51 protein-coding genes and 1 other RNA gene (2 of these 52 cut by a window edge) are annotated in these 57671 nt (G+C 38.9%); 45 read left to right on the top strand and 7 right to left on the bottom strand.

Annotated features, from left to right (window positions below; translation table 11 throughout):
- Both EW028_RS01780 and EW028_RS01785 read right to left on the bottom strand, forming a co-directional pair.
- Positions 1–782: the start of an ABC transporter ATP-binding protein gene (locus EW028_RS01780; protein ID WP_131519719.1), read on the bottom strand. The gene continues 976 nt to the left of window position 1, outside the view; the window shows 782 of its 1758 coding nt (coding positions 1–782); the start codon lies at positions 780–782; its stop codon lies off the left edge, out of view.
- 131 nt (positions 783–913) lie between these two features.
- Entirely contained in the window at positions 914–2632 is a 1719-nt protein-coding gene (locus tag EW028_RS01785) for a PucR family transcriptional regulator (protein ID WP_131519720.1), read from the bottom strand.
- Between the two features lie 214 nt (positions 2633–2846).
- Here EW028_RS01785 and EW028_RS01790 point away from each other — a divergent pair, with 214 nt between their 5' ends.
- The 8 genes from EW028_RS01790 (at position 2847) to EW028_RS01825 (ending at position 11680) form a co-directional block, all read left to right on the top strand.
- A complete protein-coding gene (locus tag EW028_RS01790) occupies positions 2847–3455 on the top strand; it encodes an ankyrin repeat domain-containing protein (RefSeq protein WP_081011059.1) in 609 nt (202 codons plus the stop codon).
- Positions 3456–3487: 32 nt separating this feature from the next.
- Positions 3488–4363 carry an oxamate carbamoyltransferase subunit AllH family protein gene (locus tag EW028_RS01795; RefSeq protein WP_131519721.1) on the top strand — a complete coding sequence of 292 codons (876 nt, stop codon included), beginning with the start codon at positions 3488–3490 and terminating at the stop codon, positions 4361–4363.
- Between the two features lie 2 nt (positions 4364–4365).
- On the top strand, positions 4366–5919 hold the full coding sequence (gene fdrA, locus EW028_RS01800; RefSeq protein WP_131519722.1) for an acyl-CoA synthetase FdrA: 1554 nt from the start codon (positions 4366–4368) through the stop codon (positions 5917–5919).
- Positions 5912–7339, top strand: coding sequence for a YlbE family protein (locus EW028_RS01805; protein ID WP_131519723.1), 1428 nt, complete (start codon positions 5912–5914; stop codon positions 7337–7339). The genes fdrA and EW028_RS01805 overlap by 8 nt, the downstream gene beginning before the upstream one ends.
- 31 nt (positions 7340–7370) lie before the next feature.
- Entirely contained in the window at positions 7371–8849 is a 1479-nt protein-coding gene (locus EW028_RS01810) for a cytosine permease (RefSeq protein ID WP_131519724.1), read from the top strand.
- Between the two features lie 2 nt (positions 8850–8851).
- Positions 8852–9802 carry a carbamate kinase gene (gene arcC / locus EW028_RS01815; protein WP_048389956.1) on the top strand — a complete coding sequence of 317 codons (951 nt, stop codon included), beginning with the start codon at positions 8852–8854 and terminating at the stop codon, positions 9800–9802.
- A 13-nt stretch (positions 9803–9815) separates the two neighbouring features.
- Entirely contained in the window at positions 9816–10274 is a 459-nt protein-coding gene (locus EW028_RS01820; RefSeq protein WP_054550759.1) for a nucleoside deaminase, read from the top strand.
- Between the two features lie 170 nt (positions 10275–10444).
- Positions 10445–11680 (top strand): Zn-dependent hydrolase, encoded by a 1236-nt coding sequence (locus tag EW028_RS01825; protein ID WP_131519725.1) that lies wholly within the window; start codon positions 10445–10447, stop codon positions 11678–11680.
- Positions 11681–11788: 108 nt separating this feature from the next.
- Here the strand turns inward: EW028_RS01825 and EW028_RS01830 are convergent, their stop codons facing one another.
- Positions 11789–12991: an MFS transporter gene (locus EW028_RS01830; protein WP_131519726.1), complete on the bottom strand. Its 1203-nt coding sequence runs from the start codon at positions 12989–12991 to the stop codon at positions 11789–11791.
- Positions 12992–13120: 129 nt separating this feature from the next.
- On the opposite strand from EW028_RS01830, the gene EW028_RS01835 reads away from it, so the two are divergent.
- Both EW028_RS01835 and EW028_RS01840 read left to right on the top strand, forming a co-directional pair.
- A complete protein-coding gene (locus EW028_RS01835; RefSeq protein ID WP_131519727.1) occupies positions 13121–14002 on the top strand; it encodes a LysR family transcriptional regulator in 882 nt (293 codons plus the stop codon).
- A gap of 193 nt (positions 14003–14195) precedes the next feature.
- On the top strand, positions 14196–15446 hold the full coding sequence (locus EW028_RS01840) for an MFS transporter (RefSeq protein ID WP_131519728.1): 1251 nt from the start codon (positions 14196–14198) through the stop codon (positions 15444–15446).
- A 61-nt stretch (positions 15447–15507) separates the two neighbouring features.
- Here the strand turns inward: EW028_RS01840 and EW028_RS01845 are convergent, their stop codons facing one another.
- Positions 15508–17361 (bottom strand): multicopper oxidase family protein, encoded by a 1854-nt coding sequence (locus EW028_RS01845; RefSeq protein ID WP_373564986.1) that lies wholly within the window; start codon positions 17359–17361, stop codon positions 15508–15510.
- A 315-nt stretch (positions 17362–17676) separates the two neighbouring features.
- On the opposite strand from EW028_RS01845, the gene EW028_RS01850 reads away from it, so the two are divergent.
- The 7 genes from EW028_RS01850 to EW028_RS01880 all read left to right on the top strand — a co-directional run bounded on the left by EW028_RS01850 (position 17677) and on the right by EW028_RS01880 (position 24228).
- A complete protein-coding gene (locus EW028_RS01850) occupies positions 17677–19101 on the top strand; it encodes a tetratricopeptide repeat-containing diguanylate cyclase (protein ID WP_131519729.1) in 1425 nt (474 codons plus the stop codon).
- Positions 19102–19419: 318 nt separating this feature from the next.
- On the top strand, positions 19420–19902 hold the full coding sequence (locus EW028_RS01855) for a cell wall elongation regulator TseB-like domain-containing protein (RefSeq protein ID WP_048389969.1): 483 nt from the start codon (positions 19420–19422) through the stop codon (positions 19900–19902).
- Between the two features lie 16 nt (positions 19903–19918).
- Entirely contained in the window at positions 19919–21112 is a 1194-nt protein-coding gene (locus tag EW028_RS01860; protein ID WP_048389971.1) for a pyridoxal phosphate-dependent aminotransferase, read from the top strand.
- 28 nt (positions 21113–21140) lie between these two features.
- The gene (gene asnS / locus EW028_RS01865; RefSeq protein ID WP_004232833.1) at positions 21141–22436 is read left to right on the top strand and encodes an asparagine--tRNA ligase; all 1296 of its coding nucleotides are present in this window, start codon (positions 21141–21143) and stop codon (positions 22434–22436) included.
- Positions 22437–22513: 77 nt separating this feature from the next.
- Positions 22514–23242, top strand: coding sequence for a DnaD domain-containing protein (locus tag EW028_RS01870; protein WP_016994290.1), 729 nt, complete (start codon positions 22514–22516; stop codon positions 23240–23242).
- 12 nt (positions 23243–23254) lie between these two features.
- Complete coding sequence (nth, locus tag EW028_RS01875; protein ID WP_048389975.1) at positions 23255–23917, top strand: endonuclease III; 663 nt, start codon at positions 23255–23257, stop codon at positions 23915–23917.
- Positions 23914–24228: a YpoC family protein gene (locus EW028_RS01880; RefSeq protein ID WP_066037666.1), complete on the top strand. Its 315-nt coding sequence runs from the start codon at positions 23914–23916 to the stop codon at positions 24226–24228. Before nth ends, EW028_RS01880 begins: the two co-directional genes overlap by 4 nt.
- 184 nt (positions 24229–24412) lie before the next feature.
- Here the strand turns inward: EW028_RS01880 and EW028_RS01885 are convergent, their stop codons facing one another.
- Together EW028_RS01885 and recU are read right to left on the bottom strand one after the other, a co-directional pair.
- The gene (locus EW028_RS01885) at positions 24413–27091 is read right to left on the bottom strand and encodes a penicillin-binding protein 1A (RefSeq protein WP_131519730.1); all 2679 of its coding nucleotides are present in this window, start codon (positions 27089–27091) and stop codon (positions 24413–24415) included.
- 2 nt (positions 27092–27093) lie between these two features.
- A complete protein-coding gene (gene recU, locus EW028_RS01890) occupies positions 27094–27738 on the bottom strand; it encodes a Holliday junction resolvase RecU (RefSeq protein ID WP_048389981.1) in 645 nt (214 codons plus the stop codon).
- A 380-nt stretch (positions 27739–28118) separates the two neighbouring features.
- Between recU and EW028_RS01895 the strand changes: the two genes are divergently transcribed.
- From EW028_RS01895 to EW028_RS02030, 28 genes are all read left to right on the top strand, one after another.
- Positions 28119–28316: a hypothetical protein gene (locus EW028_RS01895; RefSeq protein ID WP_004225568.1), complete on the top strand. Its 198-nt coding sequence runs from the start codon at positions 28119–28121 to the stop codon at positions 28314–28316.
- Positions 28317–28523: 207 nt separating this feature from the next.
- Entirely contained in the window at positions 28524–28907 is a 384-nt protein-coding gene (locus tag EW028_RS01900; RefSeq protein WP_054550767.1) for a YppE family protein, read from the top strand.
- On the top strand, positions 28882–31149 hold the full coding sequence (locus EW028_RS01905) for a DEAD/DEAH box helicase (RefSeq protein ID WP_131519731.1): 2268 nt from the start codon (positions 28882–28884) through the stop codon (positions 31147–31149). Before EW028_RS01900 ends, EW028_RS01905 begins: the two co-directional genes overlap by 26 nt.
- Before the next feature lie 158 nt (positions 31150–31307).
- Positions 31308–32555 (top strand): ribonuclease H-like domain-containing protein, encoded by a 1248-nt coding sequence (locus EW028_RS01910; protein WP_054550769.1) that lies wholly within the window; start codon positions 31308–31310, stop codon positions 32553–32555.
- A 121-nt stretch (positions 32556–32676) separates the two neighbouring features.
- The gene (gpsB, locus tag EW028_RS01915; protein WP_004269307.1) at positions 32677–32973 is read left to right on the top strand and encodes a cell division regulator GpsB; all 297 of its coding nucleotides are present in this window, start codon (positions 32677–32679) and stop codon (positions 32971–32973) included.
- 60 nt (positions 32974–33033) lie between these two features.
- Positions 33034–33414: RNase P RNA component class B (gene rnpB, locus EW028_RS01920), an RNA gene on the top strand.
- A gap of 484 nt (positions 33415–33898) precedes the next feature.
- Positions 33899–35644 carry a GGDEF domain-containing phosphodiesterase gene (locus EW028_RS01925; protein ID WP_131519732.1) on the top strand — a complete coding sequence of 582 codons (1746 nt, stop codon included), beginning with the start codon at positions 33899–33901 and terminating at the stop codon, positions 35642–35644.
- Positions 35645–35647: 3 nt separating this feature from the next.
- Complete coding sequence (locus EW028_RS01930; RefSeq protein WP_131519733.1) at positions 35648–36784, top strand: THUMP domain-containing class I SAM-dependent RNA methyltransferase; 1137 nt, start codon at positions 35648–35650, stop codon at positions 36782–36784.
- 85 nt (positions 36785–36869) lie between these two features.
- The gene (locus EW028_RS01935) at positions 36870–38777 is read left to right on the top strand and encodes an ATP-dependent DNA helicase (RefSeq protein ID WP_048389992.1); all 1908 of its coding nucleotides are present in this window, start codon (positions 36870–36872) and stop codon (positions 38775–38777) included.
- Between the two features lie 280 nt (positions 38778–39057).
- Positions 39058–40464: a sensor histidine kinase gene (locus EW028_RS01940; RefSeq protein ID WP_016991941.1), complete on the top strand. Its 1407-nt coding sequence runs from the start codon at positions 39058–39060 to the stop codon at positions 40462–40464.
- A complete protein-coding gene (locus EW028_RS01945; protein ID WP_004269312.1) occupies positions 40457–41035 on the top strand; it encodes an ANTAR domain-containing response regulator in 579 nt (192 codons plus the stop codon). The genes EW028_RS01940 and EW028_RS01945 overlap by 8 nt, the downstream gene beginning before the upstream one ends.
- A gap of 83 nt (positions 41036–41118) precedes the next feature.
- On the top strand, positions 41119–42363 hold the full coding sequence (gene eutH, locus EW028_RS01950) for an ethanolamine utilization protein EutH (protein ID WP_016991938.1): 1245 nt from the start codon (positions 41119–41121) through the stop codon (positions 42361–42363).
- Between the two features lie 26 nt (positions 42364–42389).
- Positions 42390–42731: an ethanolamine utilization microcompartment protein EutS gene (eutS, locus tag EW028_RS01955; protein ID WP_004269314.1), complete on the top strand. Its 342-nt coding sequence runs from the start codon at positions 42390–42392 to the stop codon at positions 42729–42731.
- A 10-nt stretch (positions 42732–42741) separates the two neighbouring features.
- Positions 42742–43242 carry a EutP/PduV family microcompartment system protein gene (locus tag EW028_RS01960; protein WP_054550775.1) on the top strand — a complete coding sequence of 167 codons (501 nt, stop codon included), beginning with the start codon at positions 42742–42744 and terminating at the stop codon, positions 43240–43242.
- Between the two features lie 17 nt (positions 43243–43259).
- Positions 43260–44681: an ethanolamine ammonia-lyase reactivating factor EutA gene (locus EW028_RS01965; protein WP_131519734.1), complete on the top strand. Its 1422-nt coding sequence runs from the start codon at positions 43260–43262 to the stop codon at positions 44679–44681.
- Positions 44682–44686: 5 nt separating this feature from the next.
- On the top strand, positions 44687–46057 hold the full coding sequence (locus EW028_RS01970) for an ethanolamine ammonia-lyase subunit EutB (RefSeq protein WP_131519735.1): 1371 nt from the start codon (positions 44687–44689) through the stop codon (positions 46055–46057).
- Positions 46058–46066: 9 nt separating this feature from the next.
- Complete coding sequence (gene eutC / locus EW028_RS01975) at positions 46067–47077, top strand: ethanolamine ammonia-lyase subunit EutC (protein WP_054550777.1); 1011 nt, start codon at positions 46067–46069, stop codon at positions 47075–47077.
- 11 nt (positions 47078–47088) lie between these two features.
- Entirely contained in the window at positions 47089–47739 is a 651-nt protein-coding gene (gene eutL, locus EW028_RS01980) for an ethanolamine utilization microcompartment protein EutL (protein WP_036077522.1), read from the top strand.
- 15 nt (positions 47740–47754) lie between these two features.
- Complete coding sequence (locus EW028_RS01985; RefSeq protein WP_131519736.1) at positions 47755–49245, top strand: aldehyde dehydrogenase family protein; 1491 nt, start codon at positions 47755–47757, stop codon at positions 49243–49245.
- A gap of 20 nt (positions 49246–49265) precedes the next feature.
- Positions 49266–49544: a BMC domain-containing protein gene (locus EW028_RS01990; protein ID WP_004269321.1), complete on the top strand. Its 279-nt coding sequence runs from the start codon at positions 49266–49268 to the stop codon at positions 49542–49544.
- Between the two features lie 127 nt (positions 49545–49671).
- A complete protein-coding gene (locus EW028_RS01995) occupies positions 49672–50262 on the top strand; it encodes a phosphate propanoyltransferase (RefSeq protein ID WP_054550779.1) in 591 nt (196 codons plus the stop codon).
- Positions 50263–50274: 12 nt separating this feature from the next.
- Positions 50275–51144 (top strand): phosphate propanoyltransferase, encoded by an 870-nt coding sequence (locus EW028_RS02000; protein ID WP_131519737.1) that lies wholly within the window; start codon positions 50275–50277, stop codon positions 51142–51144.
- 36 nt (positions 51145–51180) lie between these two features.
- Complete coding sequence (locus EW028_RS02005) at positions 51181–51465, top strand: EutN/CcmL family microcompartment protein (RefSeq protein ID WP_054550780.1); 285 nt, start codon at positions 51181–51183, stop codon at positions 51463–51465.
- Positions 51458–51826, top strand: a complete 369-nt coding sequence (locus EW028_RS02010) for a BMC domain-containing protein (RefSeq protein WP_016991930.1) — start codon at positions 51458–51460, stop codon at positions 51824–51826. Before EW028_RS02005 ends, EW028_RS02010 begins: the two co-directional genes overlap by 8 nt.
- Positions 51826–52773 (top strand): malate dehydrogenase, encoded by a 948-nt coding sequence (gene mdh / locus EW028_RS02015; protein WP_016991928.1) that lies wholly within the window; start codon positions 51826–51828, stop codon positions 52771–52773. The genes EW028_RS02010 and mdh overlap by 1 nt, the downstream gene beginning before the upstream one ends.
- Positions 52774–53038: 265 nt before the next feature.
- Positions 53039–54133 (top strand): helix-turn-helix domain-containing protein, encoded by a 1095-nt coding sequence (locus EW028_RS02020; protein ID WP_131519738.1) that lies wholly within the window; start codon positions 53039–53041, stop codon positions 54131–54133.
- 76 nt (positions 54134–54209) lie between these two features.
- Entirely contained in the window at positions 54210–55706 is a 1497-nt protein-coding gene (locus tag EW028_RS02025) for a carboxypeptidase M32 (protein ID WP_131519739.1), read from the top strand.
- Between the two features lie 361 nt (positions 55707–56067).
- The gene (locus tag EW028_RS02030) at positions 56068–56334 is read left to right on the top strand and encodes a hypothetical protein (RefSeq protein WP_066037679.1); all 267 of its coding nucleotides are present in this window, start codon (positions 56068–56070) and stop codon (positions 56332–56334) included.
- Between the two features lie 174 nt (positions 56335–56508).
- Here the strand turns inward: EW028_RS02030 and EW028_RS02035 are convergent, their stop codons facing one another.
- A protein-coding gene (locus EW028_RS02035) for a b(o/a)3-type cytochrome-c oxidase subunit 1 (protein WP_066037680.1) crosses the window boundary here: on the bottom strand, positions 56509–57671 show its 3' portion. Its footprint extends 499 nt past the window's final position; only the last 1163 of its 1662 coding nucleotides appear in the window; its start codon lies off the right edge, out of view — the gene reads right to left on this strand; the stop codon is at positions 56509–56511.

Raw genomic sequence — 57671 nt, forward strand, 5'->3', positions numbered from 1 at the left:
ATCAGAACGAATGAAATCAGCGGGGAGATCAGCGCATGGATTTTTGCTTCTTTTAAGCCGAATGTAAAGAGATTCGTAATGCCCTTTTTTCCACGCTCATATTCAATTTGCTCAGCGTTTGAAGCCTTGACTAGGCGTGTTTCAGGTAATACTTGATTTAATACTGACGTAAATTTCGCTGTTTCATCTTGCATCCCTTTTGAAATCACAAACATGCGTCGCCCTAGCAACATTAAGATCACCATTGCCAGTGGTACGGCGATCAGCATGACTAATGTCATTTTCCAATCTAAAAATAGAAGAATGATAATAGAACCTATTATGGAGATAACGCCAGATAAACAGTTTGCTAAATGCTCTGTTATCAGCTCTTTCACAACCGCCGTGTCATTCGTAACACGGCTCAATGTTTCACCAGTATCATGTTCATCATAATAGGGGATTGGTAAATGCAATAGCTTTCTCCATAGCTGGTCACGTAATTTTGCCACAACATGATGTCCAACTCGATTTAAATAATAGATGGATAATCCACTGGCAATAGCCTGTGCGATAAAGGCAATACCTAGTACAATAATTTGCCAATAATTAAGCGATTCTAACGAAAAGCCATCCACTAATTGTTTTGTAAATAATGGAACAATAAACCCTACACCTGTCGTTGCTAAACTCATCACTAAAGCGATGACAAGTAGCCATATCGGTGGTTCGGCACGTTTTACTAACTGTATAAAACGGCGCCAATCTTTTTGTTTAGACATATCATTTGATGTTTCTTGCAAAGAAATAAGCCTCCTTCATTGTCTGAAAACAATGTATTTCGTTTCTATGGCTTTACTATAGCATGCGTTTATGAACTGAATATGAAATGAATGGTCATCAAAAAAGGTGATGCGATCACCACCTTTTGATACTAGTCTGCAAATTCATCGTGGTATAAAGACTTACCAAGCAAGCGATAGATTCTTAAGGCTAGCTGGATTTGTAACAGCTCCTCATAGCTTTTTAAATCGGTTTTTAAAATTTCTTTAATCTTTTCAATCCGATAAATTAACGTATTGCGATGGATAAACATTTCCTTGGCTGTTTCACTTAGATTCATATGATTAATAAAGTAATTTTCTAATGTAAGTAGATAGCTTGTCCCATGTAATAGATCATGCTCAAAGACAGAACCCAAGCTTTCTAAGAAAAAGTCCTTTAGCTGCACTTCATTAATATTCGAATCTAAAAAATGATAAATGGAGTGATCTGCATAATGAGCCACTGCCCCACGCTCTTCGAAGCGGTGCATAAGACGGAGAGCTTCATGTGCCTCTGCAAAGCTTTTATGGACAAAACGTATATGTTTATATTCTTTGCCAATTCCCATTAAGAAAGAGCTTTGCGTATGTTGCTGTACTAATAATTGGAGAATGTTTTCTGCGTATTGCTTTGTTTCATTGATCGTGAAATCTTGTTTGTTGTCTTGCTGTCCAACTAATATAATGATTTGATTGTTGCGATAAAGGCATGTAATTTCCCCATTAATTGTGCTAGAGTGCTCATAAATTAAATTCATACATTTTTTTGCAATATTATCGGTTTCGTATTTTCTAGAAATTAAATCATGCTGATTTTGCAAATTTTCATGGCTAATAGAGATGACGATGCAATAATATTTATGGTTGATCTTTAAGCCGTGGAGATCGCATAGTGTTTGTAGCGTTTCAAGCGAAGTGATTTTTCCAGTCAATAAATCATCAAAAAACTCTTGTTTAATCTTTAGACGTACACCCTCAATTTCCTTCTGTTTTATCCTTTCTAGTGCCACAATCGTGGAGGCTTGCTCTAAAACGATGAAATCAAACTCATTCAGATCCCGTACAGTTTGCCAAATGACAATATAGCCATAAATATAGTTGGCTACTGCAACAGGAAGAATTCTACATTTTACGGCTAGATCTTCTAATTGATAGATTCGTGTAATGGATTTTTGCATTTCATTGAGATCATTCGGAATGGTATTTATAAAATCCTTTGAAAATGTTGGACGATTCTTCTTTAAATTAATGCCATAAGCAAGGGGTACAGGATTCGTATCAAGATCTGTATAATGCAGTAAATTCCAGTCATTATCTAAAAAAATAATCGGGTTATTAATTGTTTCAGCTAACTTAGAGGAAATAGATTCGATGCCTCCTCCTTCAAGCGCCACCTTAAATAGCGTATTGTGCATGTCCAAAGATTTTCTATTTAATAGATCATAACGGCCAGATGCCTTTTCATTGATAATCGAGATGACCTTGGAAAGGGTGTAATTATAAGGTAACTCTAATAACGGCAATCCATGCTGATTGGCAATATCGATCATGTTTTGAGGCGTCTTTTGTAAATAGCGTCTCATTTTAATAACAAGGCCTGCACAATTGATTTTAGAGATTTCTTGGATAATTTTATTTTGTAAGGCTTCGTCATCTTGGAAGATGTAACCAGTCGTTAACAGTAATTCATTCGGTGTCAGCCAATCAAATGCATCGGGATTTTCGATAATGTTCACAAGTGCAATTTCATTGTGAATTCCTTGCTCTCCAGCAACAATTTTAATTCCTTCAAGTGCCTTTATCTCTAATATATCTTTAATTGTTAGCAAATGATTTCACTCCTTCGCCATAATCTTATCACAAAACATTGTACATATTGCCTAAATGATCTACATTCTTTTTGGTTTTGCTAAACAATGATATCTACGGCATAAGAGAATAAAATAAAGCTTGTAAGACGGAAATGTGAAAGTAGTAACATTCTCGCGGTTTATTTCTTTTTAGTTGAAATGAACAATAGGTCAGAGAAATGGAGGAATGAAATTGGTAGATATGAATGTGGTCTCAGAATTTTTAACTGCAGCTGAAGCAGGTGATAATAACGCTCTGAAAGGTTATTTACAACAAGGTGTGGATATTAATTCTCAAAATAAGCGCAAACGTACAGCAATTTTACTTGCTGCGATGAATGATCAATTAGAAACAGTAAAATTTTTAATTCAGGAAGGGGCAGATATTGACCTTCAAGATCAAATTTGTTTAAACCCATTTTTGTATGGATGTATAAATGGAAAGTTAGAGCTTGTGAAAATAATGCTACAAGCAAACACAGATTTAGAGCGTTTAACACGCTTTGGCGGTGTAGGGATTCATCCAGCAAGTGAGAAGGGCTTTGTTGAGGTAGTTCGTGAACTTGTAACGACTACAGACATCAATGTCAACCATACAAATATTTGTGGATGGACACCATTGATTGAAGCCATTCTTCTCAATGATGGGGGAGAAAAGCAACAAGAAATAGTTCGTCTATTAGTAGAACATGGAGCAGATACACAATTAGTGGATCAATATGGTGTGACACCATTAACAATGGCTAAAGAAAAAGGATTTACTGAAATTGAAAAAATTCTACTAGAAGCAGGAGCGAAATAGTAGTACTCCTACGACATAAAGAGGGTGTACATATGATACATGCCAAATTGGGTGATGATTATTTCCTGCAGCAAATAGTGGAGACGTTTACGGGAACGGTTCACAGCGTGTTTAAACATGCCTTAAATATACGGAGTGATGGTAATGATGAAATTTTTACACTTGCTACGAAGGCAATGGATCGGGCACCCAATACACTTGTCATTGATCTTGATACATTGGATCACCTGGGCATTCAGCAACATGACAGGGTATCGGTTCGCCATAATCAACTATTAATAGAAGAAAAATTAATAATAGCGATCCCTACCGCCTCTCGTTGGCAATGTCAGCTACCTATTTATCCAGCAAATTGTACACGCTTAAAAATGAATATGATTCGTGTTAAACAATTCATTGATTTACATGGGAAAGGCGGCGGCATAAAACGTAATGATTCTCCCGTCAGTGAATTTGAAGCAGAGACATCTAGATTATTACAGCAGCGCACAACTTTACTTTATGAGGAAATATTGAATCAACGTTTGGATCGTTTTCAGGCATATGCAGCTGATTTAGTAGGCTTGGGGCCAGGGCTAACACCATCAGGGGATGATTTTTTAGTAGGCTTATTTGCTATCATTCACTTACAAAATAGCCCGTGTTCTATGTATAAACCTTTGTGTGAAAGCGTCATCAAAGTGATTCAGCCTTTGACCAATGAGATTAGCTTTACAACATTGAAGAAGGCAGCATATGGACAAGTAAGGGAGTCCATCTGTTCATTCATACACGCCATTTTATATGGCACAGAAGTGGAATCCATTGAGGCTCTGAGAAAGGTGCTTGCTATTGGCTCCTCCTCAGGAACAGATATTGCCTTAGGGCTGATAAGTGGCTTAGAAGCCAATATAAAATTAGGAGGATAATGATGAGTATTAAAGTCGTAATTAAGCGCAACACATATTTTGATTCAGTGTCATTGATGTCACTATCTACAAAAGCGAATCAAATTGAAGGCGTCGAGCAAGCAATTATTGGTATGGGTACGGAGATGAACAAAGGAGTCATTCGTAACGTTGGTTTGATGACGCCAGAAGTGGAGGAGGCAACAGCAGGGGACTTAATGATTATTGTTAAAACTGCTAATGCGGATCAAACAGAAAGCGCTTACCTAGCAGTGGAAGAATTACTAACAAATAAAGATAAAGCACAAGCAAAAAGTGATATTAAATATGCAACGATTGATTCAGCTGCACAAGGAATTCCTGATGCAAACTTTGCGGTCATTTCTGTCAATGGGGCATTTGCCGTTCGCGAAGCACGCAAAGCACTTGAAAATGATCTACACGTGATGCTGTTCAGTGATAATGTAAGCGTTGAAGATGAAGTAGAATTAAAAACTTTAGCACATGAAAAAGGTCTATTAATGATGGGGCCAGACTGTGGTACGGCCATTATTGGTAATACAGGTCTTTGCTTTGCCAACGCTGTGAGAAAAGGCAATATCGGTATCATAGCAGCATCTGGTACAGGTAGCCAAGAGGTAAGTGTTCGTATTCATGACTTCGGTGGTGGAATCACACAACTGATCGGTACTGGCGGAAGAGATTTAAGTAAAGAAGTAGGCGGCATTATGATGCTTGATGGCATTAAAGCACTAGATGCGGATGAAGCGACAAAAGTGATCGTTCTAGTGTCGAAGCCACCTGAAGCAAGTGTTGAGAAAAAGGTGCTCGCACAAATCAAAGAATGCAGCAAACCAGTAGTGGTTTACTTTATCGGTGGTAATGAAGAGGCGGTAGTGGCAGCTGGTGGACAATTTGCTAAAACATCGAAAGAAGCAGCATTAAAAGCAGTCTTACTAGCAGGTATTGATGAAGCAGGCATTAACAAACGTGCACTTAACATTCCATTAGTTGAAGAGGTCCGTGCAAAATTAGCACCAGAACAAAAATACATTCGTGGGTTATTCTGTGGCGGTACGCTTTGTGATGAATCTATGTATCTAGCGATGGAAAAATTCGATAACATTTACAGTAACATCCAGAAAAATCCTGATTTCTTATTGAAAGATATCAATGTGAGTCAGGAACATACATTCATTGACTTCGGTGATGATGATTTTACAAATGGTAAACCACATCCAATGATCGATCCGTCTTCTCGCATTGAGCGCTTCTTACAAGAAGCAAAAGATCCGACAGTTGGTGTCATTGTGATGGACTTCGTATTAGGCTTTGGCTCTCATGAAGACCCAGTAGGTGTTATGCTTCCAGCCATCATTGAAGCTAAACAATTTGCTGAAAAAGAAGGTAGACATTTAGAGATCATTGGGTATGTCCTTGGAACAGACTTAGATACGCCAAACATAGATGAGCAAGTGAAAAAATTAATTGATGCAGGTGTTACACATGCAAGCAGTAGTACAAATGCAGGATTACTTGCTAGAGAAATGGTGTTGAAAGGAGAAAATCATGAGTAAGATTAATGAACTTTTTACAAGTAAAATTAACGTCATTAACGTAGGTATTGAACTTTTTAAGGATGATATATTAGCACAAAATGCAAGTGCTACACACCTAGAGTGGTCACCACCAGGTGGAGGTAAGCCAGAAATTATTGCAGCACTAAACAAAATCGATAAAGCAGAACTTGCTGAAAAAATCGAAGCAGCAAATCGTCTTGCAGTGGAAAAAATTGTGAACTCTCAACCCGTGCTGATTGGTTTCGATCAAGCCATCAATGTTGTGCCTGGCATGACGAAAAAAACAATTTTACACGCAGGACCACCCATTACGTGGGAAAACATGAATGGCCCAATGCAAGGCGCTGTTATGGGTGCACTTGTATTCGAAGGATTAGCAAAAGACTTAGAAGAAGCAGCAGTGGTAGCGGCTTCAGGAGAAATCACATTCTCACCTTGTCATGAGCATAATGCCGTTGGTTCAATGGCTGGGGTAACATCTGCTTCGATGTTTATGCACATCGTTGAAAATAAAACGTATGGCAATATCGCCTATACAAATTTAAGTGAGCAAATGGCAAAAATCTTGCGTATGGGTGCCAACGATGACAGCGTTGTCGAGCGATTAATATGGATGCGTGATGTGTTAGGACCAATTTTACGTGATGCAATGAAATTAAATAAAGACGGCATCGATCTACGATTAATGCTTGCACAAGCGCTCCACATGGGTGACGAATGTCATAACCGTAATAATGCAGGTACAAGCTTATTAATTCAAGCATTGACACCATATATCTTAGAAACAGATTATCCTGTTGAACAGAAGCGAGCAGTATTTGATTTCGTGGCAAGTAGTGATTATTTTTCAGGTCCTACATGGATGGCATGCTGTAAATGTGCATTAGATGCTGCACATGGAATCGAATATAGTACTGTCGTGACAACAATGGCACGTAACGGTGTAGAATTTGGTGTTCGTATTAGTGGCATGCCAGGTAATACATGGTTTACTGGCCCAGCACAAAAAGTAATCGGACCGATGTTTGCTGGCTACAAACCAGAGGATTCAGGTCTTGATATAGGGGATAGTGCTATTACAGAAACTTACGGTATTGGTGGTTTCGCAATGGCTACTGCACCAGCAATCGTTGCTTTAGTAGGTGGAACAGTGGATGAAGCAATTGGTTATTCTCGTAAAATGAAAGAAATTACGACGACAGAAAACCAAAATATTACCATTCCATTATTAAACTTCATGGGAATTCCTACTGGTATTGATATTCGCAAAGTCATCCAATCAGGTATTCTTCCAATTATTAATACAGCTATCGCACATAAAGAGGCTGGAATCGGTATGATTGGTGCTGGTATCACAAATCCTCCAATGGAAGCTTTTGAAAAAGCATTAATTACAATTAGTGAGAAGTGGGCTTAAGCCCACTTCCTATAAGTAGGAGGAGCTTTCTATGGAACACGCAAAAATTGAACAGTCCAATCAAGATTATAGAGCACTTGGCTATTCGGAAGAACTTTTACCAAAAGGTCCTCAGGAAAGAGACTGGGGAATCTTTAACTACATTACCGTGTGGATGGGCGCAGTTCACAATATTATGTCTTATATGACGGTTGCAGGGTTTTTTGTCTTAGGATTATCAGTTAATCAAGTTTTCTTAGCCATTATGCTTTCAGCAGTAATCGTCTCAGCAGGCTATTGCTTAAATGGATATTCCGCCTCTAAATATGGCATTCCGTTTGCCATATTACTAAGAGATTCATTTGGAGTAAAAGGCTCTATTATTCCAGCGTTATGTCGAGGGTTGATTGCTGGGGTTGTATTCTTTGGTACGACGACCGTTGTGGGCGCTCAATCCCTTAATGTATTATTTGCAAGATTCATTCCGAACTATATGTCTATTGGTGGAGACTTCACTATTTTTGGCTTAGATGTTCCGACTATGATTTCTTATATTATTTTATGGGTAATTACAGTTTTACTTTTTTTAGGTGGCATGGATATGCTAACGGTCTTCGGTAAATACTCATCACCGATTGTTTATATTTTCATTATTGGCGCAGCGATTTGGGCAATTAATATTGCTGGAGGAATTGGACCAATTTTAGCATATAAGCCTTCTACAACGATGGAAAGTCCATTGGTCTTTATTGCATGTGTTAGCGCATTGGTGTCTAACTGGGCTGGTCCAATTGTAAATATAGCAGATTTTACGCATAGAGCTAAATCGCCAAAAGCAATGATCTATGGCTTATCCATCGGTATGATCGGCTCATATCTATTATTTGCGATTACTTGTATTAGTTTAATAGCAGGGACAGAAATTGCTTTTGGGCAACCAATTTTTAATATTGTAGATGCTATTGATAAAATTCAAAATCCCTTTTCAGTAATTGTATTAATTTTAGCTTTAAATGTAGGCGCAACAGCTTTTGTAGTTTTTGGTAATTTATTACCATCTGGATTACAAATGACAACTTTATTCCCTAAAGTATTTACGGTCAAAACAGCAGGTATTTTAACAGCGATTATTGGCACAGTCATTTTGCCTTGGAAACTAGTATCGAGTACAGAAACGTTATTTTTCTTTTATAGTTTTATAGGCTCTATGTTTGGACCGATTGCAGGTATTATGTTGTCTAGCTTCTTTATCGAGCGTAAAAGACGTTTAGATTTATCTATGATGTATGTGGAAGAAGGTCATAATGGAGCTTATAAATCTGGCTATAACATCGTAGCATGTATCGTTCTATTAATAAGCTTCCTCTTACCAATGTCAGGTGCTTTCCTGAAAAGTGTGCCGTTTTTAGTACAGCTAAATAACTTTGCTTTCTTTAGCGGACTGATCGTGTCATTCATTTTATATACGCTGTTATATAAATTTAATCAGCAAAATGTTCAAAATAGTGTAGAAAAAGAAGTAGGGGTGTAGTTGTGAATAAATTAGTAATTGTAGCAATCGGCGGTAACTCGTTGGTAAAAGATAGTGGAAGTGAATCTATTCAAAGTCAGCAAGAGGCAGTTGCTCAAACTGTCGAGCATATCGCGGATATGATTCAGGAAGGTTATAAAGTGGTTGTCACACACGGCAATGGTCCACAAGTTGGTTTCACTTTACAAAGAAGTGAAATTGCTAATGAAGTATCAGGCATGCCAGCAATTCCGTTAGTAAACTGTGTGGCTGACACACAAGGTGGAATTGGCTATTTAATTCAACAAGCATTAATTAACGAACTGACTAAACGTCAAATTAATAAAAAGGTAGTCAGTGTGATTACACAAGTTGAAATCAATGAACATGATCCCAACTTTATTAACCCTACAAAGCCAGTTGGTTCATTCTTTACAAAGGAGCAAGCGGAGGCGATGCTAGTAGAGCATCCAGATTGGAAAATGGTAGAGGATTCTGGCCGTGGCTACCGTCGCGTTGTGCCTTCACCAAAACCAATCGATATCGTTGAAAAAGAGGCGATTAAATCATTAATTGATAATGATTATGTCGTGATCGCTGTAGGCGGTGGTGGAATTCCAGTTGTGAAAAAAGAAAATAATGTCTATGAGGGTGTAGATGCAGTCATTGACAAAGACTTTGCAACAAGTCTATTAGCGGCACAAGTAAATGCGGATTCATTAATTATTACAACGGGTGTTCCGCGTGTGTTTATTAACTTTGGAAAACCTGAACAACAAGCACTTGAAGAAATTACTGTTGAGGAAACAAAGCAGCATGTTCAAGATAATCAGTTCCCGCCAGGAAGTATGCTACCAAAAATCGAAGCAAGCTTAAGCTTCTTAGAAAATGGTGGTCATCGAGTAATTATTACAAACCCTGAAAGTCTGAAAGAAGCGATCAATAATCAGGCTGGTACTCATATTATTAACTAGGAGGAAACACGGTATGGATTATATTCAACTAGCTGTTGACAAAACAAAAGAAGGCATCGATCAAAATATTGGTGGACCATTTGGTGCAACCATTGTAAGAGGTGATGAAATCATCGCTGTTGTTGGCAATACAATGATGCGTGATACAGACATCACTGCACATGCAGAAATAGTAGCCATTCGTGAAGCCTCTAAAAAGCTTGGCACAATGGATTTATCCGATTGTGTCATCTACGCTACTTGCGAACCATGTCCAATGTGTGTGGGCGCTATTATTTGGTCGGGTATTAAAGAAGTTCATTATTGTAATACAGCAGAAGATGCTCATGTACATGGCTTCTCTGATATGCATCTACGTGATTACTTAACGGGTAAAGATAAGAGTGTCCTGAACATGCAAAAAATTGAAACGACTGAAGAATGTGATGCATTGTTCCATCATTTCAATGACAAAATGGCTAATAGTAAATAGATTAGAGCAGTCATATACTGCTTAAGTCTTTCCAGTGAATTAGAGTAGGGATCTCGTTATGGAGAATCCCTTTTCTAATTTTCAACCAAAAAGGTGTAAAATAGATACTATGACAAGCGTACATTTGGTCTGATTTTCATCTTCGTAATTCTTCAAAAGGAGCTGTTTACATGATCTATAAAGAACGTTATCAACAATTACTAGATAAAATGAATCAATATAATTCAGGCGAAAAAGGGATTACGAGAGTTGCCTATACGAATGAAGAACAGGCTTGTTTACATGCCTTTATTCGTTTATGTAAAGATGAAAATCTTCAAATTCATATTGACCATTGTGGAAATCTTATTGCTCGAAGAGAAGGCAGTGTGCCAGGATTGCAGCCTGTTGTCATGGGATCTCATTTAGATACTGTCTATCAAGGCGGTAAATATGATGGCGTTGTAGGGGTAACCGCTGCCCTTGAGGTCATCAAGCGATTAAACGAGCGATCTATTGTGACAGAGCATCCAATTGAAATTATCGCCTTTGCCTGTGAGGAGTCTTCAAGATTTGGTGTGTCAACAGTAGGCAGTAAAGCAATGGCAGGATTAATTGATAAAGAAAAATATCGCCATTTAGTCGATCGAGATGGTATGACGATGGAGCAGGCTTTTGCTCATTGTGGACTTGATTTTAGTAGTGTTGATCAAGCGACAAGAGTAGAGGAAGGATTCCATGCCTTTTTCGAATTGCATATTGAACAGGGACCACTGCTAATTAACTATGAAAAGAAAATTGGTATTGTCACAGGGGTAGCAGCACCAGTTCGCTTATTAATGAAGTTAAATGGAAAAGCGTCCCATTCAGGCACGACTCCAATGAATATGAGAAAGGACGCTCTTTTAGGAGCATCCGAATTGGCATTAGAATTAGAAAAAGCGGCAATAGCAGAGCAGGAGTTTGGCACTGTGGCAACTGTTGGAATACTAGAGGTTGTGGCAGGCTCGATGAACGTAGTTCCAGGAGAAGTGGAGTTAACTGTAGATATCCGATCATCCTCTGTGGAATCGAGAGAACGTGTGCTTCAGCATTTTTATACGGTTATTGCAAACGTTCAACAAAAGAGGCAGCTTGCGATTGCATACAATGTCATTAGCTCAGAGGATCCTGTCCTGCTTTCTCCAAAGCTAATGCAAGATTTAGAAACAATTTGTGTAGAGAAGAAACTATCCTATCAATATATGCAAAGTGGAGCAGGTCACGATTCTATGAATATGACAAGGCTCGGACCAGTTGGCCTTATTTTTATTCCTTCGGTGGATGGTTTAAGTCACCATCCAGATGAACATACGGAGCTTGAAGATATATTAATAGGAATCGATGTTTTAGAGGCAGTTGTGCTAAGATATGCTTCAGTCAGCTAATTAGCAATCATCAGTTGAAGACGCTACATGTATGGCCAGTGTCATCCCGTGAAGGCAATACAACAAATGCACAAAATCGATTCCATCATTAAAAGACGACCTTCCTTGTTAGAAAGTCGTCTTTTTCATGTGAATATGATGCATTTGCGGTTGCTTTTGGTTTCCAATTTTTAGTTGAATCAGAATCATCACAAGGACGATGATGATCATGCCAATAATAGCAGTTGTAAAATTGCCTGTGAAATCTCGAACAAGACCGACAAAGAAGGGGCCCAATGCAGCAAATACAAAGCCAACTGATTGTGTCATAGCAGCTAAGAAGCTAGCCTCGTGAATATCTTTGGCCTCATCAATTGGTAATGTTAGCCCTAATGAGAAAAGCCCACCTGCACCAAGGCCAATCAGAATACTGCTCAGCCAAGGATTATAAGAAAACAGTAGCATCAATAAACCAATTAATTCTAATGATGAACTACCTACTAGCCATACGGCTCGATGCTGAAAACGGTTATTTAATATAGGCACTAAAAATGTAGCTGGCATTTGCGCAATTGTTAATAGTGTCAGCATCATTCCAGCGTCGTGTTTGCTATAGCCTAAATTTTCTGCGATGGGAGGTAACCAAGCCATGATGGTATAAAACATGAAGGCCATTAACCCAAAAAAGCCTGTTAAAAGCCAAGCCTTTTGATTCATTAACATTTGCTTCACACTGTTGCTCTTACTAGGTAAATCTGTGACTGAAGCAGTAACTGCTTTTTGTTCGATTGGCTTCCACCAAAAGAATAAAGCGAGTAAAGCAAGAATAGCCCAGGAGGCAGAAGAAGCTTGCCATGAATGAAAAAAATTGCTTAATGGAATAGAAAGCCCAGAGCCAAGTGCAGCTCCTACTACAAGTGCTAGCGAGTAAATCCCAACTACACGGGAAGGGTTCGCAAATTTCTCCTTAATATAGCCCGATAACAGTGGTCCTACGATGGCAATGCCAATGCCTGATAACAAGGCTGTTACTAGCATGATCCAGGCAGTATTAGCAAAATATCTGGTAGCTGTTGCTAATCCAATAAGAATAAGAGCGTAAGCGATAGTTCGCTCGATGCTCCAACGATTAGCTAGTTTGATTGCGAAAGGTGCAAATAAGCCCATACATAGCACAGCTAAAGAAGTTAGCAAACTAGCAGTAGCTGCACTCATATGTAAAGTCTGGCGAATAGTTCCTAATAAGGGGGACACCGAAGTAATGACAGGCCGTAAATTAAAAGAAGCTAAAATAATGGCAATAATTGGTACAATTTTGTGTTTTATATTCATTGTCTTTCCTCTCCGTCCTATCAAATAAATAGTAAGCCTAAATTGAAGTCTAACTGAATTAGAATGATTGAACAATACTATTATTACTATTACAATGATAGTTAGAAACTATGATAGGGCGTGATCTATGTGGAAATACGGCATCTGCATTATTTTATGGCAGTCTATGAGGAGCTACATTTTACAAAAGCTGCTGAGAAACTTGGCATCTCTCAGCCAACGTTAAGCCAGCAAATACGTGTGCTGGAGGATGAGCTAGGAATGCCATTGTTCGATCGTATTGGCAAAAAAATTGTTGTGACTGAGGCAGGCTCTCTTTTGTTTAGCTATACAACAGAGGTATTTAATACATTACAAAATGTCAAAGATTCGATTAAAGATTTACAGGGGCTACAAGGGGGACAAATAAGTATTGGCATCATGCCATCTGATCTTGATTATCGGATTACACAGCTTGTTATTGATTTCCATCAAAAATTTCCAAAGGTAAAATTAAAGATACTTGCTTCCATCGATATTATGCGGCAGGTTCTCGAAAATGAAGTGGATATCGGTATTGGGACGAATGTAGAATCAGATGATCGATTGGTCATTATTCCTTTATGTAGAGAGGAATATGTACTGACCGTTTCAAAGGAGCATCCATTGGCACAGCAAACAGTGATCCCAATTGCTGAATTAGAGGGCCTTCCTATGGTGATGTATCCTGGAGGTTTTCTTGGTAGAGAGATAGTAGAAGAGGCTGTAAAAAAGCATGGTTTTCACATTCATTCTATTCTTGAAACAAGCTCTGTCACGTCCATTATGAATCTCGTTCGAGCCAATATTGGTGTAACGGTGCAACCCTATCCTTTGCTCCAACAAATGAATGATCCTAGTTTGTGTAGTATACGAATTTCAAATGGTGCTCCAAGCCGAAGCCTATCCATTATTTTCCGTGTAGATCGCTATGTTAGTCAGGCAACTACTGCTATGATTGAGCAAATTAAACATTACTTTAAAAGTAAATAGGGTTAACAAAAAGGAAGATATAAAAATATGTTCCTTTTTTTGGGGAGTTCACATATACTATTTATAAACCGACAGTCAGTCTAATTTGTAGGGCAAGTCCTAGAAGCTTGTAAAGCCTCAACTTGTGCCTACAATTTTTTACCATATTAAATGACCGACTGTCGGTCTAATAATAGTGAGGGGTGTTTTTTATATGAAAATGCTAGTCAAAGAAAAAGGCTTTTCGAAAGATTTTATCATTATGGTAGCTGGGCAGATTATTTCTATTTTAGGCTCTGCACTATTAAGATTTGCTCTTTCACTTTTTGTTTTAGATGTAACAGGACGGGCAGATCTTTTTGCTGTACTTTTTGCTATTTCAAGCCTACCTGTTTTACTTACACCATTTGGTGGCGCAATAGCAGATCGTTTTAATCGGCGAAATTTAATGGTCCTATTTGATTTTGTCAATAGTGGCATTGTATTGATGTTTTTTATTGTATTACTAACAGATAATCATTCTGTGCTATGGATTGGGTTGGTTATGGTCCTACTTTCATTCATTAGTGCCATGTACACGCCAGCTGTAATGGCTAGTATTCCGCTATTGGTTAGCGAACAAAAGCTTGAGCAGGCTAATGGGGTCGTCAATGGGGTCCAGGCATTAGCGGGGGTGACAGCACCTGTGCTAGGGGGGATACTATATGGAATGCTCGGCCTCAAACTTCTCGTCATAGTAAGTGGCTTATTATTTTTCTTTACGGCTATTATAGAAATGTTTATGACAATCCCATTTGTAAAACGTAGCTATGATGGTCATTTGATGCCGACCTTAATCAAAGACATGAAAGAAGGTTTTACTTATGTGGTGAAGCAAACTTTTATTTTAAAATGTACGCTACTTGCTGCTTTATTGAATTTACTATTGACTCCACTTTTTATCGTTGGTGTGCCTATTATTCTTCGTGTCACGATGAACAGTAGTGATACATGGTATGGAATAGGAATGGGGATTATTGATTTTGCGACGATTTTAGGCGCGTTAACGATGGGGTACTTTGCAAAAAAGCTGCGTATTCACACACTCTATATTTGGGTATTGATGTCAGCCTTTTTGGTAATTCCCATGGCTATGTCTGTGCTCCCTCGCGCCCTTCAAATTGGCTATTATCCCTCGTATAGCTTATTTATTGGTTGTGCTCTTATCATTGCGATGATGATGACGATCATCTCCATTTACGTAATGACCCTTGTGCAAAAAGAAACACCAAATGAACAATTAGGGAAGGTTATGGCAATTATGATGGCAGTATCACAGTGTATGGCACCACTTGGGCAGATGGGGTATGGGTTGCTATTTGAGTTCTTTCAAGCCAACATCTATATACCAGTCTTTATAATCTCTGTATGTGTATTATTATTAGCTTTCGTAACGAAAAGAATATGGCAATTGGAGGTCAAATAAATTGCTAGAACAAAGAAAACCACCTTTTCATTGGTAGTTTTCTTTGTAAAGCGATACTTAGCTAAAATCTTCGGGTTCTTTGACGAGGCCTATGCCTGCTCGTAGGAGTATTGGTAGGAAGGGGTGGAAACAGTAGCGTTGGCATATGTTGTGTATTATCTCCTATATGAATAGTAATGGATTCTTCTTCTTGAGGTGAGACTACCTTTTCTTCCTCAAGTTGTGAGTGTTCTACCTCATTGAATAGTGGTGCTGAAGATTCACTATGATGGGTAGTACTTGTAGGATTTGTAGGATTTGTGGGAGCTGTTGATTCTTGATGTGTTCCAGGATGTTCTACTGCTGCATGAGGCTGCTGAACAGCATGGACGTCTTTCATAACGAGAATGGGTCGCATCATATCATGATCCTCATGCTCAAGGAAATGACAATGCCACATATAATTCCCGACATGATCTTTCCAATGCATAATAATTTTTGTTACCTTTCCAGCGTCAGCCTTCACCGTGTCTTTCCAACCTCGCTCATAGTCTCTTGGTTCTTCAGGCGGCCCTGTAAATTGTACGATGCCTTCATTTTGATAGATTTCTAAATCAAACGGCCTTCGTTCCAGAATTTTAAATTGAATGAGGTGCAGGTGAATAGGATGGATAAAGGGTGTAGCATTAATAAAGCTCCAGATTTCCACACTATCTAAAGAAGGTTTTTCCGTTGCTGGATCATGGTACATACGATCATTTAACAGCAACATAGGTCGACCAAACTCATCGGTAGTCGCCGTCAATGGTAGTTGTCTTTCAATATGTGCATGGTGTGGATGTAAATCCATAGAAACGGCAAGTCTTTCTGGAATCTCACTTGTATCTTCACATTTCAAAGGTAAAGTTACTCGAAACTGCATAATCACGTTTGTGTGTTCATCACTGAAATCGGTATCAGTATTAAGTAAGGTAATCTCCTGTCCAGCACAGCTTGAAAAATCGATAATGACATCCGTGCGTTCAGCTGACAGCAACTCGACAGATTGGATAAGTTGTGGTGCTGATAAGAAACCGCCATCTGTACCAATTTGAAACATTGGTTGATCATTGGAAAGACTGATGACATAGCCTCGTCGATTAGAGCCATTTAGTAAACGAAATCTATATTTACGTGGCTCAACATCTAAAAAAGGCCATAGTTTTCCGTTAACCACTATCGTATTGCCAACAAAGCCTGGTGTGATAGAGGGATGAACAGGCACGGGAAAGGGTGGTTCGTCAGGATAAAACAATGAGCCATCCTCATTAAACGTTTTATCTTGAATTAAAATCGGATATTCATAGTCTCCACAGGGTAAATTAGAGCGTTCCTCAAGGGCATCCCTCAGTAAATAAAAGCCTGCTAATCCTGCATATACATTTAAACGTGTTAAAGCCATGGCATGGTCATGATACCACATGGTAGTGCCAGGTTGATGATTCGTATATTCATGTATTTCCTTATTAAATTTTGGACCAGTATGCCGATAGTCTCTTGTGTACCATGCTTCAGGATGGCCATCACTCTGCCAATCCACATTGGCACCATGTAAGTGCGTAACTGTTCTTACTTCTTGTGAATCGTTTGCAGCATGAAGTGTAAAATCTACTGGTAAAAAGTGCTGTAAGGGCAGCTGGTTTTTGTATTTCACATAGATTGTTTTATCTTTAGAAGCTTCTATGGTTGGCCCTGGGTAAAGCCCATTGTAGCCCCAAATTAATGAGTTTGGAAAATGCTTATGAAAACGATGCTGGCCCTCCATCATGACCAATTCGTAATAATCATTCTTTTGTTGCCCTCTGCTGTATTTTGGTTTAGCAATCATTGGTTTTGGAAGTTCATCTACAAATTTTGGAATTGTTGCTGGATCAGAAGGGTTAATTTGCATACTCACAACATCACGTCCCTTTTCAATACTAAAAAAGCTAATTAACTCATCATATGGGTAAAAACAACAGGTAACGAGGACAAAAATGGAGAAAAATGTGTAAAGACATAAAAAATTACCTACATATTATGATGGGATAAGATGATTCACTTTCAAGCAAACAGATGTAAGATTTTAAAACAATCATCACAAAAGATTTTTGCGTTGTAGGTAATAGTTGGTATCATACGAAAAAGGCGGACGAAGTGAATACATATGTCTTATAATTGAGAAAGCACAAAGTAAACTGGATGATATGGGGTATGGAGAAGTGGTGAAACGGTGGAATTAACATTAGAAGAATTAAATAAAACGATAATGGAGATGCGCACAAAGGGGTATTTAACGAAAGCACTAAAGCTTGCTGATCAAGGTCTTTTAGTCGCATTAGAGAGCAATAACTATCCATATGTCATGGATTTGTACTATCAAAAAATATTAGTTCATCATTCTTTAGGTGACACATTAAGCATGGTTAATCTTATTCATGATTATGAGGCCATTTGTCAAAATTATGGTACGACAAAAGATTTAATGCATTATCATTTAGTAATGTCATTAATCTATGATTTAGTTGGCATCCGTGAAAAAACGGTGGAGATGACGAAAAAATCTATCGCCTATGCACAGGAGCTACAAGATCCTGTCATGCTTGTTCGCTGTCATAATAATCTGTGCTATTTAGAGGTAGAGAAGGGCTGTACAAAGGAAGCACTTCAAGCAGGGCTATTAGCTAGGGAATATAATAAATCTCTTGCTAGAACAATGCCTGATCTAGCAAAATTACATGATATTCGTATTAATAATAATTTAGCAGATGTATATATTTTAGAAGGGGATTTTAAAGAGGGGAAGGCATTGCTGGACAGTACGTTATCCTCTACTATTATTCATCATCATAAACGAGAAAAAGTAGCGGCATTGTTTGGCTACGGTTTTTTATTTGAAAAACAGCAAAAGCTTGAAGAAGCTGTATTTTATTATAAACAAGCCATCGATCTTGCCCGATCTTATGGAGATAAGCCAATTACAAAAAAAGTGATGCGCTTACTGTTAAATGTATTGTATCAATTGGATTGGCGAGATGAAATTTTTGATGTACAGCGTGAATATATTGATCTCTCGGAAAAAATGAGTGTTGCAAATTTATTACAACAAGTAATGAACTTGGAATTTAAGCGTCAAAAGGAAAAGCTTGAGAAAAAAGCACATTATGATCCATTAACAGGCGTTTTAAATCGACATTTTTTAGACTATGAGCTACAGGAATGGCTCAATGCAGCCGAAATAACGCAATCCTATGTATGTATTACGGTTTTGGATGTCGATTATTTTAAACTATTTAACGACACGCATGGTCATTTATTTGGAGATATGATTTTACAGCTTTTAGCTAACAGCTTGAAGGATTTTTTACAGGATGAAGATGTGGAAATTATTCGTTATGGCGGAGATGAATTCATCCTTTGTTTTAGGCATTCTCAGAAGGACTATATCAAAACATTGGTCCATAACACACATGCCTATTTGCTCTCACTAAAGCTCGAACAGGAACAGCAAAGTTATCCCTTAAGGGTCAGTATGGGTGCTTGTGTGAATAATCAGAAAAACTATCAATACAAGGAGCTATTTGAGCAAGCAGATAGCTGTTTATACCAAGCAAAGGCGAATGGCCGTGCGAGCTGTGTGCTATACGAATTATCATAATGACAGGTTCCTATTTACATAGTTAAATAGGAATTTTTCTTGTGATAGGACCATGTTTTTTATGCCCAAAACGAGGCTTCTATGAGGTGAAATGAAATTTACTGTAGTCATCATTTGAAAACGTTGTTCTAGCAACGTACAATATATGAAATTAAGAAACACGACAGCACAAAATTGTTGTATAATGTTGTGGTATGAGGAAAGAAAGCAGGTTGACAAAATGGAAAGCAAAATGAATGGTTACACAGTTGTAGACACACACATGCATCAGCTATGTGTTATGCCAAAACAGCTCGATGTGAAACATAAGGTGAATAGATGAAAAACTGGTTAATTTTCATTTCTGTCTTTATTGTTTCGTTGTCACTTGTCATTAGTATTTTAGTACTCTGGAAAGCCGAGGCTCCGTTCCGTTCAATTGAAGAGCAGGCTGAACAGTTGGCACTCGATGCCAAAGCCCTCGCAATTGTATCGGAGTCCTACACATATAATGGCAAACATTCGTATGTTACTGTGTTCGGGGTAGACGAATACGGTGATAAAAAAGCTGTCTTTGTTCCGACGAATCTAGACGAGGATTCCATTCAGGAAGTGATATTAGAAGATGGTATTACGGAAAAGCAAGCATTATCGGTTTTTAAAAATGAAGGAAATGTACAAAAAGTCCTCCACATGAAATTAGGCTATGAGGAGCCTGGCGCAGTTTGGGAAATTACATATCTGAACGACCACGACCAGCTCAACTATGTCTATATTCTGTTTAAGGATGGCGACTGGTGGAAGCGCATTACGAATTTATAAGAGGAGTAGATCCCGAATGAAAAATTTATTAGCAACACGTGTAAAAACTTTAACACCATCTTCAACATTAGCGATTACTGCAAAAGCAAAAGCATTGAAAGAGCAAGGTATTGATGTGATTGGTCTTGGAGCTGGTGAACCAGACTTTAATACACCTCAAAATATTTTAAATGCTGCCATTGACTCAATGGAAAAAGGGTATACAAAATATACACCCGCTGGCGGACTTCCAGTTCTGAAAAAAGCCATTATTGATAAGCTTCAACGCGACAATAACCTTACCTATCAGCCAAATGAAATCATTGTTGGTGTAGGGGCAAAGCATATTTTATACACGCTATTCCAAGTGATTTTAAATGAAGGCGACGAGGTTATTATTCCAATCCCTTATTGGGTGTCTTATCCAGAACAAGTGAAATTAGCTGGCGGCGTACCAGTTTATGTTGAAGGTACACGTGAACAAAGCTATAAAATTACAGCGGATCAACTGAGAGCAGCTGTGACAGACAAGACAAAAGCAGTGATTATCAATTCTCCTAGCAACCCATCAGGCATGATTTATTCTCGTGAAGAGCTAGCAGAACTTGCTGCTGTTGCAGAAGAAAAAGATATTTTAATCGTGTCAGATGAAATTTATGAGAAGCTTGTATACAATGGTATTGAGCATTTTTCAATTGCACAACTTTCTGATGCAGTGAAAGCACGTACAATCGTCGTTAATGGTGTAGCAAAATCTCACTCTATGACAGGCTGGCGTATTGGATATGCTGCAGGTGACACAGACATTATTAAAGCAATGACTGACCTTGCATCACACTCAACATCTAATGCGACAACAACAGCACAATATGCAACTGTGGAGGCGTATAATGGCTCTCAGGATGCGGTAGAGGAAATGCGTCAGGCATTTGAATCTCGTCTTGAAAAAATTTACCCACAGTTAAGTGCTATTCCTGGCTTCCATGTATTAAAGCCACAGGGTGCATTCTACCTATTACCAGACGTAGCAGAAGCTATGGCTCACACTGGCTATGATTCAGTAGATGCATTTGCTGCGGATATTTTAACAGAAGCAAACGTAGCAGTGATTCCAGGCTCTGGCTTCGGTACACCAACTACTATGCGATTATCTTATGCTACATCTTTAGACTTATTAGAAGAGGCAGTCCGTCGTATTGATACATTCGTAAAATCAAAATGGCAAGACTAATCCTTCTAGTCAACTTTGGAGGATTTCTATGAAAAAAATTATGATTAAAGATATGCCACAGCATATCGGTGAAACAGTCAAAATTGGCGCTTGGTTAGCCAATAAACGTTCAAGTGGAAAAATCGCGTTCCTACAGCTACGTGATGGCTCTGGCTTTGTACAGGGCGTTGTAGTGAAAGAAGAAGTAGGCGAAGAAATTTTTGCTACGGCAAAAGGGATGACGCAAGAAACTTCTATGTATGTGATTGGTGAGGTGAAAGCTGACGAACGTTCAAGCTTTGGCTGTGAGCTTGCTATAACTGGTATCGAGGTGCTACATGCAGCAACAGATTTCCCAATCACACCAAAAGAACATGGTCCAGAATTTTTAATGGATAACCGTCATTTATGGCTGCGCTCTCGTAAACAACATGCCATTATGAAAATTCGTAATGAAATTATTCGCGCTACATACGAATTTTTCAACAACAACGGTTTTACAAAAATGGACCCACCAATTTTAACAGGTTCTGCGCCTGAAGGTACTTCAGAGCTGTTCCATACAAAATATTTCGATGAAGATGCTTATCTATCTCAATCTGGTCAGCTTTACATGGAAGCTGCTGCGATGGCTTTAGGAAAAGTATTCTCATTCGGTCCAACTTTCCGTGCTGAAAAATCTAAGACTCGTCGTCATTTAATCGAGTTTTGGATGATTGAGCCTGAAATGGCATTCGTAGAATTTGAAGAAAATTTAGAAGTACAAGAGCAATATGTAGCGCACATCGTACAATCTGTACTTGCAAACTGCAAATTAGATCTTGAGCGACTTGGCCGTGATACATCAACACTTGAAAACATAAAAGCGCCATTCCCTCGAATTTCTTATGATGATGCGATTAAGCTTTTACACGAACAAGGCTTTGACGATATTGAGTGGGGCGATGATTTTGGTGCGCCTCATGAAACAGCGATTGCGAATTCATTTGACAAACCAGTATTTATTACTTGTTACCCAGTAGGCATTAAACCGTTCTATATGCAACCACACCCAGATCGTGATGATGTTGTATTATGTGCAGATTTAATTGCACCAGAGGGTTACGGAGAAATTATTGGTGGTTCAGAGCGAATCCATGACTACGATTTATTAAAATCACGTCTGGAAGAGCATAACCTATCATTAGATGCCTATGCTTGGTATTTAGAGCTTCGCAAACATGGCTCTGTCCCACATTCAGGTTTTGGTCTAGGGTTAGAGCGAACTGTAGCATGGATTTCAGGCACAGAGCATATCCGTGAAACAATTCCATTCCCACGTTTACTAAACCGCTTATATCCATAAGCTAATCAATTTAAAAGTCGCGTAGTGAACTATCTACGCGGCTTTTCTACTTACTTAAAGAAGGAGTCTGGAGAATAATGAACGTAAATAATCATCGACTCCGTACATGGACTGAGCAGAGAATGATTCCCATTCCACAGCTTTTTTTTCAGTTTTATAAGGAGTTAAACATGGAGGATGAAGAGGCACTGATTGTCATGCACTTATTGGCCTTTCATATGGAGGAGAATGACTTCCCAACACCTAATGATCTAAAAAATCGTCTCACAATGTCTGATAATGACATCACATCCCGTTTACAGCGATTAATGCAGAAGGGTTTTCTTGAAATTACACGAGATGTCGACGCGGGTGGTAAGCTATATGAAAAGTATTCCGTATACCCGCTATGGGAGCGCATTTTACAGATGATTGATATGAAAGAGCAGCAACAAACGGCAGTGACACTTCAGCAAGAAGAAGGGGAGATATTCCGTCTTTTTGAAGAGGAAATGGGGCGTCTTTTATCTCCTTTAGAACTTGAAAAAATTGGATGCTGGCTTGATGAGGACAAGCATAGTCCCGCACTCATCAAAGAGGCGCTAAAGGAGGCTGTCTTTGCTGGGAAATTGAGTATTCGCTATATTGATCGCATTTTATTAGAATGGAAAAAGAAAAATATTACGACACCTCAAGCCGCACAAAAGCAAAGTGAACAGTTCCGTGAGAAACAGACATTTAACAGAGCACCAGCTCGAACAGTTCAACAAGAAACGCAATCAACGGGTAGAGTTCCTTTTTATAATTGGTTGGAAGAAAGAGAATAGGGGGCATCCAGTTTGTTAACGAAAAAACAGTGGGAGCATTGTCTAGAAGAAATGGATCGAATGTTTCCCGACGCACATTGTGAGCTCGTCCATGACAATGCTTTTGAGCTAACGATTGCCACATTATTATCTGCACAATGTACAGATGTACTAGTCAATAAAGTAACGAAAACCTTATTTCAAAAATATAAAACACCAGAAGATTATTTAGCTGTTTCCATAGAGGAATTGCAACAGGATATTCGCTCTATTGGCCTTTATCGCAATAAGGCGAAGAACATTCAGGCTCTATGTCAACGTTTACTAGATGAGTACGGTGGCGAAATCCCTGCAACACGTGAAGCATTGGTGACATTACCAGGCGTAGGTCGAAAAACGGCCAATGTTGTGCTTTCAGTAGCCTTCGATATTCCAGCACTTGCAGTGGATACCCATGTGGAGCGAGTATCCAAACGCCTAGGGCTCTGTCGATGGAAAGATTCGGTGCTTGAAGTGGAAGAAACGATTATGAAGAAAACGCCAATGGACAAATGGTCAAAAACGCATCACCAATTAATTTTCTTTGGACGTTATCATTGTAAGGCACAAAATCCTGGATGTGGTACTTGCCCTTTACTCGACGATTGTCGTGAAGGGCAAAAGCGTTTAAAGAAAGGCATGGTGAAGGAAGCATGAATAGTGAAGCCATTGCAAAAGAAAAAGTAGATGCATGGTTTGCCCAATGGACTTCACTACAAGCCGCTATCCATACAGCACATGATGCAAGAAATGGACTGGCAAAAGGGCTAATGGAAGATGCCATCGAGCTATTTGAACAACTTGTGCAAGCTGCAGGCGATGAAGTGCTACCGATTAATGGGGTTGAGCGATTAGCCTTTATTAAAGCTAAGCCAGGTCAATATGCATGCTATCGTCAACTAGATGAGCTATTTAAAGAAACGAAAAAGCGCACAGCACGACTGCGGATTCAAGCTAGTAAAAGTTAGAGTGGATGGATAGAGTATAAAAAGTGGATAGGACATGTAAAGTGAAGGATAGAACGCGAAAAGTGGCGAATAGACCTTGTAGAGTGAAGGATAGACCGTCAAAACTGACGGATAGCCTCCTCAAAGCCCTTCATCAATAAAAAAACCGAGAAGCAGTGAATGAACTGCTTCTCGGTTTTTTTCTTTATTCTGAGCTTTGGTCTTCTTCATTTGGGTTGGTAGGCTCGGTAGGAGGTGTTGGCTGCTGATTTCCATCATTATTGCCATTGTTTCCACCATTGCCGTTATTTCCATGCCCATTGCCATTTCCATGCCCGTTATTACCATTATTATTGTTGTTATTACCGTTGTCGCCATTACCATTATTGTTATTACCTTGATCATTATCCTCTTGACCAGGATCAATCGGTAAATCAATATCTGGTTCATCTGGATCTTCTGTTTCCAAATCTTCCTCAGGGGTACTTGTGATCTGGAAGGTAGTTGTCCCAGGCTCACTGCGTGTGCCATCTACAATGGCTACGACAGAGATTGTATAGTTACCATCTTCAAGTGTGTTAGCAACAGTTAGGCCTTTCGTGTCTGCTGTGCCAAGGACAACCGTTTCTCCACCTTCACGTGTGGCAGAAACTTCAAATGAAGTTGGTAATGGTTCATCGGTTTCTGGATTTAGGATGGCATCATGTTCCCAAGAAATATTGATCGACTGTGCTCCTAAATCTAAGTTTGCTGAAACATTATAAGGTGTAGATAGCTCTGGCGCCTCATAGACCTCAGAAACCTCTGTTGGTTCAGTCCCGCGAACGAATAACTCTGTTTGACGTAGTTCGCTAGGTGTATAGTCACTTGCCAATCTTAAAGGTTTAGAGCCTACTTCCACCGTTGCTTCTACAACAGTACTTGGCTTTTTAAAGCTAGCTGTCTCAACATTCGCTGAAATTTCTTGCATAATCGTCTTAAATAAGTTTTGTGGTAATCGACGTTCTTCCCACGTTGTAATTGGATCAAAGTGTTTTTCATAGCCACTCCATATAGCGATGGAATAGTTAGTTGTGTAACCAGCAAACCATGAATCTGGCACACTTGTATTCGGTAAATTATATTTGTTAAAGTCTTCTGCTGAATAGTTAGTTGTACCTGTTTTACCTGCGATATCCAAGCCAGGCACATTGGCTGCAGTTCCTGAGGCATCAGGCTTATTGCCGACTACATCACGTAGCATGTCTGTTACCATGTAAGCCGTATAATCATTCATAGCCACTTTAGACTCAGGTGTATAGTTTTTAGACGTTTTACCATCTCGATAGACAATTTTTGTAATCGAATGTGGATCTGTATAGACCCCGTTATTACCGAAAGCAGCATAGGAAGCTGCCATTTGAATAGGAGAGATAGTAATAGCACCACCGCCAATTGCATCGGACTCATAGAGGTTTTCTGTTTCAATTCCTAAACGTCCAACAAATTCCTTGGCTTTTTCTGTGCCAACCTCCTGTAATGCTTTGACAGCTGGAACGTTCCGTGAAGCATATAATGCTTTACGTGCAGTCATGGCACCCATATATCTGCCATCCCAGTTTGTGATTGTTTGCTTTGTACCTGTATAGTTCATTGGTTCGTCGACAAGTGTTTGACCTGTAGACCATTTTAAATATTCAATTGCTGGCCCATAGTCGACTAATGGTTTCATTGTGGAACCTGGTTGATTATTTGTTAAGTCCTCGGCATAATTCCAGCCACGTTCTGCACCATATTTACGACCGCCACCAACGGCTTGAATGGCACCTGTTTTTGTATCAACGACCGCCACACCTGACTGAATATCTTCAGTTGGGAAATTACTATCATCATTCATCACATTTTCTACAACTTGTTGAGCATTTGGATCAAGCGTCGTATAGACTTTGATTCCTTCTGCCATTGCCGAACCGTCACCATTATTTTCTAATTCATTAATAACAATATCCAGGAAGGCATCATATTTGGAACCTGCAAATGATTGGCGTGTTGCATCATCCGCTAAACCTGATTGAACTTCTGCTTTTTTGGCTTCTTCCATTTCGGCTTTAGAAATTTTTCCGTGTTGATACATTAATCCTAAAACGGTATTACGTCGTTTTTTTGCAAGCTCAGGGTTTTTTAATGGATTATACGCATTTGGTCGTTGCACTAGCCCTGCTAATAGTGCTTCTTCATCTAAAGTTAAATCTTTTAATTCTTTACCATAGAAGTATTGTGAGGCTGTACCGAAGCCATAGATACGACCTGACATAAGCATTTTGTTGAAGTACATTTCAAAAATTTCTTCTTTCGTATACTTACGCTCTAATTGGAAGGCAAGCCATGCTTCCTGTGCTTTACGCTTTAATTTCTTCTCGTTTTGTAAAAATGAGTTTTTGACTACTTGCTGTGTTAAAGTTGATGCACCTTGCGCACCAAAGCCATCACGGAAGTTTGCAAGGATTGCACCGCCTAGACGATAAAAATCCATACCATGATGCTCAAAAAAGCGTACATCTTCTGTAGCCAGAATAGCATTGATCATATCTTCAGGTATATCTTCATATTTTATATATTTACGGTTTTCAGCACCGATTGTTGCAAATAATTCACCGTTTTTATCGTAGAACTCTGAAGAAACAGGATCTTTCAGTAATTCTTCATCGAGCTCAGGAGCCGTGCTTGCATAGAAGGCAAATAATGCACCTCCTCCAATTAAGCCTGCTACACCGATGGCTAAGACAGTTAAGAAAATGCGTTTAAACCATGTCTTAGCGGATGAGGCTGGTTTCGTTTTTTTCTTTTTATTTTTTTCAGCGAGAGCTTTTTGATGCTCTCCACGTGTTCGACGACGTTCAGTCATTCTTATTTCTCCTCACTTTCAGACCCGTAGCATTTTGCATCAATCAATTGTTGGATGATAGGTAAATAATCGATACGCGGATAATAGCTCGTGGGAATTTCATATGCCTCTTCTTCGATGATCGAAAAGGGTATCGATTTACGATTGCCATTTTCCATTGCTTGCCAGGCCTTTTGTAAAACTTTGTATGGCACAATAAAATATCGCTCAAAAGCAGAAAAACGAACGATAATAAAAGCCACACCATTTTGTTCCGTCACTTGCTGCATATGTGTCATTTGATGCTCATGAATATTTTTTAAGGGGAAACTTGTTTTGGAAGCCGTTTCCTTTGCATCAAAATCTATATAATGCCCATTCCAAACACCATTGTAGTCGGTTGTAGAGGGTGTTCGAAAATAAGCTTCACGAATGACAGCAGCACTTCGTGAAGGGTACTCTACTTTGACGATTTGCACAGGAACAGGTTTCTTATGAATGATAGCAAGTCGCCTTTTTATATAATAGTCGTTTGCTTCATTAATTTCATCTTCTAGCGTCTTCCCGCGATTACTAAAAGATAAATCTTTGCTTTTGCTCTTTTTTTCTGTTTTCTGTACAGAAGCATTTGGGGTATACAATTTCCCGTTTGGATAACGAATTGTCATTAAACTCACCCTTTACCTTACTGCTTTTCTATCCACTAGTTTACCATGTTTTAATAGCTGTTCTCTACCTCCATCATTCATGAAATTGTTACTAGAATAGTAGAAAACAAATGGTACGTATGAATAATTTGCGTCGAAAAATCGCCAGCTTTATTATTACTAGAATCGTCAAAATAACTGATAAATTTAAATAGGTCATTGGGATGAAAATATACTCACACAGCAACCTTTCATTCATGACGATTTTTTTGGTCAGAGGTTCACTATTAAAATTTTATCGAAAATCTTCTTCTTTCAGCTAACTTACGCTTATTTTGTCACGCCTGAAGGTAATTCTATACATACGAGGAATACTAAAGTAAAGCAAAGGAGGCGTTATTTTGAACAAGTTAGAACAATTAGTTGCGCAGTTAGATCTGGTCAATCAATTACTTTTCACGAGAGTGTCATTGGAAAACAATGCTCATAGTTTGCATTTTTTTATGCAACTTAAAGCGGTTAGCCAGAAAGTAAGCTTAGCAGAAAAGAACTGGCAAGTAAAGAATGCTTGTTCGCCTATTAGTAGTGAAAAATCATAGACTTTGGTACACTTATCTTATAAGCAATTGAACTAACGCAATAGCATGAAAATTGATACATTATTTTCCATAAAGGTGTGGTAAATAGGTGTCATAAACAGTGATATTTCCATAGCTGACGAGCTGAACAAAACATACTCAGCATGTATATGCCGTCACTACGAAATATATTTGCTATGTATAATTGTTGAGAGATGAGGTGCAAAATTGTTAGTTATCCAGCAAACATCCAAATTAATAGATGAATGTGATCAGTGCGTTTCACGTTTTTGGCAAATGCGTGAGGAAGATCGAACACCTGATTTTTTTCAAGAGGTAAAGCCACATGCAGATGAAATTCATCAACTTTTAAAGGTATGGCAGCAAGAAGCCAATAAATGGATTCAAAAAAATCGACCAAAATACATGCATACGCAACAAATTGCTTCAGTCGTTGAATCGATGGAGCAATTTGTTGTGCAATCTTTTTATAAAGAAACAAGTAAAAAACGTTTTTTAGATGCCATACATTCTACTTCCTATACTTTGAAAATATTTGAACGATTAGTTAAGGAGGGAGAAAAGGATGCTATCGAAGAAACGAACGATTAGCGAGCTTTTACATGAGTGGAGATATGATGAAGAACTTAAAGAGCGTATCCTGCACTGGCAAACATTAGAAGGGCGTCCAGCGAACTATGCACCATTTCCTAGGAATTTACATCCTTCTTTAGTGAAAGCCTTACAGACAAGAGGGATTGATCAGCTTTATACACATCAGCGAGAGGCATTTGATTTGGCACAGAGTGGTACATCTTTTACAGCGGTTACGCCAACTGCTTCAGGTAAATCCTATTGCTATCATCTGCCAGTGCTACAAAAAATAATGGAGGATAAAAATGCACGTGCCATTTATTTATTTCCAACAAAGGCACTGGCACAGGACCAGAAAAATGATTTGAATGAGCTCATTGAGCAAAGCGGTGAGGAGATTTTAAGCTATACCTATGATGGAGATACGGCTCCAGGCATTCGCCAAAAGGTTCGTAAGGCAGGGCATATCGTGATGACGAATCCTGATATGCTTCATTCGGGGATTTTGCCGCATCATACAAAATGGGTTTCACTTTTTGAGAATCTACAATATATTGTGATTGATGAATTGCATACATACAAAGGTGTGTTTGGTTCCCATGTGGCGCATGTTATTCGGAGATTAAAAAGAATTTGTGAATTTTATGGGAGTAAACCAGTGTTTATTTGTACATCGGCTACCATAAAAAATCCTAAAGAGCTTGCTGAGCTGCTAACGAATGAATCACACATGCTCATTGCTGATTCGGGTGCTCCAGTTGGTAAGAAAACCTTTCTTTTTTACAATCCGCCGATTATTCATAAAACATTTGGCGTGCGTAGAAGTGCTGTATTAGAGGTAAGTGATTTAGCTAAGAGGTTGTACACGGCTGGCATTCAATCCATTATTTTTGCCAAAAGTAGGGTACGAGTAGAAATGATTGTAACCTATTTAAAGGAACTTACACGTAATAAGCTGCTCGATGAATCTGTACGTGGCTATCGAGGTGGGTATCTGCCATCTGAACGACGTGTCATCGAAAAAGGCTTACGTGATGGAACAATCCAAACAGTTGTTAGCACCAATGCATTAGAATTAGGTGTCGATATCGGTCAATTACAAGCATGTATTATGACAGGTTACCCAGGAAATATTGCGAGTGCTTGGCAGCAAGCAGGACGTGCAGGGAGACGTCAGGATGAGGCATTGATTATTTATGTTGCGCAATCTTCCGCATTGGACCAGTATGTAGTCAATCATCCACTATTTTTACTAGGCAGTACACCAGAGGAAGCACGTATTTATCCAGAAAATATGCTGATTTTAATGGATCATTTGAAATGTGCTGCCTTCGAGCTACCTTTTTCAACAGGCGATACGTATGGAGAATATGACATACAAGAATTGCTGGAGTATTTAGCAGAAGAAGGGGTAGTTTTTAAGACGAGTGATAAATGGCATTGGATGAGTGATCGTTTCCCGGCGCATGATATTAGCTTACGTTCAGCGTCACAAGAAAATGTAGTCATTATTGATCTTACCATTCCTGCACAGACTAAGGTTATTGGTGAAATGGATCGTCATAGTGCCATGACACTCTTGCATGAAGAAGCCATTTACTTGCACCAAGGCATTCAGTTCCAAGTAGAGAAGCTTGACTGGGAAGAAAAGAAAGCCTATGTACGTGAAGTAGATGTTGATTACTATACAGATGCCAATCTAGCAGTTGAAATGAAAGTTTTAGAGGAAGATCGTAACCGTTCATATGCAGGTGGTACAATCTGCTTTGGCGATGTTGGCTTAGTTGCACAAGCAACGATTTTCAAGAAAATACGCTTCGGCACACATGACAATATTGGCTCAGGACCTATACATTTACCACCAGATGAAATGCATACCAGTGCTTCGTGGCTATCGTTTACAGCACCAGATAAATGGACAGAGGAAGAGCTAACAGATGCTATGACTGGGGTAGCCTACGCGATGAATGCCTTCATTCCTTTGTTTATTCAATGTGATAGTAGCGATGTAGCCGTTGTACCACAGGTGAAGGCCACACATAATGAGCGGCCAACGTTTTTTGTCTATGATAAGTATCCTGGTGGCATCGGCTTAAGTGAAAAGGTATATGAACTATGGGAAGAGCTAATCATGAAAACATATGAGCATGTTACAAATTGTGCATGTGAATCAGGCTGTCCTTCCTGTATTGGGGCACAAGAATCATTGCTCCAAACAAAAGGAAAGGTAGCTAAATTACTGCAACAATTAATGGCATAGTAAACAGAGGGTGAGGAACGCCAATATGTTCTTTCACCCTCTTGTTTGTATTCATGGTAAATCGATTTTCCTCGAAGAATATTTTGAATGAGGTTAACAATCATGTTACTCTTGCAAGAGAGATGTCTTATACAATAAGCAGAAAATGAGTGAAATTCATGTCTTACGAAAATAAAATATTACAAATGAAAAAAATGCTGGGAAAAAAACCGATGTCCGCCAAAAAAGTTGAAGAACCAGCGTTCCAAAAGCCTGCTAGGCCAAGCTATACAGAGCAATGGAAACAGGCGGGACTAACGGTTGTTGAAAATGATTTCGGCATCGTATTTAAGCGTCAAGTAAGCTATCCGTTTAGCTATCAGCATGGACATTATCAACTGCAATCATTCTTTGAAGCCCTGAAAAAATGGCAAGATGCTGAGTTTGATCATCCTTATGCGCTAGATATGGAAGAATCCGTCTTATTTTTTGACACGGAAACAACAGGTTTAAAGGGTGTTGGGACCCATATTTTTTTGCTTGGATTTTTAGAAGTAGCTGAAGAATCCTTTATCCTCACACAATATATTATGGCAGATCCTGCACATGAAGCAGCCTTCTTATTTGAATCCAAGCTTTGGCAAAAGTCAGCTACTGTGATTACCTATAATGGGAAAAGCTTTGATTGGCCACAGCTTGAAACACGATGGACATTGCATCAAAAAACCTTACCAAAATTACGCTCTCAGCGACAGATCGATTTGTTGCATAGTTCGAAGCGTTTATGGAAAAATGATATGGAGCGCTTAAAATTAAAATCTGTCGAGGAAGAAAAGCTTGGTTTTTCGCGTAAAGGGGATATTCCAGGCCATCTCGCACCTATTATTTATTTGGATGCAGTAAAAAGTGGCATTCCAGATGCTCTTATAAAGGTTTTGCATCATAATGAGTGGGATTTACTATCACTTATCACACTGTATAGTCATTCTACGTATTTATTGTTCGAGCAGGACCATGAAGAATCAGCAAAAACTTTCACCAACATTGGGAAATGGTATGGTGATTTAAGAGAAAGCACACAAAGTGTGAGGATTTTAGAAAAGGTGACATCAAAATTTGATGCGCTAGAAGCGGGCCATGCTCAATATTATTTAGCTTTACAGCACAAGAAGAATAAACGCTATAGTGAAGCTATTGACTCATTCGTGGCCTCCCTTCATTTTGTTGAAGCAAGAACAAAGTTACATGCCCTTGAGCAGCTAGCCATACTTTATGAGCACCAAATGAAGGATTATGAGCAGGCCCTTTATTATACGCAAGAAGGCATACGTCTCATTCGAAATAATGGGCAATGGAGAGCAGAACAAAAACAAAAATGGGAAATTTCTTGGGAAAAGAGACTACACAGATTAGGAAATAAGAAATAAATTCGTGGGTAAGCGCGTGAAACGACAAGTTTAGCCTTACAATTAGTATTTTCAGACGATATAATGTGATGAAGTATGCTATAATGTATTCGTGTATGTAGTGTGAGGAAGGGCGATGTGAATGGACATTAAATTAACGTCAAAAATGATCCTTGAAAAGGAATTTAAAAAGAACTTTAAAGGCTACAATGTAGAAGAAGTAGATTCTTTTCTTGATGAAATTATTCAAGACTATGAAACGTTTGAAAAAGTGGTGGCCCAACTACGTGAAGAAAATAGACAGTTAAAAGAAGAAATTGAAAGCACACCTAAGAGACAACCGGTTGCTTCAGCGGCAGCTGGTACAACGAATTTTGATATTTTAAAACGTCTTTCTAATTTAGAAAAACATGTATTTGGTAGCAAGCTGTACGAATAAATTTAGTCAATTATATTGTATTTAACATAAAACTCTAGTATAATCTTTCGTATCATCACGAAATTCTGGTAATCGCTGCGGCGCTAGACGTCGTAGAGGAAAGTCCATGCTCGCACGGTTCTGAGATGACCGTAGTGTTCGTGCTTACTGAAAAAATAAGGTAAGGCAGCTATTAAGGCTGACGGCGGAAGGAAAACCTAAGTCCTCTGGATATGGTTGACACTTCCTGAAAGTGCCACAGTGACGAAGCTTGCTTGGAAACTTGCAAGGTGGAACGAGGTAAACCCCACGAGTGAGAAACCCAAATTATGGTAGGGGCACTCTCTAGAAGGAATTGAACGGATAGAGGGACAGAGTTTGCTCTGTAGATAGATGATTACCACCTGATCGTACGAGGCGCAAGCTGTTTGAGTACTCGGGAACAAAACATGGCTTATGGAATTTTTTGATGCTTATCTACGAAATAACAAGCGCTCTCCAATTCGGTGGAGAGCTTTTATTTTGAATTCATGAGGAAAAAGTAACCTTGTTAATCAAGTCTTGGTATGCGCTATACGTTTGAGAAGTATCGCTACCGCTTCTAAGTCACAACATCTGAAAACGGTTATCGCATCAATGTGATGTATTGATCTTGACTGCTCACATACTTGTATTGTAAGCAAACGCCAGGTATAACAACTACCTCTATAAATGGTTTATCAGTTTTAGGTGTATGGTTACCTGTTTATCAAGAGAATGCCTTCGGCGATTGTCATAGATTTACTTGAGGCGCTTTTCGAGCAAATTCGAAAAATCTGGACGCATTCATTGCACGAAAGAGAAGCGTCAGTGACAATTACACCGAGCGTAATAGATTACATAGTGGTTGGCCTGACGTAAATGCCCTTCTGAGAGGGAGTATAGAGAGATAGGATGGAGCGGAAACATGAACGGAGTAAACAATTGGGAAAGTACGGATAAACTGAAACTGATATCTAAATATCCGACTACCTTAATACTTAAAATCTTCGAAAATGTATCTGAAGGTATCATGATTACTGATAAATACAAAAAAATAGTAATGGTTAATCCTGCCTTTGAATTTGTGACAGGCTATACATGTGATGATGTGGTTGGAAAAACGCCAGCCGTTTTACAATCTGGTGTACATGAATTGCCGTTCTATTTAGAGATGTGGGAGCAGATACGACAAGAAGGCATTTGGCAAGGTGAGATATGGAATCGTCGTAAAACTGGAGACGTATATCCTGAATGGTTAACAATTGTTTGTGTAACCAACGATGAGGGTGAGGTTACAAATTACTGTGGTATTTTCACAGATTTGTCTGAAAGAAAAATAGTAGAAAATGAATTAGAAAAGCGTTTGCTCACGGATTCATTAACAGATGTATCCAATCGTTTTGCCTATATCGAAAGAATGGATAATCTCTTGGAATCGACTTCTGCTATTTCTCATTCAGTGCAGCATGCGATCTATTTCTTAGATTTGGATCGATTTAAGCAAATTAATGATACATTAGGCCATGCTGTTGGAGATTCAATTTTAATAGAAGTAGCAAATCGACTAAAAAAATTACTGAAAAATAAAGATATTATTGCAAGATATGGCGGAGATGAATTCGTCATTACATTAACCAATGTGAAAAATGTGAAAGAGGCTGCAAAATTTGCTGAACAAATTATTAGTAGTATTGAACAGCCAATGATGATAAATGATCAGGAAGTTTTTATTTCTACAAGTATTGGTATTAGCGTTTATCCAGTTGATAGTAAAAACACAGAAGAACTGATCAATTGTGCAGATAGAGCGATGACTTATTCAAAAAAGAATGAATTAAACGGCTATTCCTTCTATTTTGATGAACTGCAAACCGACGCACAACGAGTGCTATTGCTAGATTCTGAGTTAAGAAGAGCAATAGAAAACCGTGAATTTGAGCTACATTTTCAGCCAAAGATTTCTATGGAAAATGAGCAGATTCAAGGTTTAGAAGCACTAGTCCGCTGGAATAGCGAGAGGCTAGGCTTTGTTTCGCCTGCTGAGTTTATCACTTATGCGGAGGATACAGGTCTAATCATTCCATTAAGTGAGCTTATTATCGAAAAAGCATGTGAGGCAGTCATTCAAATGCAACAATATGGTTGGAAAACACCTGTCGCCATTAATATCTCGAGCATTCACTTTAAACAGCAGAATTTTTTGGAGTCGATACAAACAATATTAGAGCGCTATAATATGCCAGCTAACAATTTTGAAATAGAAGTGACAGAGCGAACGGTGATGAACAGTGCCAATGAGACAGTTAGTAAATTGGTTCGTTTAAAACAATTAGGCTTTAAAATCTCAATCGATGATTTTGGGACTGGCTATTCATCCTTAAGCTATTTGGTTCGCTTCCCATTAGATTGTTTAAAAATTGATCGTAGCTTTATCCAGCATATTGGATCACTCGATGAAAAACAGGCAGTTGTAGATGCGATTATTCAAATGTCCCATCGCTTAAAAATGAAAGTTGTTGCTGAAGGTGTAGAACAAGCACAACAAGTGGATATACTACGTAAAATGAACTGTGATATTATCCAAGGCTATTATTACAGCAAACCACTCCCGTTAAACGAATTGATGGAGTTTATGGAGTATTGGGAAATTGAGCATCAAGGAAGGAAATAATCTATGGCAAACTATCAATTAGTAGCTACGTCAGCAATGGGCTTAGAAGCTATTGTGGCACAAGAAGTAAAAGCACTTGGCTATGAAACAACCGTTGACAATGGCAAAGTATATTTTGAAGGCGATGAAACGGCGATTGCGCGTACCAATCTATGGCTACGTGTAGCGGATCGTGTAAAGATTGTTGTTGGGCAATTCCCAGCAAAATCGTTCGAACAATTATTTGAAAGTGTAAAGGCACTCCCTTGGGAGAAGTATTTACCAGTGGACGCTGCTTTTCCTGTTTCAGGAAAGTCCGTAAAATCGAAATTATTTAGTGTACCTGATTGTCAAGCCATTACCAAAAAAGCAATCGTTGAGCGAATGAAACAGTATTATAAGCGACTTGGCTTTTTAGATGAATCTGGAGCGACTTACAAAATTGAGGTTTCAATTTTAAAAGATGTGGCGACACTAACGATTGATACATCTGGTGCTGGCCTACATAAGCGTGGCTATCGTCAGGCTCAAGGTGAGGCACCATTAAAAGAAACATTAGCAGCTGCACTTGTACAAATTTCAAAATGGAATCCAAATCGCCCGTTTGTTGACCCATTCTGTGGCTCTGGTACTATTGCATTGGAAGCGGCGATGTTTGGACAAAATATAGCTCCAGGCTATAACCGAGAATTTATTTCTGAGGAATGGCCATGGATGAAAGCTGCAATCTGGGATACGGTTCGTGATGAAGCAGATAGTTTAGCGAACTATGATCAGCCTTTAGAAATTATTGGTTCCGATATTGATCACCGTATGGTCAGCATTGCGCAAGAAAACGCAATGGAAGCAGGCTTTGGAGAGTTAATCACGTTTAAGCAAATGCAAGCACGTGATTTTACAACACAGTTAACGGATGGTGTCATGATTGGGAACCCGCCGTACGGAGAGCGTATTGGTGATGTGGAAGTCGTGGAACAGGTGATTCGCGATGTTGGGAAGGTCATGAAAAACTATCCAACTTGGTCTGTATATATGCTATCCTCCATGAAGAATTTTGAAGAATTATATGGACGCCAAGCGACGAAAAAACGTAAATTATTTAATGGTTTTATTGAAACAAATTATTATCAGTTCTGGGGTCAAAAGTCTAAAAGAGATTAACGAATAGTAACGGAAGATAAGATTTTTTCTTATCTTCCGTTTCGTCGCGTATAATAGCACCAGATAGTTAGAGGGGGAACATTAATTGCGTAAATCTTTACCATTTGCATTATCAAAGGACCGTTCATTTTTCGATTCATTAGGTGACTGGATGGGCGATGTTCTTTATGATGAATTACCAGAAAAGGGCTTTGAATGCCGTGATGAGCAAATCTTTATGGCTTATCAAATAGAACAAGCACTAAAAGAAAAAAATGTTCTCTTTGCAGAGGCAGGAGTGGGAACTGGCAAAACGATCGCTTATTTGCTTCCAGCTATTTCCTACGCACGTTACACAGGGAAACCTGCGTTGATTGCTTGTGCAGATGAAACATTAATCGACCAACTTGTAAAAGAGGGGGGCGATATTTATAAACTCCAAAAAACGTTAGGACTTGATATTGATGTTCGACTAGCAAAATCGAGAGATCAGTATTTATGCTTAAAACGCTTTGAGGAAGCAGAGAAAGTGGAGTCGGATGAATGGATTGATGATATTTCCTTTTCTATCCCTGATGGTGTTTATGCACAAGGTTCGATGATTGCTGTTCATCCATATGGGGAACGCAGTGATTATCCAACAGTCAGTGATGAGGATTGGCAAAAGGTTAATTACAATTCGATTATGCAATGTTCGGTTTGTGACCTTCGTAATCGCTGTGGGCAAACATTGCATCGCTCTCATTATCGAAAATCAACCGATCTTGTTATTTGTTCACAAGATTTTCTAATGGAGCATTTAGCTACAAAGGAATCTCGTGAGCGTGAAGGTCAGTTAGCATTACTGCCTGAGGTATCAATGATGGTGCTGGATGAAGGACATTTATTGGAGTATGCTGCGCAAAAAGCGATGACCTATAAAGTACAGGCGACGACTATCGTGCAATTACTGGAGCGCTTGATGGTAGATGGTGTACGCGAGCGCACACTGTATGCAATGGAGAAATTACAGGATGATCATGAACTATTTTTTGATCAGCTTCGTGATGATATCGTTGCTTCTAATGAAGATCGCAAACGCATAAACAAATCAAAAACATTGCTTGCTTATGGGAAGCAATTAATAGATGATGTAGAAACATTGATGGAAGAATTCGTTTTTGAATCAGAAATGTACATGATTCCTGAATATGAGCTAAATATGGCGGAAGAATATTTAGAACAATATGAGGCTTCGTTGCGTATTTTCATCGCACAGGGAGATGCAGTAGATTGGTTAGAGGAAACAGATGGTGAAGAAACGCTCGTCATTATGCCTCGTTTAATCACAGAAGTTTTAGCAGAAAAATTATTCTCTAAAAAGCTTCCAATCGTCTTTTCTTCTGCCACTCTATCGGTCAATAAAGACTTTTCTTATATTGCCTATAGTTTAGGAATTCGAGATTACCAATCATTTTCTGTACCATCCCCATTCGACTATGAAGAAGTTATGAAAATCTATTTACATGAGCTTACACAACGAGACAAAACAGCGCGTGTTCAGCAGTTGCTGCGTGATGGCGAGCAAACGTTGATTTTGTTTAAATCGAAGCAAGCCATGCTAAACTTCAAGGCAGAATTACCACTAATGGAACGTATGTATGTAGCATTTGAGGGAGATCGAGAGCTATCAGCCATTGTTCGAGACTTTCAGCAAGGAACAGTTAAAACATTATGTTCATATCATTTATGGGAGGGGTTAGATTTGCCTGAGGAAGCATTAACACGTGTGATTATTTATGATTTACCATTTCCTCCACAGGACCCATTATTTGATGCGAAACGTACATTTGCCGAAAACCCATTTGAGGAAGTGGAATTACCTTTCATGCAATTACGCTTGCAGCAAGGGATGGGGCGCTTAATTCGTACATCGAATGACCATGGTGATATTCACATTTTATTAAATGAAGATGAACAAAAGCAGCGCGCAGCCTTTGAAAATATAGTAGCAGTTGTACCAGAAATAAAATAGAAAGAAGCGAGTTTACCCAAACGGTAAGCTCGTTTTTTGTTATATCGAAATAACATTATGCGTGTAGTTAAATTATGGATCTTTAAAAAACTGTTGAATATTTCTCTTTTAAGCTATATAGTTCTTTGTAATGCAACGAAATCTTGTGAAAGAATATATTTTTTATATTGAAAATAATTTCACAAAAGGTTTATAATAATGACAAAGATTTTTAAGAATAGTCAAATTGCTTGCTGACTATTCCTTGATAGGGGGCTTAAACCTGTCGAACATTCAATCATTGTGTAGAAAATATACAAATCTATCGGCAACGGATATTGACAAGTTAATAGAAATAGAGGCTACGCTAACGTATTATGCTGAGTTGACTGATTGTTACATGTTCATAGATTGCCTGTTGGAGAATTTACCGCATGCAATTGTTGTGGCAGAGGCATTCCCGAAGAAAGAGATTGGTTTATACGAAAAATCAGTTATCGGAAAATTCGTATTTGAAAGTTTTGAACCAGCCGTATTTGCTGCGTTTAAACATAAAGAAAAATCATCCATTTCCAGAGCAATTACGCAGGAAGGCATAACGGTGGAGCAAAATGTCATTCCCATTTTTAATGAGCAGCAGCAAGTAATTGCTGTGTTGATTCAGGAAAAAATGGTGAAGATGCAAACGACACCGAAGGATGATTTTCAAAATATGCCGTTTGCATTAATTGAGCATATTGTCGAACCTAATTCTCAACCAATTCCAGTTGTTTCTGATTTACTCGTAGAGTCGATTATTCTCACAAATCACGAAAATAAAGTGATTTATAGTAATCCAGCAGGCTATCATTTTATTTCGGAGCTATCTGGATTAGAAAATTTTGACAATATAGCGTTGGATAAAATCTTACCTTTTTTACAGGAGGTCTATGATAAAGGCGACGATGTCTTTTTCCTAGAAATTACGATTGATCGTAAGTCCTTTATTGTGAAGAAGATTCCTATTCGCAGTCATAACGAGAAAGTCACGCTACTCATTATTCATGATCTAACAGAGCTTAAGCTGAAAGAAAATGAGCTAATGATGAAAACATTTGCGATACGAGAAATTCACCATCGCGTGAAAAACAATCTTCAGACAGTGACAAGTCTATTACGTTTACAAATGCGAAATGATCTGTCTGCTTCAAATGCAAGTGCGTTTCAAGAGGCATTAAATCGAATCTATAGTATTTCATCGGTGTATGAGCTGATTTTAGAAAATGAAGATAACGCTGAAGAAAGAGTAGACGTTATCGCATTAGCTAAAAAAATTGGTCATAAAATGATTGGTACGTCTAATACAGCAACTATTCAACTAGCCTTTCATCATGAAAATTTGCAGCTGTTCTGCCATTCAAAAAAGGCAGTCTCTTTAGCACTCATTATTTGTGAGCTACTGCAAAATGCATTAAAGTATGCGTTTATCGGACGTGATGAAGGAGTTATCGATATTCAATTCATTCAGGAAGATTCTACAATTTCGCTTCATATTTCTGACAACGGCGTTGGAATGCAAGAGGTGAAGGCATCTTTTGGTATGGAGATTATCACAAGGCTTGTAGAATATGATTTAGCTGGCTCATTTTCAATTATCCCTAGTAATGAAGGTACACATACTCAAATTCAGTTCCCTGTAAGTGAGGAGGTATTTATCGTAAATGACTAGGAAAGTTATGATTGTCGAAGATGAATCACTGATTGCGATTGATTTGAAGTTTATGTTAGAAGATAACGGCTACGAAGTTGTAGCTCAAGCGAACAATGGGGAAACAGCCATTGAATTAGCCTTTTTACATAAACCACAGTTAATCTTAATGGACATTAAAATGCCTAAACTTGACGGTTTAAAGGCAAGTAAAATTATTGAACAACAGCTTGGTATACCTGTTCTTTTCATCTCGGCCTATAGTGAAAAAGAATTGTTGCTATACATGAAGCAGGATAATATATTAGGATATGTAATGAAACCGTTTTCTGAAAAAAATGTGTTGCCTGTGCTTGAGGTTGCTTTTCATCAAATTGATAAATTCAACCGTCTCAATGGGGAGATCTTACATAAGCAAACACAATTAGATAAGCGAAAAGTCATTGAACGAGCGAAGGGCTTACTGATGCAGGCTGAAAATATAAGCGAGGACGAGGCTTACCGTAAGATTCGCAATGAAAGCATGCAAACACAACAGGAAATGGTGCATATTGCACAGCAAATTATTAACAACTTACAAGTCAATAGTTGAAGCAAAGGCGCTTTAAAGAGATTTCTTCTTTAAAGTGCCTTTTTTTATATAAATTTATAAATAAAAAAGGGGTGATGAGTAAGATGGCAATGATAGGAACGGTTATCGTTTATATTATTATGATTTGTGCTGTTTTAGGGGCAATCGGAGCTATCCGAGATGCTGAGTATGGAATTGGGAAAGAATTTATGAATGGGATCCATACGGTTGGTCATATTTTTGTCCCAGCAGCAGGGATCATGGCAGCTATACCTTACTTAACATGGTTTATTAGTCATTTTATTAGTCCGATTTTTGAGTTAATTGGCGCAGATCCTGCGATTGCAGCGACGACGATTTTAGCCTCGGACATGGGTGGTTACCAATTAGCCAATGCATTAAAGGAGTCTTATGAGGGATGGGTAATGGCTCTTGTTGTTGGTTTTATGTCAGGTGCTACTATTGTATTCTCAATTCCAATGGGCCTTGCGATGTTGGATAAGCGTGATCATAAATACATGGCGCTAGGAATTATGGCTGGCGTTTTAACAATTCCGATTGGTGCATTTATTTCTTCGATCATGATTGTGCTATTCAACACAGAAGTACGTGAAGTCATTAGTACAACAGAGGCTCCTACATATGTATTTGCCATTTCTGTTTTACAAATATTAATTAACTTACTACCTTTATTCATTTTCGTTATCTTAATCGCACTAGGCTTAAAGCTTATTCCAAACGGCATGATTACTGGCTTCATGGTATTCGGTCGTGTAATGGATGCGGGAATTAAATTGGTGTTAGTGTTCTCTATTGTTGAGATTTTTACAGGTATTTTTACAAAGATTTTTGGCGCGTGGGGCTTCGATCCAATCATGGCTGATGAAATCGATCAGTTCCGAGCATTAGAAACAGCCGGTTATATCGGGATTATGCTAGCGGGTGCCTTCCCAATGGTGTATCTAATTCGAAAGTATGCTTCCAAGCCACTTGAAGCAGCTGGTAAAAAATTAGGCTTATCCTCTGTAGGAAGTGCTGGGATTTTAGCAACGATTGCGAACATTTTAGCGATGTTTACACTAATTCGCCATATGCCACCAAAAGACAAAGTAATTAACATTGCATTTGGTGTATGTTCCGCCTTTTTATTAGGTGATCACTTATCATTCACGGCGAACTTCCAGCCAACCATTATTTTACCTGTTATTGCAGGGAAGTTTTTAGCGGGAGTTATTGCGATAATTTTAGCCTATAAGCTTTCAGTACCAACTGCATTAAGGTTGGAAATTGAAGATCGTAAGGCTGGCATTATCAAAGAAGGCGAGTATTTAACAGATCAAAAATCTTAATTGATTAAAAAGTGAGGTGATGACGTGTGAGTGAAGAGAAAAAACGATTTATTCAGGAGTTTGTGCCGGGTAAACAGCTAACATTGAGTCACCTTATTGCCAATCCTGATCCAGAAATGTTTCAAAAGCTAGGTATCCAAGAAGCAGGTGCCCTTGGCATTATGACTTGTACGCCAAGTGAAACGGTAATTATTGCAGGAGACTTAGCAACAAAGGCTGCCAATGTCAAACTAGGATTTTTAGATCGTTTTACAGGTAGTCTCGTTATTGTTGGTAGTGTGTCAGAGGTAGAAATGGCGATGTTAGAAATCAATCGTTTTTTATCCGAGGTATTAGGTTATACACCATCAAAAATAACAAAATCATAGGATGTGTCATATGAAAAATCGAGTAATGATAATAGGCGGTGTGCAAGCAGGAAAGTCAACATTGATGAATACATTGTTGGGCAAAGAAAGCAGTGCCAACAAAACACAAGCACTCGTTTATGATGACTGGATTGTTGATACACCAGGTGAATATGTTGAAAATCCAATGTATTACAGAAATATAATGGCAACATCTTTGGAAGTAACCCATGTGATTTACTTGCAGGATGCCACATCAGCAAGGAGTGTATTCCCTCCGCAATTCAGCTTAGGGATTCCCAAAATACAAATAGGGGTTATTACCAAGATTGATGCCCCTGATGCAGATGTAGAAAGGGCTACCGCCTTATTAAAAAATGTTATGACGCAGGGCCCTATCGTGAAAACCTCTTCCTGGCAAAAGCTTGGCATTGAATTGATTGAACCATTGATTCAACTCCAGACAAATGAAGAAATTCGACAATTTGTTAAGGAAAGCGATAGTCCGTATCTCATGTATTGCTCACAGTAGCGAGAGGGAGGTGTAGGGTGAAAACTGAAAAAATATTTAGTGCAGGCATTGATATTGGGACAAGTACCACAAAAATGGTTGTCAGTAGTTTTCTGTTAAAGAATGTGGCTGGCGTAACACATGTGCCAAGGATTGAAATTATTGAGAAAACGGTGTTGCATCAAAGTCCAATTATTAGAACCCCTTTTATCAATAAAGACATCATTGATATGAAAAAGATAGAGGAATTTATTTCTCAACAGTATCAATTGGCACAAATTGCTCCATCTGATATTGCAACTGGGGCCATCATCATTACTGGTGAATCAGCCACGAAGGAAAATGCAAGTGAGGTTGTCCATACCATTGCAGATGGCGCAGGTCATTTTTTAGTTGCTACCGCAGGTCCTGATTTAGAGGGCATCATTGCTGCCAAAGGGGCAGGTACTTTACAGCAATCAAAGAATTCATCCAAAGTCATCGCCAATATCGATATTGGTGGAGGGACAGCGAATATTGCTGTTATGCAATTTGGAGAGGTCATTGGTACATGTACCTTACATGTTGGTGGTAGATTGATTGAGTTTAAGGATGGCAAGATTCAATCAATTTCTCCGCCACTCATGCGATTGATGGAACGATGGACTAATCCGTTAGCGGTCGGTGATGCGGCCGAAGATATTCGAGTGACACATTGTATTGAAGAAATGGTGCAAACACTTGCCATGATTCTTCATGGGCAATGCAGAGATGAAAAGCATCCATTATTACTAGGGCATTTACCAAACTGGCATAAACCTGTGGATGCCATCGTTTTTACGGGTGGTGTGGCCTCTTGTATTTATGAAAATGAATGTACCCAGCGTCAATATGATGATATTGGTGAAAAATTAGCGAAAATGCTAATTCAGCATGAACAGCTACAATCATTTTTATGGTTACGACCAGAGGAAACAGCACGTGCAACAGTGACTGGTGCTGGTACACAAACCACTGAAATCAGTGGGGCAACCATTCAGGTGGATGCACAGGTATTACCACTAAAAAATGTACCTGTCTTCAATTGTCATATAGATCCTTCAACAGACTTCAACTCGACGGTGAAGACAGCAGTAGAGAGAGCAAATGATCTATTTTCTATACAGGACAATCGTTCGCCATTTGCCCTCTATTTTAGTGAATTGCCATATTTAAGCTTTCAGGATGTACATGCATTGTGTCAGGCCATTTTGCTACATTTGGCGACAAGATGCTCTAAGGACATACCAATTATCATAGTCATTCAATCAGATTATGCAAAGATTATTGGACAGACCATACAAGCCATAAATGTGACAGTACCAATTATTTGCATTGATCAAATTAAAGTGGAAACGGGCGATTACATCGACATTGGAGAGGTTCTGCCATCTGGCGTCGTTCCTGTTGTGGTGAAGACTCTTGCCTTCCATTCAAAGTAAGGAGGATGAATGTGAACTTATCGGTGATATTTGGTGGAGAAAAATATAATTTTAAATCATTAAAAGATGTTATGGCTAAGGCCAATGAAGAAAAATCAGGCGATCAGCTAGCAGGTATTGCCGCTGAGACGGTTCAACAACGGATCGCAGCAAAGGCAGTATTAAGTGAGCTTTTAGTTAAAGATATCCGCGAAAACCCATTAGTGCCACAAGAAAATGATGAGGTTTCACGCATTATTGAGGGCGATATTAATGAGCAAATATATGGAGAAATCAAAAACTGGAGCATCGAGCAGCTGCGTGAATACATTTTATCAAATGACACGGGTGATCGTGAATTAAAGCGTTTAAGTAAAGGGATGAATTCCGAGATTATTGCCGCTGTTACAAAACTAATGTCCAATTTAGATCTTGTACATGCAGCCAATAAAGTTGAAATACTTTCAACGTGTAATATTACGATTGGTCAAAAAGGGACTCTGTCATCTCGTCTACAGCCAAATCATCCGACAGATAATATTGATGGCATCATCGCCTCTCTAAAAGAAGGACTGTCCTATGGTATTGGGGATGCTGTTATCGGCATTAATCCTGTAGATGATTCAGTTGAAAGTGTCAAAAAAGTGCTTACGGCTACAAAGGAATTCATCAATGATTGGTCCATTCCTACGCAAAACTGTGTATTAGCTCATATTACAACACAGATGAAGGCAATTAAACAAGGCGCCCCAGCAGATATGATTTTCCAAAGTATCGCAGGCACAGAAATTGCTAACCGTTCGTTCGGTATTTCTGTTGATTTAATACGAGAAGCAGAGGAGCTCATTAAAAAACAAGGAACAGGTACTGGTCCAAATTTATTCTACTTTGAAACAGGTCAAGGCTCAGAGCTATCGGCAGAGGCACATATGGGTATTGACCAAGTAACACTGGAATCGCGCAATTATGGATTTGCTAGACATTTTAATCCTTATATTGTGAACACTGTAGTTGGCTTTATTGGCCCAGAGTATTTATACAACAATAAACAAGTAATTCGAGCAGGTCTCGAAGATCATTTCATGGGCAAAATGCATGGTATTCCTATGGGGGTAGATATTTGTTATACCAACCATATTAAGGCAGACCAAAATGATGTGGAAGATTTGAGTGTATTGCTGACAGCTGCTGGTGTTAACTTTATTATTGCTGCGCCAATGGGCGATGACGTGATGCTCAACTATCAATCGATGAGCTTCCATGATGTGGCTACATTACTCCAAACATTTGGTAAAAAACCAGCACCAGAGTATTTAGCATGGTTAGAGAAAATGGGCATTTATGAAAATGGTCGACTGTCAGCAAGAGCTGGCGATTTATCCATTTTTGAAAGGTAGGTGAGTCAAGTGAATGATCAATTAGTTTCTATGATTACACAGCTTGTCATGGAGAAGATGGAGAAAAGTACAGGTAGCCAAACACCTGAAATAGCAGCTACTCCAACAGAACAACCACTTATTAAATTTTATGATACAGTAGAAAATCGTTCTTCAGGAACAACAGAAGCTATAGCAACATCACAGGAGCCATTAATTCAGCTGTATCAGCATGGAGCTCCACAGCAAGTAACGACGGTTACTTCTGCTACTTTCGAACAACCAGTAAATGACGCTGTGCCGATCAAGCCCTTTCAGTTTGAGGCGGGCTCGTTAAGTGAAAGTGTGCAGGCTGCTAAGAAACATACACCTGCTCGTATTGGTGTAGGAAGAGCGGGGACAAGACCGAAAACGAAAACCTGGTTAAAATTCCGACTTGATCATGCTGCTGCGGTAGATGCTGTATATGGCGAAGTGACAGAAGATCTTTTACAAAAGCTTGATGTCTTTCAGGTCACAACGAAAGTCACAGATAAAGAGGAATACATTACAAGACCTGACTTAGGGCGTCGTTTATCAGAAGAATCAAAGGCATTGATTCAGCAAAAATGTAAACCACAGCCAAAGGTACAGATTATTATCTCGAATGGCTTGAGTGCAAGTGCGATTGAGGAGAATGTTCAAGATGTTTACTTAGCCCTTCAGCAAAGTCTTAGCAATTTAAATATTGACATTGGTACTACGTTCTATATCGATAAAGGGCGTGTTGCTTTAATGGATGAGATTGGTGAGCTGCTACAGGCAGAGGTTATTGTTTATCTAATTGGTGAGCGTCCAGGGCTCGTATCGGCAGAATCGATGAGTGCATATTTATGCTACAAGCCAAGAATTGGGACAGTGGAAGCGGAACGTATGGTAATTTCAAATATCCATAAGGGTGGTATCCCACCATTAGAAGCGGGAGCTTATCTTGGCACAGTCGTAGAAAAAATCCTGCGTTATCAGGCAAGTGGCGTAGAGCTTGTCGCAAAAGAAGGTTAGGAGGCTGAAATATGTATCCTCAAAAAATTATGGCGCAAATCTTGGCGATGCAAACCATTCCAAGAGTCAACAGTGAACTAGCAGAGCAGTTAGATTTAAAGCCACATCATCATAGCATTGGGCTTGTCACACTGACAATCGACGATGTTGGCTATGTTGCCTTAGATGAGGCGACGAAAAAGGCAGATGTCGATGTTGTTTATGCAAAAAGCTTTTATGCTGGAGCGGCACATGCGTCTGGTCCATTGTCAGGTGAAGTGATTGGTATTATTGCTGGAAGCTCACCTGATGAAATTCGTAGTGGTCTTGATGCCATTCAACAAAAAATTGAATTTGATACGTATTTTGAAGCCATTAATAATAATGACAATCATGCCTTGTTTGCCCATACCGTGGCAAGCTGTGGGACGTATCTTGCTGAGCTTGCAGATGTAAAGGTTGGCACCCCACTTGCTTATTTAATTGCTCCGCCGCTTGAAGCGGTTGTTGGATTAGATGCAGCATTAAAGGCTGCAGATGTTGAGCTAAAGGTTTTCTTTGGTCCTCCATCTGAAACCAATTTTGGGGGCGGCTTATTAACTGGCAGTCAATCTTCATGCGAGGCTGCGGCACATGCATTCAGAGAAGCTATTGAAAATATAGCTAGAAACCCAGTGATTTAGAAGGGAGGCGGCTTTATGGCCACATTAGACAAAGACTTATTAGCGATTCAGGAAATGAGAGATGCCGTTAAACATGCTAATACAGCACAGGCTGCCTATATGCAATTTTCTCAGCAACAAGTAGACAACATTGTAAAGGCTGTCGCGGATGCTGCCTTTAAGGAAGCAGACCGTTTAGCAAAAATGACTGTGCAAGAAACAGGAATGGGTATTCCTAACCATAAAAAGATGAAAAATGAAGTAGCTTCACGAGATGTCTATGAAGATATTAAAGAATTAAAAACAGTTGGTATTGTGGGCTATGATCGGATGAAAAAAGTAGCCGAAATTGCAAGTCCTTTTGGTGTCATTGCTGGTATCGTACCAACAACAAATCCAACCTCTACAGCGATCTTTAAGACACTTATTTCTTTAAAAACGAGAAATGGTTTAGTGCTTAGTCCACACCCATATGCAGTGAAATGTACAAAAGAGGCTTTAGATATTTGTCGAGTAGCTGCTGAGAAAGCAGGCGCGCCAGAAGGATTACTACAATGTTTAACAATGTCCTCCATGGAAGCAACACAGCAGCTAATGAAGCATCCAAACATCCATTTAATTTTAGCTACGGGTGGTGGTGCATTGGTCAAGGCAGCCTATAGCTCTGGCAAACCTGCCTATGGGGTTGGACCAGGAAATGTACCAGCTTACATTGAAAAATCGGCTAATATTCAAAAATCTGTACGCCAATTGGTGCAAAGTAAATCGTTCGATAATGGCACAATCTGTGCAACAGAGCAAGCTATTATTGTGGATAAGGTGATTGCCGAGCAAGTGCAAACAGAATTAAAGAAAAATGGTGCCTATCTATTAAATGCCGAAGAAAAAGCTAAAATGGAAAAATTGATCTCGCCAGTTCCTGGGAAAGTAAATCCTCAGATTGTCGGTAAATCAGCTACTTGCCTAGCTGATTCTGTTGGTATCACGGTACCAGACGATACAAAAGTTCTTGTGGGCTTCGAAACAATGATTGGTAAAAATATTCCGTTTTCTCTTGAAAAACTATCACCAATCTTTGCGCTTTATGTTGTTGAAAACAGTACAGAAGCCAAGCAGGTGATGATTGACCTGCTAAATATTGGAGGACGCGGACATACATGCTCAATTCACACTGAAAATGCAGCATTAGCAGAGCAATTTTCTGTCGAATTACCAGTATCACGAATTGTGGTTAATACATTATCCTCAATTGGTGCAGTAGGTGGCACAACGGGCTTAGCACCATCCTTTACATTAGGCTGTGGGACATTTGGCGGCAATATTACGTCAGACAACATTACAGCAAGACATTTATTAAATATCAAACGTATGGCGTATGGCATTAAAGATGTCGAAGTGCCAAAACCAGAATTCGAAGTACAGTCCGTTGTTGAATCGGTAGTTTCACAAGAACCTACTCTTGATACAACGATGGTTCAACAAATTGTCGATCAAGTATTAAAACAAATCACATTACAAAATAAATAAATTATTTGGAGGAATGACAAATGAGTACAGCATTAGGAATGGTAGAAACAAAAGGTTTAGTAGGAGCAATTGAAGCAGCAGACGCAATGGTAAAGGCAGCAAGCGTTAATTTAGTAGGCAAAGTACATGTAGGTGGCGGGATCGTAACAGTTCTTGTACGTGGTGATGTAGGTGCAGTAAAAGCAGCAACAGATGCAGGGGCAGCAGCAGCACAACGTGTAGGAGAGCTATTATCTGTCCATGTAATTCCACGTCCACACCACGAATTAGAAATGATTTTACCAAAAGCAGAAGCATAATTCATGTTCTTTCAAACGCTATAGATGGAAAAATAACTACCATTTATAGAAGAGAGCTGGATCTAACTCTAGAACAGCTCTCACCTTGTCCTGATAAAATAATCAACAAAATAAAGAGGTGGCTAACATGACAACAGCAACAAAAACTTTTCCAGTGGCCATTTCGGCTCGTCATATCCATCTAAGTGAAGCGGATTTACAAGCACTTTTTGGTCCAAATGCAACCCTAACGAAAGATTTCGACTTATCACAGCCAGGGCAATTTGCTGCAAAAGAGCGCGTCTCTATTGAGGGACCTAAAGGCGTTATTCATAATGTCCGTGTCCTTGGACCTGTAAGACCAGCAACCCAAGTAGAGGTAAGCCGCACTGATGCCATGAAGCTAGGAGTGACACCACCTTTACGCCAATCAGGTGATATAGACAATTCTGCGGGCATTAAAATACTTTCTCAAGACAAAGAAATAGAGATCCAGCAGGGAGTCATCATTGCGCAAGCGCATATTCATATGACTGAGGAAGATGCCAAAGCATTGGAAGTACGCAATAATGAATTAGTTTCAGTAGAAGTTGTAAGTGATCGACCTGTCACTTTCCGAGGTGTCGTTGTACGTGTTTCCAATGATTTTAGTCTGGAAATGCACATTGATACAGATGAAGCAAATGCTGGTTTTATCGAACAGCAGGCACAGGGTAAATTAATAAAAGTATCATCGTAAGGAGGAGGCAAGATGCAAGAAAATTTAGTGCAAAAAATTGTGGAAGAAGTTCTGCAACAGGTCTTAAAAAATCAATCTTCCCCTCCACATGACGGTAAAATTCCGATTGGTGTATCTGCCCGCCATGTCCATCTTGCACAAGCAGAAGTGGAACAGCTCTTTGGTGAAAATTATCAGCTCACACCGAAATTCGAGCTTTCACAGCCAGGGCAATTTGCTGCGGAGGAAACTGTAGTAATTGCAGGTCCAAAAGGGTCAATTGAGCGCGTGCGTATTCTTGGTCCCGCTCGTTCCTTATCGCAAGTGGAAGTAAGCTGGACAGATGCTATGAAATTAGGTCTGAAGCCACCATTAAGAATTTCTGGTGATATTCAAGGTTCCAGTCCTGTTACATTAATTGGTCCAAAGGGAAGTGTTGTGTTAAATGAAGGCCTCATTATTGCACAGGCACATATTCATATGTCCCCAGCGGATAGTGCGAGATTCCAAGTCGTAGATGGGCAATCTGTCCAAATTAAGGTAGAAGGTATTCGCCCGATTATTTTATCGAATGTGGTTATCCGTGTTTCAGAGCGCTATCGCTTAGAAATGCATATTGATACAGATGAAGCAAATGCAGGGTTAATTCAACAAGGAACGCTTGCAGAAATCGTGCATCATCAAGTAAGTGAACCTATGATCACTGTGAAAGAGCAGTCGCCAGTCGTACAGAAACTAGAGCAACCGTCCGTCTATCATTATGACAAAAAGCTACTTTCACAAATAGAAGTGCTCGATATCGATGCACAAGAAATTGTCGTTCCAAAGAAAACCATTGTGACAGCATTGGCTTATGATAAGCTGCGAGAGTTAAATAAAACATTAACGATTCGTTCAGATTAGTTAGACAATGTGTGTCGCATAAAGAGGGTGAAGTTCATGCAAATGGGAAGAGTGATAGGCAGTGTATGGGCAACACGCAAGGAAGAGGGACTGAATGGTTTAAAGCTACTAATCATTCAACCTATTGATTCCAATCAACAGCCGATTCGCACAGAAATGGTTGCAGCTGATCGTATAGGAGCGGGTATTGGTGATGATGTCCTGATTACAAGTGGTGGGTCATCTCGCTATATCATGAAAGATAATCCGTTACCGATTGATGCAGTTGTCATTGGTATTATTGATTCTACGGAAGTAATGAGAGGTGAGGGCAATGAGTAGCGCAATTGGAATGATCGAAACAAAAGGATTAGTAGGCTCTTATGAAGCTGCTGATGCGATGATTAAAGCGTCAGACGTCACAATCGTCAAACAAGAGTTTGTGGATGGTGGCATCGTGACGATTGTCGTGAAGGGTGACGTAGGTTCTGTACAAGCCGCAGTAGAGGCTGGAAAAGCAGCCGCTATGCGTGTTGGTGAATTATTAGGCGCTCACGTCATTCCGAGACCTGATGAAGATGTCTTTAAAATGATTAAAGGACCAGAGGCACCAAAGAAAAAGGCTGTCTCTGCACCAGCAGCAACGCGTGCTAAAAAAACAACAGAAACAACATCAGCGACAGATAATCGAGGTGAGGCATAATGGCATTTCGTAAAAATAAAATCGCTGTTATTGGAGCAGGCCACACCGGTTCCACACTGAGTTTATTTTTAGCACAGAAAGAATTAGGCGATGTAGTGCTTGTTGATATTCCAGAGGCCGAGAACCCGACAAAAGGGAAAGCTTTGGATTTGCTACAAACAGGCCCAATCGAAAAATTCAATGTGTCCATTAAAGGCACGAGTCAATATGAAGATATCGCAGGTGCGGATATTGTTGTCATTACAGCAGGTATTCCACGTAAACCAGGGATGAGTCGTGATGACTTAGTCACAACAAATGCTAAAATTATTCAACAGGTTTCAAGACAAATTAAACACTATGCTCCAAATAGTATTGTTGTTGTGTTGAGTAATCCTGTTGATGCCATGACGTATGTGTGTCATAAGGAAACAGGCTTTGCCAAAAATCGTATCATCGGTCAATCTGGTGTGTTAGATACAGCTCGCTTCAACACGTTTGTGGCGCAGGAGCTTCACATTGCACCAGAGGATGTATCAGGCTTCGTCCTAGGAGGACATGGCGATGAAATGGTTCCATTAATCCGTTATTCCTATGCAGGCGGCATTCCATTAGAGAAACTAATTCCTCAGGAACGACTACAGCAAATCGTGGAGCGTACGCGTAAAGGCGGCGGTGAAATTGTTGGCTTACTAGGTAATGGTAGTGCCTACTATGCTCCAGCCGCAGCGTGTGCCCAAATGGTTGAAATTATTATCAAAGATCAACGAAAAATTATCCCTTCTATTGCCCTATTAGAAGGAGAATATGGGTACCACGATCTCTTTTTAGGGGTACCAACTATTTTAGGTGGCAATGGCATCGAATCTGTCATCGAATTGCACCTAACAAATGAAGAACAAACAGCCCTTCAGCACTCTGCAGAGGCTGTGAAACAGGTAATTGCTATTTGCCAAAACATTGAATAGAGTATACAGACTCTATTTTTCAATGGATCGAAAGGATCCCCAACTTTCTTTCCAATAAAACTTCATGATAGCTCAAAAAATGTTTGATTGGAAACCGAACATGACTTGAAGGCTAGTATAAATCCCCAATTATATAGAAAGCTCTCCTCTAGTTATGGGAGCAGAAACTGTAGCAGACTTAAAGTTTGCTACAGTTTTTTTATTCACAACTTATATCATAAAAAAAATTATCGCCTCTACTATAATGAAATTAGGAGGGATGTGGATGAACAACATTGTACAGGAGATGATTGATTGGATTGAGCGTCATCTATTAGAAGGATTTTCATTAGAGCAATTAGGAAAGGATATAGGTTATTCTCCTTATTACTGTTCTTTTAAATTCCATCAGACGACAGGGATGACGATTAAAAAATATAGATCACTACGTAAAATTTATCTTTCTACTATTGCATTAAAAGATCCCCAAAAGAAAATAATCGACATCGCCTTTCACTACGGCTTTTCATCGCAGGAATCCTTTTCTAGAGCTTTTAAAAGGTATTTTGGTATAAGTCCGAATGATTACAGAAAGTCTCCTCAAACTTTACAAACCTTTGTAAAGTTGAGATTACAGGATGATGGAGGATGGTTGACGATGGATATTTCTCAGAAATTAAAAATTGAAGCATTACAAGAGAAGATGAATGTGCAATACGATCAAGAGCTATTGAATGTATTAAATGGTCAAATGATGTATGAGGAGTTCGCAAAACAACAATTAATGGGCAACAGTGATTACGTTCCCTTCAATGAAGCGATGTGTGCGAATCCAACGATTAGTCCGATTTTCAGTGAAGAATTTAATAAACTGCGTGCTATAGGGCATGAGGTGTCTTTACAGCAATATGAGCAGGTGACATTGAAGCCGTTGAAGCCATTGTTAACAAATGACTATAAATGTATTGTTTTATGGTTTGGAGATGATATGTTTTGTCAGATGAATTTATTGACCGTCCTTGCTTTCCTAGAGCAACAAAGGTATCAAGGCAAAGTCTATTATTATATGGTCAAGGAAATGACCTATGATGTGGAAGAAACAGAGATAGAACTTGGACCGTATGGGGAGGTCTATCAAAAGGTCTTAATGCACCATCGTCTACCCAAGACAACGCTTATACCTGTCATGTATCAGGGAATTCAATTATTTTTCAGCTATTTAAATGAAGAGAATGAGATCACTACGTATATAAAAAAACACCTCAATCTATCTCAAAATGACCTGTTAAAGCAATTGTTTTCCCTATTTCCACACTATGGATTAGGGGATAGACAATACATCAAAATAATAGAGAAGATAAAAAAGGAATATTCTGAATAATTATCCTAGAAAGTCCGCAATATACAAAATTTTCGAAAATATGATAAACTTATAACGAGAAAAGGAGGATGAATGCATGACTGTTCAACAATTTACAGACTATGTGAAGAAAATGCAGCATTATGAGGAAGCGCTCAATGTGATTTATTGGGATATGCGGACGGGTGCACCGAAAAAGGGGTTAGCACAACGTTCTGAGGTAATTGGTACATTATCAGCCTCCTTATTTGATATGCAGACGAGTGAAGAACTAGGAGAGCTTTTAGCAGCATTAGAGGCACAAAAAGCTGATCTTGACTATGTAACACTACGTTTAGTAGAAGAAGTAAGAAAGAATTACGATCAAAATAAAAAAATCCCTGCGAATGAATACAAAGAATTCGTCATTCTTCAATCGAAGGCAGAAACGGCTTGGGAAGAAGCGAAGGCGACGAATAATTTTGCTCTATTCCTACCATACCTAGAAGAAATCATACAATGGCAGAAAAAATTCATTCAATATTGGGGCATTAAAAATGGATCTCCATACAATACATTACTAGATTTATATGAGCCAGATATGACAACAGATGTCGTAGATCAAGTATTTGGTGAATTACGAGAGTCTATTGTGACGCTTGTCCAAAAAATTGCTCATTCATCGAATAAACCCGATACTGCAATGTTATTTAAGCATTTCCCGCGTGAGGCACAGCGTGAATTATCGTTAGAATTGCTTGCGCAGCTCGGCTATGACTTCGATGCTGGTCGCTTGGATGAAAGTGTCCATCCATTCATGATTGGCTTAAACTATGGTGATGCGCGTATTACGACGAAATATGATGAAAATGATTTCCGTTCAGCTATTTTTGGCACAATTCATGAGTGCGGTCATGCGATGTATGAACAAAATATTGATGAGAAGCTTGCAGGACTGCCATTAGCGACTGGTACATCGATGGGGATTCATGAATCCCAATCATTATTTTATGAAAACTTTGTCGGCAGAAATGAAAAGTTCTGGGAGCATAACTACGGACGTCTTCAGCATTTTTCACCAGCTCAATTTGGTGATGTAGCGTTAGCTGATTTTTTACGTGCCATTAATATGGTAGAACCATCTTTGATTCGCATTGAAGCAGATGAACTAACATATCCATTACATATCATGATTCGCTATGAAATTGAACGTGACCTGTTCAATGGGAATTTACAGGCGAAGGATCTACCACAGGTATGGAATGATAAATATGAGGAATATTTAGGTATTCGTCCTGAGACAGATGCACAGGGAGTATTACAAGACATGCATTGGTCAGGCGGTATGTTTGGCTATTTCCCATCCTATGCATTGGGGATGATTTATGCAGCACAGTGGAAGCATGCGATGGACAAGGATATTCCTAATTTTGATGAATTACTAGAAAAGGGAGAGCTACTACCTATTCGTGAGTGGCTAACTGATAAAGTTCATCAATATGGAGCATTGAAAAAGCCATTTGAATTGCTGAAAGAAGCGACAGGGGAAGGCTTAAATGCTAAGTACCTAGCAGACTATTTACAAGAAAAATATACAAAACTATATCAGCTATAGAAAAACAAGCGATTTCTCTAACATGAGAAATCGCTTGTTGCTTTGAAAATATTCTTACCAAAGCTTAAAGCCTTTGAGCCCGCTGGTGAATTTGAAATAATTTCGAAGATTGGAATGGTGTAAGCGAATATAATAAGGCTACTAAAATTACAAGTCAAGATTTAAAGTAAGCTACATTTCATGTTACATCAATATTTTTTATATAATGTGCAACATTATAAAGCGTCATTTTTAAAGTGAACCATTATGTTAAACAATCTGGCCAGATTATTGAGTAAATATTTACTTGTGTAGCTTATGTATGATGAACCGTATATAGTTTTTACTTTTTTGACCAATCAAAAATTTAGGGGTGATTATGATGACACTTAAATGGTTGTGGATATTGGTTATTGCATTTTGCGTACTAGAATGGATTTCAATTCCATTCATAAGTGCATTTACAGGAAAATTATATCAAGTAGTTGATGGTGTATTAATAATTACATTTATTATTTATCCATTATTTTTCTTGACTACTATTTTATTATTACAAAAGGGGAATAGAAAAATTGGTGCAGTCATTTTGCTTATTCCACTAATTGTGTATGCCCCCGTGTTAATAAGTCTTCAAACGTTGGTTAAATAATGTATTACTAATTGAGTTAACGAGGTGCTTTGTAAAACAAGAGTTTCAAAAATTATCGAACTTTAGAAATTTAATCGATGCCATTCAATAAGAGCAAGCTTTGATTATAAAGTGAAAAAAGCGATTTCTCGTTACAGAGAAATCGCTTTTTTATAGGAAGATGCGTTTGGATGCTTACCACAATTGATAGCCTTTAGAGCCGGCTGGTGAGTTTGAAATAATATCGATAATTGGTACTGTGTAAGCGAATAAAATTAAGGCTACTAAAATAACAAGCCAGATTTTAAAGTTTTCTAAAATAGCTGGTGTTGGACCGCTAAGCTCATGTACATCACCTACAGGGAATTCTTCGTCACCTTTAGGTGCGAACCAAGCTAATTTCACGACGATATAAATGATCACTAGGATGGCGATAAAGAGGATTGTTCCCCCCACAGCTTGCGCGATTTGATAAGGAATCCAATCATAAGCCTGCTGAGCGCCACCATATTCGGAGTAATCTGAACGACGAGGTGCGCCGAACAGACCAGCAATATGCATTGCAGAAGACATAATCGTCATACCAGTAGCCCATAAGATACCAGCGAAATTACTAAGATTATTTAAAGACTTCGAAAGTGTACGACCTGTTAAATGTGGAATTAACCAGAACGCCGCACCGAAGTAAGTTAACACAACAGCTGTTGCAATCGTTAAATGGAAATGCCCTGTAACCCAAATGGTATTATGAATTAATTGGTTCATTTGATAAGAGGCATTGACAATACCGCCAGCACCACCTGGAATAAATGACACCATACCGATAAATGGTACGAAGAAACGAGCATCCTTCCAAGGTAATTTTTTAAACCAACCAAATAGTCCTTTGCCACCTAATTCACGTCCACGTAACTCGAACATTGCAAACATCGAGAAGGCTGTCATGAGAGAAGGCACGATTACAGCAAATGTTAAAACAACTTGAATGAACTTCCATGTACCATCAATACCAGGCTCTGTTAACTGATGGTGAATCCCAACAGGAATAGAGAAGAGTAAGAACAGCATAAACGAAAGTCTTGCTAAAGAATCGGAGAAAATTTTTCCGCCAATTACTTTTGGAATAATCACGTACCAAACCATATAGGCAGGTAATAACCAGAAGTATACAAGTGCATGACCAAAATACCAGAAAAGGGTACGTGATAATGCCACATCGACACGTTCAATTAAACCTAAGGACCATGGTAACAATTGAATTAAAACTGAAGCTGCAACACCAAGCGTTGCCACGAACCACATTAAATTATTAACAACTACCATAAATGATAGTAACGGGCTGCGTTGTCCACTCGCTT

The sequence above is a fragment of the Lysinibacillus sp. OL1 genome (genome assembly GCF_004332175.1).
Lineage (GTDB): Bacteria > Bacillota > Bacilli > Bacillales_A > Planococcaceae > Lysinibacillus > Lysinibacillus capsici.

What these genes read in the sequence shown, in the direction of transcription:
- EW028_RS01795 (WP_131519721.1), top strand. Translation starts at nt 3,488, where the DNA reads ATGATACATGCCAAATTGGGTGATGATTATTTCCTGCAGCAAATAGTG.
- fdrA (WP_131519722.1), top strand. Translation starts at nt 4,366, where the DNA reads ATGAGTATTAAAGTCGTAATTAAGCGCAACACATATTTTGATTCAGTG.
- EW028_RS01805 (WP_131519723.1), top strand. Translation starts at nt 5,912, where the DNA reads ATGAGTAAGATTAATGAACTTTTTACAAGTAAAATTAACGTCATTAAC.
- EW028_RS01810 (WP_131519724.1), top strand. Translation starts at nt 7,371, where the DNA reads ATGGAACACGCAAAAATTGAACAGTCCAATCAAGATTATAGAGCACTT.
- EW028_RS01820 (WP_054550759.1), top strand. Translation starts at nt 9,816, where the DNA reads ATGGATTATATTCAACTAGCTGTTGACAAAACAAAAGAAGGCATCGAT.
- EW028_RS01825 (WP_131519725.1), top strand. Translation starts at nt 10,445, where the DNA reads ATGATCTATAAAGAACGTTATCAACAATTACTAGATAAAATGAATCAA.
- EW028_RS01830 (WP_131519726.1), bottom strand. Translation starts at nt 12,991, where the DNA reads ATGAATATAAAACACAAAATTGTACCAATTATTGCCATTATTTTAGCT.
- EW028_RS01840 (WP_131519728.1), top strand. Translation starts at nt 14,196, where the DNA reads ATGAAAATGCTAGTCAAAGAAAAAGGCTTTTCGAAAGATTTTATCATT.
- EW028_RS01855 (WP_048389969.1), top strand. Translation starts at nt 19,420, where the DNA reads ATGAAAAACTGGTTAATTTTCATTTCTGTCTTTATTGTTTCGTTGTCA.
- EW028_RS01860 (WP_048389971.1), top strand. Translation starts at nt 19,919, where the DNA reads ATGAAAAATTTATTAGCAACACGTGTAAAAACTTTAACACCATCTTCA.
- asnS (WP_004232833.1), top strand. Translation starts at nt 21,141, where the DNA reads ATGAAAAAAATTATGATTAAAGATATGCCACAGCATATCGGTGAAACA.
- EW028_RS01870 (WP_016994290.1), top strand. Translation starts at nt 22,514, where the DNA reads ATGAACGTAAATAATCATCGACTCCGTACATGGACTGAGCAGAGAATG.
- EW028_RS01880 (WP_066037666.1), top strand. Translation starts at nt 23,914, where the DNA reads ATGAATAGTGAAGCCATTGCAAAAGAAAAAGTAGATGCATGGTTTGCC.
- EW028_RS01885 (WP_131519730.1), bottom strand. Translation starts at nt 27,091, where the DNA reads ATGACTGAACGTCGTCGAACACGTGGAGAGCATCAAAAAGCTCTCGCT.
- recU (WP_048389981.1), bottom strand. Translation starts at nt 27,738, where the DNA reads ATGACAATTCGTTATCCAAACGGGAAATTGTATACCCCAAATGCTTCT.
- EW028_RS01905 (WP_131519731.1), top strand. Translation starts at nt 28,882, where the DNA reads ATGCTATCGAAGAAACGAACGATTAGCGAGCTTTTACATGAGTGGAGA.
- EW028_RS01910 (WP_054550769.1), top strand. Translation starts at nt 31,308, where the DNA reads ATGTCTTACGAAAATAAAATATTACAAATGAAAAAAATGCTGGGAAAA.
- gpsB (WP_004269307.1), top strand. Translation starts at nt 32,677, where the DNA reads ATGGACATTAAATTAACGTCAAAAATGATCCTTGAAAAGGAATTTAAA.
- EW028_RS01925 (WP_131519732.1), top strand. Translation starts at nt 33,899, where the DNA reads ATGAACGGAGTAAACAATTGGGAAAGTACGGATAAACTGAAACTGATA.
- EW028_RS01930 (WP_131519733.1), top strand. Translation starts at nt 35,648, where the DNA reads ATGGCAAACTATCAATTAGTAGCTACGTCAGCAATGGGCTTAGAAGCT.
- EW028_RS01945 (WP_004269312.1), top strand. Translation starts at nt 40,457, where the DNA reads ATGACTAGGAAAGTTATGATTGTCGAAGATGAATCACTGATTGCGATT.
- eutH (WP_016991938.1), top strand. Translation starts at nt 41,119, where the DNA reads ATGGCAATGATAGGAACGGTTATCGTTTATATTATTATGATTTGTGCT.
- EW028_RS01960 (WP_054550775.1), top strand. Translation starts at nt 42,742, where the DNA reads ATGAAAAATCGAGTAATGATAATAGGCGGTGTGCAAGCAGGAAAGTCA.
- EW028_RS01970 (WP_131519735.1), top strand. Translation starts at nt 44,687, where the DNA reads ATGAATGTGAACTTATCGGTGATATTTGGTGGAGAAAAATATAATTTT.
- eutL (WP_036077522.1), top strand. Translation starts at nt 47,089, where the DNA reads ATGTATCCTCAAAAAATTATGGCGCAAATCTTGGCGATGCAAACCATT.
- EW028_RS01985 (WP_131519736.1), top strand. Translation starts at nt 47,755, where the DNA reads ATGGCCACATTAGACAAAGACTTATTAGCGATTCAGGAAATGAGAGAT.
- EW028_RS01990 (WP_004269321.1), top strand. Translation starts at nt 49,266, where the DNA reads ATGAGTACAGCATTAGGAATGGTAGAAACAAAAGGTTTAGTAGGAGCA.
- EW028_RS01995 (WP_054550779.1), top strand. Translation starts at nt 49,672, where the DNA reads ATGACAACAGCAACAAAAACTTTTCCAGTGGCCATTTCGGCTCGTCAT.
- EW028_RS02000 (WP_131519737.1), top strand. Translation starts at nt 50,275, where the DNA reads ATGCAAGAAAATTTAGTGCAAAAAATTGTGGAAGAAGTTCTGCAACAG.
- EW028_RS02005 (WP_054550780.1), top strand. Translation starts at nt 51,181, where the DNA reads ATGCAAATGGGAAGAGTGATAGGCAGTGTATGGGCAACACGCAAGGAA.
- EW028_RS02010 (WP_016991930.1), top strand. Translation starts at nt 51,458, where the DNA reads ATGAGTAGCGCAATTGGAATGATCGAAACAAAAGGATTAGTAGGCTCT.
- mdh (WP_016991928.1), top strand. Translation starts at nt 51,826, where the DNA reads ATGGCATTTCGTAAAAATAAAATCGCTGTTATTGGAGCAGGCCACACC.
- EW028_RS02020 (WP_131519738.1), top strand. Translation starts at nt 53,039, where the DNA reads ATGAACAACATTGTACAGGAGATGATTGATTGGATTGAGCGTCATCTA.
- EW028_RS02025 (WP_131519739.1), top strand. Translation starts at nt 54,210, where the DNA reads ATGACTGTTCAACAATTTACAGACTATGTGAAGAAAATGCAGCATTAT.
- EW028_RS02030 (WP_066037679.1), top strand. Translation starts at nt 56,068, where the DNA reads ATGACACTTAAATGGTTGTGGATATTGGTTATTGCATTTTGCGTACTA.